This is a genomic window from Balneolaceae bacterium (assembly GCA_034521445.1).
Classification (GTDB): domain Bacteria; phylum Bacteroidota; class Rhodothermia; order Balneolales; family Balneolaceae; genus JAXHMM01.
This window is the reverse complement of sequence record JAXHMM010000012.1, coordinates 112,997-170,667: the sequence shown is the minus strand read 5'-3', so window position 1 is coordinate 170,667 and position 57,671 is coordinate 112,997. Positions and strand designations below refer to the sequence as shown.

50 protein-coding genes and 2 pseudogenes (2 of these 52 running past the window's edge) are annotated in these 57,671 nt (G+C 61.2%); 28 read left to right on the top strand and 24 right to left on the bottom strand.

Features of this window, described 5'->3' with window-relative positions; genetic code table 11:
* The 3 genes from U5K31_13385 to U5K31_13375 form a co-directional block, all read left to right on the top strand.
* Positions 1-1,438, top strand: partial view of an MFS transporter gene (locus U5K31_13385; protein MDZ7773713.1) — the 3' portion only. Its footprint begins 29 nt before the window's first position; only the last 1,438 of its 1,467 coding nucleotides appear in the window; the start codon falls outside the window, past its left edge; it ends in the stop codon at positions 1,436-1,438.
* Between the two features lie 230 nt (positions 1,439-1,668).
* Positions 1,669-2,049: a hypothetical protein gene (locus U5K31_13380; protein MDZ7773712.1), complete on the top strand. Its 381-nt coding sequence runs from the start codon at positions 1,669-1,671 to the stop codon at positions 2,047-2,049.
* A 2-nt stretch (positions 2,050-2,051) separates the two neighbouring features.
* On the top strand, positions 2,052-2,948 hold the full coding sequence (locus U5K31_13375) for an endonuclease/exonuclease/phosphatase family protein (protein MDZ7773711.1): 897 nt from the start codon (positions 2,052-2,054) through the stop codon (positions 2,946-2,948).
* 182 nt (positions 2,949-3,130) lie between these two features.
* Here U5K31_13375 and U5K31_13370 read toward each other — a convergent pair whose 3' ends face one another.
* The 4 genes from U5K31_13370 to U5K31_13355 all read right to left on the bottom strand — a co-directional run bounded on the left by U5K31_13370 (position 3,131) and on the right by U5K31_13355 (position 9,882).
* Complete coding sequence (locus U5K31_13370; protein MDZ7773710.1) at positions 3,131-3,376, bottom strand: DUF6364 family protein; 246 nt, start codon at positions 3,374-3,376, stop codon at positions 3,131-3,133.
* A gap of 68 nt (positions 3,377-3,444) precedes the next feature.
* Positions 3,445-6,942 (bottom strand): methylmalonyl-CoA mutase family protein, encoded by a 3,498-nt coding sequence (locus U5K31_13365; GenBank protein MDZ7773709.1) that lies wholly within the window; start codon positions 6,940-6,942, stop codon positions 3,445-3,447.
* 100 nt (positions 6,943-7,042) lie between these two features.
* Positions 7,043-8,653, bottom strand: a complete 1,611-nt coding sequence (locus U5K31_13360; GenBank protein ID MDZ7773708.1) for an Ig-like domain-containing protein — start codon at positions 8,651-8,653, stop codon at positions 7,043-7,045.
* Positions 8,654-8,790: 137 nt separating this feature from the next.
* A complete protein-coding gene (locus U5K31_13355) occupies positions 8,791-9,882 on the bottom strand; it encodes a hypothetical protein (protein ID MDZ7773707.1) in 1,092 nt (363 codons plus the stop codon).
* Positions 9,883-9,955: 73 nt separating this feature from the next.
* On the opposite strand from U5K31_13355, the gene U5K31_13350 reads away from it, so the two are divergent.
* The 6 genes from U5K31_13350 to U5K31_13325 all read left to right on the top strand — a co-directional run bounded on the left by U5K31_13350 (position 9,956) and on the right by U5K31_13325 (position 16,147).
* Positions 9,956-11,128 (top strand): glycosyltransferase, encoded by a 1,173-nt coding sequence (locus U5K31_13350; protein MDZ7773706.1) that lies wholly within the window; start codon positions 9,956-9,958, stop codon positions 11,126-11,128.
* 53 nt (positions 11,129-11,181) lie between these two features.
* A complete protein-coding gene (locus tag U5K31_13345) occupies positions 11,182-12,102 on the top strand; it encodes a tyrosine recombinase XerC (GenBank protein MDZ7773705.1) in 921 nt (306 codons plus the stop codon).
* A 137-nt stretch (positions 12,103-12,239) separates the two neighbouring features.
* Entirely contained in the window at positions 12,240-12,539 is a 300-nt protein-coding gene (gene raiA, locus U5K31_13340; protein ID MDZ7773704.1) for a ribosome-associated translation inhibitor RaiA, read from the top strand.
* 44 nt (positions 12,540-12,583) lie between these two features.
* Positions 12,584-13,612 carry an HPr(Ser) kinase/phosphatase gene (gene hprK, locus U5K31_13335; protein ID MDZ7773703.1) on the top strand — a complete coding sequence of 343 codons (1,029 nt, stop codon included), beginning with the start codon at positions 12,584-12,586 and terminating at the stop codon, positions 13,610-13,612.
* A 104-nt stretch (positions 13,613-13,716) separates the two neighbouring features.
* A complete protein-coding gene (locus U5K31_13330; GenBank protein MDZ7773702.1) occupies positions 13,717-14,691 on the top strand; it encodes a M23 family metallopeptidase in 975 nt (324 codons plus the stop codon).
* 64 nt (positions 14,692-14,755) lie between these two features.
* Complete coding sequence (locus U5K31_13325) at positions 14,756-16,147, top strand: M28 family metallopeptidase (GenBank protein ID MDZ7773701.1); 1,392 nt, start codon at positions 14,756-14,758, stop codon at positions 16,145-16,147.
* 13 nt (positions 16,148-16,160) lie between these two features.
* Here the strand turns inward: U5K31_13325 and U5K31_13320 are convergent, their stop codons facing one another.
* The 9 genes from U5K31_13320 to U5K31_13280 all read right to left on the bottom strand — a co-directional run bounded on the left by U5K31_13320 (position 16,161) and on the right by U5K31_13280 (position 26,991).
* Positions 16,161-16,856: an RNA methyltransferase gene (locus tag U5K31_13320; GenBank protein MDZ7773700.1), complete on the bottom strand. Its 696-nt coding sequence runs from the start codon at positions 16,854-16,856 to the stop codon at positions 16,161-16,163.
* 23 nt (positions 16,857-16,879) lie between these two features.
* On the bottom strand, positions 16,880-17,560 hold the full coding sequence (locus U5K31_13315; GenBank protein MDZ7773699.1) for a response regulator transcription factor: 681 nt from the start codon (positions 17,558-17,560) through the stop codon (positions 16,880-16,882).
* 90 nt (positions 17,561-17,650) lie between these two features.
* Entirely contained in the window at positions 17,651-18,370 is a 720-nt protein-coding gene (locus U5K31_13310) for a hypothetical protein (protein MDZ7773698.1), read from the bottom strand.
* Positions 18,370-19,377: a biotin synthase BioB gene (gene bioB, locus U5K31_13305; protein MDZ7773697.1), complete on the bottom strand. Its 1,008-nt coding sequence runs from the start codon at positions 19,375-19,377 to the stop codon at positions 18,370-18,372. The genes U5K31_13310 and bioB overlap by 1 nt, the downstream gene beginning before the upstream one ends.
* A 92-nt stretch (positions 19,378-19,469) precedes the next feature.
* Positions 19,470-21,263, bottom strand: a complete 1,794-nt coding sequence (locus U5K31_13300) for an ABC transporter ATP-binding protein (GenBank protein ID MDZ7773696.1) — start codon at positions 21,261-21,263, stop codon at positions 19,470-19,472.
* Positions 21,264-21,277: 14 nt separating this feature from the next.
* Positions 21,278-22,534, bottom strand: coding sequence for a ribonuclease Z (rnz, locus tag U5K31_13295; protein MDZ7773695.1), 1,257 nt, complete (start codon positions 22,532-22,534; stop codon positions 21,278-21,280).
* Between the two features lie 96 nt (positions 22,535-22,630).
* The gene (locus U5K31_13290; protein MDZ7773694.1) at positions 22,631-24,430 is read right to left on the bottom strand and encodes an ABC transporter ATP-binding protein; all 1,800 of its coding nucleotides are present in this window, start codon (positions 24,428-24,430) and stop codon (positions 22,631-22,633) included.
* Positions 24,431-24,475: 45 nt separating this feature from the next.
* Complete coding sequence (locus U5K31_13285) at positions 24,476-25,543, bottom strand: FAD-dependent oxidoreductase (GenBank protein MDZ7773693.1); 1,068 nt, start codon at positions 25,541-25,543, stop codon at positions 24,476-24,478.
* Between the two features lie 89 nt (positions 25,544-25,632).
* On the bottom strand, positions 25,633-26,991 hold the full coding sequence (locus U5K31_13280; GenBank protein ID MDZ7773692.1) for an acyclic terpene utilization AtuA family protein: 1,359 nt from the start codon (positions 26,989-26,991) through the stop codon (positions 25,633-25,635).
* 137 nt (positions 26,992-27,128) lie between these two features.
* Between U5K31_13280 and U5K31_13275 the strand changes: the two genes are divergently transcribed.
* The 4 genes and pseudogenes from U5K31_13275 (at position 27,129) to U5K31_13260 (ending at position 33,298) form a co-directional block, all read left to right on the top strand.
* Complete coding sequence (locus U5K31_13275; GenBank protein ID MDZ7773691.1) at positions 27,129-28,553, top strand: NAD(P)/FAD-dependent oxidoreductase; 1,425 nt, start codon at positions 27,129-27,131, stop codon at positions 28,551-28,553.
* A 105-nt stretch (positions 28,554-28,658) separates the two neighbouring features.
* The gene (locus tag U5K31_13270; GenBank protein ID MDZ7773690.1) at positions 28,659-30,092 is read left to right on the top strand and encodes an aminotransferase class I/II-fold pyridoxal phosphate-dependent enzyme; all 1,434 of its coding nucleotides are present in this window, start codon (positions 28,659-28,661) and stop codon (positions 30,090-30,092) included.
* A pseudogene (locus U5K31_13265) lies at positions 30,089-31,191 on the top strand (SRPBCC family protein). Before U5K31_13270 ends, U5K31_13265 begins: the two are co-directional and overlap by 4 nt.
* Before the next feature lie 91 nt (positions 31,192-31,282).
* A complete protein-coding gene (locus U5K31_13260; protein MDZ7773689.1) occupies positions 31,283-33,298 on the top strand; it encodes a M20/M25/M40 family metallo-hydrolase in 2,016 nt (671 codons plus the stop codon).
* 264 nt (positions 33,299-33,562) lie between these two features.
* Here U5K31_13260 and U5K31_13255 read toward each other — a convergent pair whose 3' ends face one another.
* Positions 33,563-33,952 carry a DUF971 domain-containing protein gene (locus U5K31_13255; protein MDZ7773688.1) on the bottom strand — a complete coding sequence of 130 codons (390 nt, stop codon included), beginning with the start codon at positions 33,950-33,952 and terminating at the stop codon, positions 33,563-33,565.
* Between the two features lie 124 nt (positions 33,953-34,076).
* Here U5K31_13255 and U5K31_13250 point away from each other — a divergent pair, with 124 nt between their 5' ends.
* From U5K31_13250 to U5K31_13230, 5 genes are all read left to right on the top strand, one after another.
* Complete coding sequence (locus tag U5K31_13250; protein MDZ7773687.1) at positions 34,077-35,186, top strand: hypothetical protein; 1,110 nt, start codon at positions 34,077-34,079, stop codon at positions 35,184-35,186.
* 135 nt (positions 35,187-35,321) lie between these two features.
* The gene (locus U5K31_13245) at positions 35,322-35,762 is read left to right on the top strand and encodes a peptidylprolyl isomerase (GenBank protein MDZ7773686.1); all 441 of its coding nucleotides are present in this window, start codon (positions 35,322-35,324) and stop codon (positions 35,760-35,762) included.
* A 195-nt stretch (positions 35,763-35,957) separates the two neighbouring features.
* Entirely contained in the window at positions 35,958-36,581 is a 624-nt protein-coding gene (locus U5K31_13240) for a lysophospholipid acyltransferase family protein (GenBank protein MDZ7773685.1), read from the top strand.
* A 357-nt stretch (positions 36,582-36,938) separates the two neighbouring features.
* Positions 36,939-37,958 (top strand): DUF2207 domain-containing protein, encoded by a 1,020-nt coding sequence (locus U5K31_13235; protein MDZ7773684.1) that lies wholly within the window; start codon positions 36,939-36,941, stop codon positions 37,956-37,958.
* A complete protein-coding gene (locus tag U5K31_13230) occupies positions 37,840-38,511 on the top strand; it encodes a DUF2207 domain-containing protein (protein ID MDZ7773683.1) in 672 nt (223 codons plus the stop codon). Before U5K31_13235 ends, U5K31_13230 begins: the two co-directional genes overlap by 119 nt.
* On the opposite strand, the pseudogene U5K31_13225 reads toward U5K31_13230, so the two are convergent.
* Positions 38,495-39,693 (bottom strand): annotated as a pseudogene (locus U5K31_13225) (phosphoglycerate kinase). The gene U5K31_13230 and the pseudogene U5K31_13225 sit on opposite strands and share 17 nt — an antisense overlap.
* Before the next feature lie 142 nt (positions 39,694-39,835).
* On the opposite strand from U5K31_13225, the gene U5K31_13220 reads away from it, so the two are divergent.
* Both U5K31_13220 and U5K31_13215 read left to right on the top strand, forming a co-directional pair.
* The gene (locus tag U5K31_13220; GenBank protein ID MDZ7773682.1) at positions 39,836-40,462 is read left to right on the top strand and encodes an aminotransferase class V-fold PLP-dependent enzyme; all 627 of its coding nucleotides are present in this window, start codon (positions 39,836-39,838) and stop codon (positions 40,460-40,462) included.
* A 5-nt stretch (positions 40,463-40,467) separates the two neighbouring features.
* Positions 40,468-40,998 carry an aminotransferase class V-fold PLP-dependent enzyme gene (locus tag U5K31_13215; protein ID MDZ7773681.1) on the top strand — a complete coding sequence of 177 codons (531 nt, stop codon included), beginning with the start codon at positions 40,468-40,470 and terminating at the stop codon, positions 40,996-40,998.
* Here U5K31_13215 and U5K31_13210 read toward each other — a convergent pair.
* Complete coding sequence (locus tag U5K31_13210) at positions 40,995-41,477, bottom strand: hypothetical protein (protein MDZ7773680.1); 483 nt, start codon at positions 41,475-41,477, stop codon at positions 40,995-40,997. The genes U5K31_13215 and U5K31_13210 overlap by 4 nt on opposite strands.
* A gap of 40 nt (positions 41,478-41,517) precedes the next feature.
* Complete coding sequence (locus U5K31_13205) at positions 41,518-43,398, bottom strand: long-chain fatty acid--CoA ligase (protein ID MDZ7773679.1); 1,881 nt, start codon at positions 43,396-43,398, stop codon at positions 41,518-41,520.
* A 197-nt stretch (positions 43,399-43,595) separates the two neighbouring features.
* Here U5K31_13205 and U5K31_13200 point away from each other — a divergent pair, with 197 nt between their 5' ends.
* Complete coding sequence (locus tag U5K31_13200; protein MDZ7773678.1) at positions 43,596-44,099, top strand: transcriptional repressor; 504 nt, start codon at positions 43,596-43,598, stop codon at positions 44,097-44,099.
* 22 nt (positions 44,100-44,121) lie between these two features.
* On the opposite strand, the gene U5K31_13195 is transcribed toward U5K31_13200, so the two are convergent.
* The 3 genes from U5K31_13195 to U5K31_13185 form a co-directional block, all read right to left on the bottom strand.
* Complete coding sequence (locus U5K31_13195; GenBank protein MDZ7773677.1) at positions 44,122-44,988, bottom strand: permease-like cell division protein FtsX; 867 nt, start codon at positions 44,986-44,988, stop codon at positions 44,122-44,124.
* Between the two features lie 127 nt (positions 44,989-45,115).
* Complete coding sequence (locus U5K31_13190; GenBank protein ID MDZ7773676.1) at positions 45,116-47,089, bottom strand: hypothetical protein; 1,974 nt, start codon at positions 47,087-47,089, stop codon at positions 45,116-45,118.
* A complete protein-coding gene (locus U5K31_13185) occupies positions 47,086-48,372 on the bottom strand; it encodes a competence/damage-inducible protein A (protein ID MDZ7773675.1) in 1,287 nt (428 codons plus the stop codon). Before U5K31_13185 ends, U5K31_13190 begins: the two co-directional genes overlap by 4 nt.
* A gap of 118 nt (positions 48,373-48,490) precedes the next feature.
* Between U5K31_13185 and U5K31_13180 the strand changes: the two genes are divergently transcribed.
* The 7 genes from U5K31_13180 to U5K31_13150 all read left to right on the top strand — a co-directional run bounded on the left by U5K31_13180 (position 48,491) and on the right by U5K31_13150 (position 54,360).
* On the top strand, positions 48,491-49,102 hold the full coding sequence (locus U5K31_13180) for a CDP-alcohol phosphatidyltransferase family protein (protein MDZ7773674.1): 612 nt from the start codon (positions 48,491-48,493) through the stop codon (positions 49,100-49,102).
* On the top strand, positions 49,068-49,550 hold the full coding sequence (locus tag U5K31_13175; GenBank protein ID MDZ7773673.1) for a phosphatidylglycerophosphatase A: 483 nt from the start codon (positions 49,068-49,070) through the stop codon (positions 49,548-49,550). The genes U5K31_13180 and U5K31_13175 overlap by 35 nt, the downstream gene beginning before the upstream one ends.
* Before the next feature lie 70 nt (positions 49,551-49,620).
* Positions 49,621-50,262 (top strand): orotate phosphoribosyltransferase, encoded by a 642-nt coding sequence (gene pyrE, locus U5K31_13170; protein MDZ7773672.1) that lies wholly within the window; start codon positions 49,621-49,623, stop codon positions 50,260-50,262.
* A 93-nt stretch (positions 50,263-50,355) separates the two neighbouring features.
* Positions 50,356-51,732 carry a tRNA (N6-isopentenyl adenosine(37)-C2)-methylthiotransferase MiaB gene (miaB, locus tag U5K31_13165; protein ID MDZ7773671.1) on the top strand — a complete coding sequence of 459 codons (1,377 nt, stop codon included), beginning with the start codon at positions 50,356-50,358 and terminating at the stop codon, positions 51,730-51,732.
* 46 nt (positions 51,733-51,778) lie between these two features.
* Positions 51,779-53,086: a sigma-54 dependent transcriptional regulator gene (locus tag U5K31_13160; protein ID MDZ7773670.1), complete on the top strand. Its 1,308-nt coding sequence runs from the start codon at positions 51,779-51,781 to the stop codon at positions 53,084-53,086.
* Positions 53,073-53,618: an LptE family protein gene (locus U5K31_13155; GenBank protein ID MDZ7773669.1), complete on the top strand. Its 546-nt coding sequence runs from the start codon at positions 53,073-53,075 to the stop codon at positions 53,616-53,618. The genes U5K31_13160 and U5K31_13155 overlap by 14 nt, the downstream gene beginning before the upstream one ends.
* A gap of 82 nt (positions 53,619-53,700) precedes the next feature.
* Positions 53,701-54,360 carry a hypothetical protein gene (locus tag U5K31_13150; GenBank protein ID MDZ7773668.1) on the top strand — a complete coding sequence of 220 codons (660 nt, stop codon included), beginning with the start codon at positions 53,701-53,703 and terminating at the stop codon, positions 54,358-54,360.
* Between the two features lie 22 nt (positions 54,361-54,382).
* Here the strand turns inward: U5K31_13150 and U5K31_13145 are convergent, their stop codons facing one another.
* The 4 genes from U5K31_13145 to pabB form a co-directional block, all read right to left on the bottom strand.
* Positions 54,383-55,018, bottom strand: coding sequence for an MBL fold metallo-hydrolase (locus U5K31_13145; GenBank protein MDZ7773667.1), 636 nt, complete (start codon positions 55,016-55,018; stop codon positions 54,383-54,385).
* 73 nt (positions 55,019-55,091) lie between these two features.
* Entirely contained in the window at positions 55,092-55,316 is a 225-nt protein-coding gene (gene rpmE / locus U5K31_13140) for a 50S ribosomal protein L31 (protein ID MDZ7773666.1), read from the bottom strand.
* Positions 55,317-55,389: 73 nt separating this feature from the next.
* Positions 55,390-56,919: a sigma 54-interacting transcriptional regulator gene (locus tag U5K31_13135; GenBank protein MDZ7773665.1), complete on the bottom strand. Its 1,530-nt coding sequence runs from the start codon at positions 56,917-56,919 to the stop codon at positions 55,390-55,392.
* Between the two features lie 75 nt (positions 56,920-56,994).
* Positions 56,995-57,671, bottom strand: the 3' portion of a protein-coding gene (gene pabB, locus U5K31_13130) for an aminodeoxychorismate synthase component I (protein MDZ7773664.1). The gene runs 559 nt beyond the window's last position; 677 of the gene's 1,236 nt are visible here — the last part of the coding sequence; its start codon lies beyond the right edge, outside the window; its stop codon occupies positions 56,995-56,997.

The following is a 57,671-nucleotide window of genomic DNA, read 5'->3' as shown; positions in this document are numbered from 1 at the left end:
GGATGTCGACCGCAGAAGTCTATTCATAGGAAGCTGTATCGCGCTGATCGCCACCTCGGTAGCCTTTGCCACAGTGGGCGACGTTATGGGCGCCCTCAAGGAGGAATTTGTCCTCACCAACCTGCAGGTGGGCTACATCGGCGGCGCCGCCCTCTGGGGTTTCGCCGTCTCCAACATCATTTTCGCCCCTCTCTGCGACAATCTGGGCATGCGATTTCTGGTGCGGCTTGCCTTCCTGGGACATGTGGCGGGTGTGGCGGTCATGATCTTCGCCACCGGCTTCACCATGCTCTTCGCCGGGGCGCTCATCATTGCCATGGGCAACGGGCTGGTGGAGGCCGCCTGCAATCCGCTGGTAGCCACCCTCTACCCCGACGACAAGACGGTCAAGCTGAACCAGTTCCATGTCTGGTTTCCAGGCGGGGCGGTGATCGGGGGACTCGCCGCCTACGCTCTTACCCAGCTGGGTATAGGGTCCTGGGAACTGAAGCTGGCCCTCATCCTGGTACCCACCGCCGTCTACGGCTACATGCTGCTCTTCCGACTCTTTCCCGACACCGAGGGGGTGCAGTCGGGCGTATCCATGGGCGAGATGTTCAAGGCCACCTTTACCTCCCCCATCTTTCTGCTCATGCTCTTCTGCATGGCACTGACGGCGTCTATTGAACTTGGACCCAACCGATGGGTGCCAGCCGTACTGCAAGCGGGCGGCATACCGGGCATTCTGGTGCTCGTCTGGATCAGCGGGCTGATGGCCGTGCTGCGCTATTTCGCTAAAAATACGGTCACCCGCCTCTCGCCCATCGGCATTCTCTTCTTTTCCTCGGTGGTGTCGGGCATAGGCCTCTACTGGCTCAGCTATGCCGAAACCGCGCTTATGGCCTTCCTCTCAGCCACCGTCTTCGCCGTGGGCGTCACCTACTTCTGGCCCACCATGCTTGGATTTGTCAATGAACGCGTGCCCCGAACGGGAGCGCTGGGACTTGGACTGATGGGCGGCATGGGCATGGCCGTGGTGGGACTCGTCACCGCTCCCCTGATGGGTGATATCGCAGACAGCTACGCTCCCGACCGCATGCCCTTCCAGGAGACGCGCGCCGTGATGCAGCAGACCGTGGATGAATTTCCTTCCCTCGCCCTTCGCCAGGGTATTACCGAGTACGATATTCAGAACGCGGTGGACCTGGCCGGGCAAGCCCTGGCGGGCATAGACGAGAACACGCAGGAGCTCCCTCCCCTGGAAACCGCCAACGCCCTGCGCGCCATTGTCAGTACGGGCGTGGACAATCCCACGGTGTCCCGGGCTCAAGAAATCCTGGGTCGTGCCGATAACTACGGGGGACGCATGTCCTTCCGCTGGGTTGCGCCGGTATCGCTGGTCCTCATGCTCATCTTTGGAGGCATCTGGTACCGCGACAGGCGCAGAGATGCGGCCTGAACCGTCCCATCGCCCTTATGAGGCCCTATGGTGGGTCAATAATTAGATTTTTTTATGGTACTTAACTAAAATCTAATTGCGCATCTAGGGCAATCTCCTTTATTTGGGGTCGAAGCATCGTGCTTCAATGGCTTGCTACGGGTATGTGAGCCAACATACAGATCTGCGAAGGTCTTGCGCTGCACGCGCGTAGCAGGCCTCCATCTCCCGTTACGGGTACGGAGGTTCCTATGAAAAAATTACTGTCAGGACTCATCAGTCTGCTCGCCTGCCTATTTTTTATCGACAGCTTCGGGGGCGATCTTAACACTCTGGAGCGGGCGGGACGGATGGTGCTGCTTATTTTCTACGTGACCAGCGGCCTGCTGATCATGCAGATCCGTTTCCAATCCGACGATTTCAAGCAGGAGCTGATCCTGACCGCCGGCTGCATGGGCGGCATGTTTCTGCTCTTCGGGGTAAGTTTCATCCCCTTTCCCCTGCACGCCGCTCTTTGGGCCTTCACCACCCTTGCGCTTTTCAACTTCGTGCGTGACCGCTGCCCGGCCGGGGACTCCATGAACGACGTCCCGCGCGCTCACGCCCCCCGTGAGATCGACATCCGGGCCTGAGCGTGGGTCTCCCCTTCCGCATCCCCCGCTGCTGCCTCACCCTGGGCGGAATCTGCCTGGCTGCCCTGCTGCTCGCCTCCTGCGCAACCGGACCACCTGACGGGGAGGTCCCGGCACGCCTGATGAGTTATAACATTCGCTACGACAATCCCGGAGACGGCGTGAACCGGTGGGAGCTTCGCAGAGATCGTCTTGTGGGACTGATCCGCCTCCACGAACCGCACTTTCTGGGCGTTCAGGAGGCCCTGCATCATCAGCTTGCCTGGCTCGACGGGGAGCTCCCCGAGATGGCATGGATCGGGGTGGGACGCGACGACGGCGAACAGGCCGGTGAGTATTCGGCCATTCTCTACGACTCCACGCGTTTTGAGCTGGTAGAGGACAGCGACAGCACTCTCTGGCTCTCCCTCACGCCGGGCGTAACGGGCAGCCGCGGGTGGGACGCGGCCCTGCCCCGCATCCTGACCTTCGGCACCTTTCGCGAACGGGAGAGCGGGCGCCGCATCATGGTGTTCAACACCCACTTTGACCACCGGGGAGACACCGCCCGGGCCGGGAGCGCCCGCCTGATCGCCGAAACGGTGGAGCGGATGGCCGGCCCGGAAGGACTTCCGGCCGTGGTGACGGGCGATTTTAACGCCACACCCGACAGCGAGCCCTACGACCGGCTTACCGGAGGCGGGCTGCGGGATGCCTTCACGGAGAGCGAAACGCCGCACGTGGGTCCCCTCTTCACCTTCGAGGGTTTTGAGGTTGGAGGCTCGGAAAATCCACGGCGCATCGACTACATCTTCGTAAACGGGGAAGTCACCGTACGCTCGCACGCCATTCTGAGCACCTACCGCGACCGGCGCTACCCCTCGGACCACCTGCCGGTGGTGGCGGATCTCTCCTTTTAGACCAACCGCATAAACCGCGACAGCGGATGACCTGGAACGTAGAATACCGGGATTAATCTCCCTTCTCCAGGGCCTCAATGGCTATCAACAAATCTTCCGGGCCATATACCGGGATGTCGGCCTTGATAAATCCGTCCGCTTTAGAAAAACATCCAGGAACACATTCGTATCGAAGAGAATCTTCATTTGAGGTATTTCTCTTCGAGATGGCTTCTGTAATCATCCTCTCCCAATTCCGTGTCTTTAAGAATTCCGGCAAACGAAGAAGTTACGGGGGGTAGATCCGATTTTCCCGGCGAAGACTTGGATTCAATAAGTGCGAAATAATCGGCTACCATCTGTGAAACGGAAGTTCCCCTCTCCGCGGCACGCTTTTTCGCCCGCTTGATCAACGAATCTTCCATTCGGAGCGTCAACTTGCTTTTCATAAGCTTGACGTATGATTTTTTCTTTAATATACGTCAAGGTTCCCGTCAAGTACAAATAAAATACGGGTTTACATATTCCGCCGGTACTGCCCGCCCACCTCATAGAGGGCTTCCGATATCTGTCCCAGTGACGCCACCTTGACGGTCTCCATAAGCTCTTCGAAGATGTTGCCACCCTGACGGGCGGTCTCCTTCAGGCTTTTGAGGGCCGTCTTCGAATCCGGCTCGTTTCGGTTCCAAAATGCCTCCAGGCTGGCAATCTGCTGCTCCTTCTCTTCGGTGGTCGACCGGATCAGGTCCACCTTCTTCTCCTGCCCGTCGTCCCCCTCCTCTTCGTCCTCCTTCAGAAAGGTGTTCACGCCGACGATAGGTTTCTCTCCGCTGTGCTTGAGGGACTCGTAGTGCAGGCTCTCGTCCTGAATCTTGCCGCGCTGATACATGTTCTCCATGGCGCCCAGCACGCCGCCCCGTTCGGTCAGGCGGTCGAATTCGCTCAGGATGGCCTCCTCCACCAGGTCGGTCAGCTCCTCGATGAAATAGGAGCCCTGGTTGATGTTTTCGTTCATGGCCGTGCCCATCTCCTTGTTGATGATGAGCTGTATGGCCAGGGCGCGTCGCACCGACTCCTCCGTGGGTGTCGTGATCGCCTCGTCGTAGGCATTGGTGTGCAGAGAGTTGCAGTTATCGTAGATCGCCAGCAGCGCCTGCAGCGTGGTGCGGATGTCGTTGAACTGGATCTCCTTGGCGTGCAGGGAGCGTCCGCTGGTCTGGATATGGTATTTCAGCTTCTGGGAGCGCTCGTTGGCCCCGTACTTCTCGCGCATGGCCACAGCCCAGATGCGCCGGGCCACACGCCCTATGACGGCATACTCCGGGTCGAGGCCGTTGCTGAAAAAGAAGGAGAGGTTATGGGCAAATTCGTCGATATCCAAGCCCCGTGACAGGTAATACTCCACGTAAGTGAATCCGTTGGCCAGGGTGAAAGCCGCCTGGGTGACGGGGTTGGCTCCCGCCTCGGCGATGTGGTAGCCGGAGATGGAGACCGAATAGTAGTTCCGCACCTCCTGTTCGGTGAAATACTCCTGGATGTCGCCCATCATCTTGAGGGCAAACTCCGTGGAAAAGATGCAGGTATTCTGGGCCTGGTCCTCCTTCAGTATATCGGCCTGTACCGTGCCGCGCACGACCTTAAGGGTTCTCTCCTTGATTTTTTCATAGGTCTCGGCATCCACCAGCCTGTCACCGGAAATGCCCAGAAGTCCCAGCCCGAAACCGTCGCTGATAGCGGGCAGATCGCTGTGGTAGGAGGGCGGTTCGGTCCCGCGCTCCTCAAAGTGCTTTTCGATATTCTTTTGGGCCTGCTCCCATTGGCCCTCCTCTCTCAGGTGGCGCTCCACCTCCTGGTCGATGGCCGTATTCATGAACATAGCCAGGATCATCGGCGCAGGGCCGTTGATGGTCATGGAAACGGAGGTCTTGGGGGAGGTAAGCTCGAAACCCGAATAGAGCTTCTTCATGTCGTCCAGCGTGCATATGCTCACGCCCGAGTTGCCCACCTTGCCGTAGATGTCGGGCCGGTGGTCGGGGTCCTCCCCGTAGAGGGTCACCGAGTCGAAGGCCGTAGACAGGCGGGCCGCCGGCATGCCCTCGCTCAGGTAGTGAAACCGCTTGTTGGTCCGCTCGGGGGTGCCCTCCCCGGCGAACATGCGGGTGGGGTCCTCGCCCTCCCTCTTGAAATGGAAGACGCCTGCAGTGAAGGGGTAATAGCCCGGCAGGTTCTCCTTGAGGGCGAATGTAAGGCGCTCGTCGAGCCGCTCGGTTTTGGGCAGGGCCACGCGTGGAATCTTCGTGCCGCTGAGCGATTCGCGGTACATTTCGTTCTCGAAGGTGCGGTCGCGCACCTGCACCTCCACCGTCTCCCGGCGGTAGCGCTCGTAGAGCTCATCCCAGTCCTCCAGGATCTTGCGGCAGCGGCGGTCCAGCCGGCTGCGCCAGTGATCGCGCATCTCCTCCAGCTTGTCTGTAAATGCCTCGCGGCCGTCCGGATCCCATTCCTGCACCTGCTCACGGGTGCCGGTGACCTGCTCCAGCTTCGCCGCAATTTCGGCCTGCTCTTCGGCCCAGGCGTGGTAGTCGCGGAGCGTTTCGGAGATCTCGGAGAGGTACCGCACGCGCTTGCCGGGAATAATGGACTGTCCCTGGATGTCCTCGGCGGGCTCGGGACGGGTGTGGAGGGCGGTCTCCCAGCTGAGGCTGTAGCGCTCGTTGATGCGGTCCACCAGCGCCTTGAACAGTCGATTCACGCCCTCGTCGTTGAACTGGGCGGCGATGGTGGGATAGACCGGCATCTGTTCGGCCTTCAGGTCCCATGCCCCGCGGTTGCGCTTCATCTGCTTGCGCACGTCGCGCAGGGCGTCCTGCGATCCCTTTTTCTCGAACTTGTTCAGCACCACCATCTCGGCCAGGTCGAGCATGTTGATCTTCTCAAGCTGCGTGGCGGCCCCGTACTCGCTGGTCATCACGTAGAGGGGAAGGTCGCAGACATCCACGATCTCGGTGTCGCTCTGCCCGATGCCGCTGGTCTCGATAATCACCAGGTCGAATCCGGCCGTGCGGCAGACCTCGATGGCCCCCTTCACGGCACGGCTGGTGGTGCGGTTGGTGGCGCGGGTGGCCAGGCTGCGCATATAGACCCGTTCGGGGTCGAGACTGTTCATGCGGATGCGGTCGCCCAGCAGCGCCCCGCCGGTACGCACCTTGGAGGGGTCGATGGAGATGATGCCGATGTTCAGGTCATCAAATTCCATCAGAAAACGCCGTACCAGCTCGTCGGTGAGAGAACTCTTGCCGGCGCCCCCGGTGCCCGTAATGCCGATCAGGGGGATGGGATGGCCGTTTTTGCGCGACTCGATGCGATTGCCCTTTCCGTCGACCAGGCCGTCGTCCTCCAGGCGAAGTATATCGCTGCGGTCGTTTTCCAGGGCCGTGATGCAGCGCGCCAGTGTGACGGTGTCGCGCTGCAGGATTTTCTGCGGGTTCACCTCCTCCACTTCGGTGGTGTCGAAGTCGCACTGCTCCAGCATGTGGTTGATCATTCCCTGCAGCCCCATGGTGCTGCCGTCCTCCACCGAAAAGATGCGGGTCACGCCGTAGTCGTGCAGCTCGTCGATCTCATCCTGCACGATCACGCCCCCTCCCCCGCCGAACACCTTGATGTGGGAGGCGCCCAACTCCTCCAGCAGGTCCACCATATAGGTAAAATACTCCATATGCCCGCCCTGGTAGGAGCTCACGGCAATGCCCTGCACGTCTTCCTGGATGGCGCACTCCACAATCTCGCGAACCGAACGGTTGTGTCCCAGGTGTATGACCTCCGCGCCGCTGCTCTGCAAGATACGCCGCATGATGTTGATGCTGGCGTCGTGCCCGTCGAACAGGCTGGCGGCCGTCACAAAGCGAATGTTATTCGTGGCCTCGTAGGGTTCCCGGGGACGGTCTTCGTCCGACCGGTCGGCGGCCTTGTTGTTCTGCTCTCTGGAGGGGGCCGTGGTGGTCTCGTCAGACATGGATTTACGCGTTGAATGCGGGCTGGTTCGCGAAGTTCAGGCTATAAGCCAAAGATAAGGAAAAAGCGGCACATTTTGGAGCCGGCGGGGACGCGGACACTCAGCGCAGACCGAACGACACCGTCACCTCCCCGACGAAACCGCTGCGCAGGGGCACCCCCTGCTGAATAAAATAGGGTTCGGGCGCGGCGTAGGGCTCCACGGTGCCCGGATCCCATTCCCCGTCCCCGTTGCGGTCGTGGTAGACCACCACTCGGTACTCCAGGGGCGGCAGGTCTTCCAGTTCGATGCTTTGCCCGAAGGTGGTATCGGCCACCACGCCCCGCTCCGGGCTGTATAGGCGCAGCCGGTGCCGCCGCGCGAGGGAGGTGTCGGCCGTCTCAACGTAGAGCCCGCCCATGTCGCGCGGCTGCCAGATCTCGGGACTGTAGCGCCGATAAGAGTCTGAAGCGGGATCCCATACCCGGAATTCGTAGTCCACGCCTCCCTGCCAGCTGCCGTCGGGACGCACGGTCAGGCGGTTGCGTTCGGCGCTGCTGCGCGGCTGCCCGGGAACCATCTCCGTGCCGCGGACGATCTTTACCGAATCGACTACGGCCGCGCCCGAAATGGGGGCCGCGTAGACCACCGTCAGCGGCTCGTCCGGGTAGAGTCCGCCGAGGTTCAGCGCGCCCACCACGCGCTGGCGGGTGGTGTCGGCCTGCGCCGAGCCGCCGGTGCGAATGAAAGTGCTGTCGCGCACGTTGCCGGCCTCGTCGGAGATGCCGCGCACGCGGATACCGTAGGATGAGTCGGGGTGCAGGGGACGGACGCTGTGGGCAAAGAGCACGTAGGGATCGGTCGAGGAGACGTAGAGGGCATAGCCCTCGTCAAGGGCGGCCCCCGTCGAATCAGTCACCGTGATCCGAGTTTGTTCGCGCAGGGCCACGTTTTCGCTGAAGCGGAGCCGCAGCCGCTGCCGGCTGAAGAGTCCCACCCCACGCAGGATCGGCGCCGAGGTGTCGGCCCCCGCGACATACAGGGTGGCCAGGGTATCGGAGGCGCCGCGCGCCAGCTGAAGCGACGGTGAGGAAAAGGGCTGCGCGCGCTCGGTGCCGCGGTCCCAGGTTTTGTTGCGGTTACGGTCGTCCACCCAAACCGGCACGTAGCTGTCGGTTCCAAGGTAGGCGAAGCTGAAACGCCCGCTGGTGTCGGTCTCGGACGAATAGACTGCCGGCTCGCTGAAATCCACCGGCTCGCGGTAGAGCAGCACGCGAAAACCAGCGTCCCTCGCTCCCGTCCGGGCGTCACGGATGATCCCGGTGAGGGTGCCCTCGTCGATCTGCGCTCCCGAAGAGACGGCCACTTTTACCGGCTGGGCCATGCTGTTTCCGTTCATGTCGGCCAGTCCGGTGCCGATGCTCACAATAAGGGTGGTGGAGTCGGGCAGGTCGTGCTCCAGCTCCACAGTCACCGACTTTCGTCCCCAGTCCAGGCTGTGCGCCATGCCCAGCTCCGGTTCCAGGGTGAGGGCGCCCTCCAGGGAACCGCGGTTTACGAATTCGGAAAAGCGGAAGGTGATGGAGCGTCCCTCAAAACCGGTGGTGCCCGTCTCCGGCTCCGTGGCCACCACGCGGGGTCCCTCCTGGTCGCGCTCGCCTCCGGTAGGCGCGGTGGGGGTGGCGCAGGAAGCCAGCAGGAGGACCAGCAGCAGGAGCGCCAGGTGGCGCACCGCACGCGGTGAGTCCCTGTGCGCAGACCCTCTTGCATGTGGCGCCCTGGTTGGAGGCATGTCAGTTGGACCCATTTGGGGTTGGGGATTGCGAACGGTCAAATATAGGCCATTGTGACCGAAAAACAGAAGCCCCGCTACCAGGTCCACCGGTAGAGTCGCGGCGAGCGCTGCACCCAGTGCGGACCTTCCGCCCGGTAATATATGCGCATGTTGACCAGGGGCCAGAAAAGGCGTTGGTGGATGCGTTCCGGGCGGAGGTATTCGGCGATGCCGGGCTGGGCCTGCACGGCGGATTCACCCGGCAGGCGGAGAAAGGCGCGGCTGGCAAAGCGCTGGTAGAAGGGGCCGGAGTCCAGTACCTGCTCGTGCTGCACGGTGACCTGCGCGCCCTCGCCTGCAATCACCATGCGTCTGGCCGTGTGCAGCCCGAAGAGGGTGCGCTGACGGTCTTCCGCTTCCACGCGGACGAAGCGCTCGGAAATGCTTCCGCCGTCCGAGGCAATGAGCCAGGCCTGCTCGCGCGACCGTCCTCCGCCTGCGTCGCGGTCGTCCATGACGTAGTATACCAGCGTGCCCGCCTCGAAATGCACGCGTCCCCAGTACCAGTTGCGGAAGGCCTCCTTCATGGGCTCGGCGCCCGTGTTGTGATCGTGGTAGCCGCGGCCCTCGAAGGCGAGCCTCCGCTCCTCATGCAGGGGCGTGCGCAGGCGCAGTTCCCCTCGCACACCGGCCCGCGGCAGGGCCAGATTCCAGGTGTGTTCCGCCTCGCCGGCCGCCTCCGCAAACAGTCCCGGGTCCGGGGCGGGTCCACGGTACTCCAGCTCCCCTTCCAGGGCGTCGCCGGAGGGCAGCTCCTCGCACAGGTGCAGGCGGCAGCGGACCCCGCCCTCCTCCATGACAGTCTCCACCCGGTGTCTCCCCACCTGCAGCACGGCCCCCTCCTGCCCGAAGCGGGCCTCTCCCGGACCGTACTCGGTAAAGCTGCAGTAGAGGGTTCGTCCCCCGCCGTAGACCGAGATGCTCACCGCGGGAAATTGCTCCGATCTGGCCGCGCCGGAGCGCTGCGCCTCGATGTAGCGGCGCGAGAAGGGATTGCCTTCATAGAAAATGGCCACCACGCGCAGCTCCCTCTCGGGGTCCACCGCATCGAAATACCACCATTCGTAGGCGCCCGGGGACTTCCCCGACCCGCGCCCGTTCTTCGTTATGTCCGACTGTAATTTCATGCCATCGCCAAGTACGCCATTGCATTGTTTATCTTCAAATGATTTAGCTTCCGATGCTGTTCCTTAAGAAGCCATGATCTTCTATCTCACCCTCGCCGTACTCGCCTACCTGCTGATGACCACCGCCCTGGTGCTCCGCAACAGCCGCGACTTCCGTGTCCTGCTGCCACCTTGGGAGCGTTTCCCGGATAAAGCCCCTCCCCTGGTCAGCATTTGCATCCCTGCCCGTAACGAGGCCGACACCATCGAGCGCTGCGTGCGTTCGGCCCTCGGCCAGGATTATCCCCGACTGGAGGTCCTTGTACTCGACGACCATTCCGAAGACCACACCCCTGCCCTCCTGGAGGAGCTTCGCCGCGGGCACCCCGACCGGCTCTCCCTCCTGGACGGCCGGGCCCTGCCGAGGGGCTGGCACGGCAAAAACTGGGCCTGCGCCCAGCTCGCAGACGCCGCCTCCGGAGACATTCTTCTTTTTATCGACGCCGATACGCACCTGTCCAAGGATACCGTTGCGCGCACCGTGCGAACCATGGCGCGCAGGACGCTGGACATGATCACCCTCTGGCCGCAGCAGGTCATGGACCACTTCTGGGCGCGCCGAGTCATCCCCGTCATCTACCACGCCCTGCTGGCCCACCTGCCCGTTCGCTACGTGCGCCGAGACCCGCGGTGGCTGCCCCGGTTCCTTCGCCCCTTCTTCCGCTCCTTTTTCGCCGCCGCCTGCGGACAGTTCCTGGCCTTCCAAAGGGAGGCCTACGAGGCGGTGGGGGGACACGCCTCGGTGCGAGGCGAGATCGTGGAAGACCTGGCCCTGGCCCGTCGCATCAAGCGGGAGAATTACACGCTGGAGATGTTCAACGGGTCCGATGTCGTAGCCTGCCGCATGTACGCCGGCCACCGGCAAATGTGGGAGGGCTTCCGCAAGAACTTTCTGGCGGGTTTCGGCGGCAGCTCCATTCTATTCGCCGTCGCCGCCCTCTGGAACGCCGCCGCCTGGGTGCTGCCGTGGGGGGGACTGGCGTGGGGACTCATGGGCGGTGAACCCGCCCTGGCCCTGGCTTCCGCTGCGGCCCTCACCCTGGCTATGCTGCAGCGGCTGGCCGTCGCGCGCCTCTACGGCTGGGGGCGGGCGGGCGCGGCCACCCACGCCCTGGGCGTGCTCTGGTTTGAGGCCCTCGCCGCCAGGGTGCTGGCCGACCGGCTCACGGGACGCCCGCCCCGCTGGAAGGGTCGCGACCTGGACTGATGCGGGACAGGTTGCAGTTTATTTTTAGCGGTAAAGTGTCCATATTGCCAACGATGAAGAAGGCGGTCGACAAATACCTGCGCTATCTGAAGGTGGAGCGGAATGCCTCTCCCCACACCATCGACGCCTACGGGACGGACCTGCGCCAGTTCCTGCATTTCTGCGCCCACAACTTTGCATGCGAGGAGAAACAGGTGCCGCTGGACCGCATCGACCGGCTCACCATCCGACTCTGGCTGGGCGAACTTTCCGGGGAGCGGCTCACCAAGAGCAGTATCGCCCGGAAGGTGGCCGCTATACGCTCCTTTTTCAAATACTGCTTCAAAAGGGGAATAGTGCAGAAAAATCCCGCCCACCTGCTGATCGTACCCCGCAAGGAAAAACCCCTGCCCAAGACCGCCACCGTGGAAGACCTGGATCGCATGATGGATCTGGCGGGGGGCGATGCACCGGCCGATTGGCAGGACCGCGCCATCCTGGAGCTTTTCTATGGCACCGGCATGCGTCTTTCCGAGCTCACGCAGCTGGACACCGGCGATCTCAACCTGGAGCTCAGCCAGGCCAAGGTGCTCGGCAAGGGCTCCCGCCAGCGCATCGTGCCCCTGGGAGGTCGCGCCGAGGAAGCGCTTCGGCGCCACCTGCAGACCCGGGAGGAGCTGTTCGGGGAGCGCACGGACGCCGATGCCCGCAGGGCCCTTTTTCTGGCCGCCCACGGCCAGCGCATCTATGCGCGGGCGGTGCAGCGCATGGTGCGCGACTTCCTGCAGCGTACCAGCGAGGTAACCCAGAAGAGTCCGCATGTGCTGCGCCACAGCTTTGCCACGCACCTGCTGGACCGCGGTGCCGACATCCGCGTAATCAAGGAGCTGCTGGGACACGCCAGCCTGGCGGCCACCCAGGTCTACACCCACACCAGCGTGGAGAGGCTGAAAAAGGTCTACGAAGGAGCCCACCCGCGGGCCAAAAATCCCTGATCCCGGGCCGCTCAAAACGCCGGCGCCCCTAAACCTGTTAATATGACAACCACCGACTTTAAGACTTCCCGACTTTCCGACTTAACAGACTTTAAGACTTATCAGACTTTAACAGACTCTAAGACTTAATAAGTGTTATGAAAACAACATTTACCGCCCGACACTTTGATGCCAGCAGCGACCTGCACCTCTACGCAGAAGACGCCGTGCAGAAACTGGACCAGTTCTACGACCGCATCATTACCTGCGACATTGTACTTCAGCCCACGCCGGACGACGAAAACCCGCATCAGGCCGAGTTGAATGTGAAAATTCCCCAGACCCTCATCAACGCCCGGGAGCGGGCTTCCTCCTACGAGCAGGCCATAAACCAGGTGGTGGACAACGCCGCGCGCCAGCTCAAAAAGTACAAGGATAAGCACTTCAACAACCACTGATCACCCCGCCCGGGCCTGTGCCCGGCCCAAGCAGCAAGATCCCCATGCCCCTCGGCAATATTGAACCCATTCCCCGCAAGGAGAAAATCACTGTAGCCTACCTTGTGGAGAAACTCAGGGAGCGCGTCCAGATGGAGGTCCTGCCAGTCAGCGGCGAGGAGCAGTGCGGACAGCGTTTCGTCACCGAGGCCGACCTCCACCGTCCCGGCCTGGCCCTGGCGGGCTATACGGAGCTTTTTACCCACCAGCGCATACAGGTGGTAGGCAATACCGAATCGCAGTACCTGGAACACCTCTCCCGCGAGAAGCAGAAGGAAGCCATCACCCAGCTGCTGAACTTCGACATCCCGGTGATCTTTCTTACCGACGGCAACGAGTTGCCCGAACACCTGCGGGAAGAGATCGCCGGGGCCGGCATTCCCCTCTTCCGAACCGGGGTGGAGACCACGCGCTTCATGCAGCTGGTGCGCGACTTCCTGGAAGATCAGTTCGCCCTGCAAACCGTGGTGCACGGCTCCATGGTCGATGTTTACGGCATCGGCATCCTGGTGGCCGGCAAATCGGGCATCGGCAAAAGCGAGGTGGCCCTCGACCTGGTCGAACGGGGCCACCGCCTGGTGGCCGACGACGTGGTGATTCTCACCAAGAAGAGCAACATCCTGATGGCCTCGGCCACCGAGATCAACAAGCACTTCATGGAGATACGGGGACTGGGTATCATCGACATCCTCTCCATGTTCGGCATCCGCGCCATCCGCTACCAGAAACGCCTGGAGGTGGTGCTGGAGCTGACGCTATGGGACGAGTCGCAGGACATCGAGCGTACGGGACTGAATCGCGACCTGACCTCCATCCTGGGGGTGGATATCCCCCTCATTAACCTCCCCATCACACCGGGTAAGAACATTACCGTTATCGCCGAGGTGATCGCCATGAATTACCTGCTGCGTCATTACGGCTACGACGCCGCCGAGGCCTTCCAGGAGAAGGTGCGCGCGCAGATCGCACGCAAAAAAGAGGAAGCTGACATCCCCAAAAGGGCCATCGAGTACTTTGAGGGCGATGTGGAGTAGAAAAGTGCCCTTCTTTTAACTATTGCCAACTTTCCGTAACTTGGCGCGTTGAAGGACGCGGAGATCTTCTGAGGTACTACCTCATCTGAGCTAAACAGGGATTCATGTCACTGCAGAATTATTTTTTCTACGACGAACAGAACTGTGAGTTCGTCCCCCTCGAATACAACGCCCTCGAGCGAATTGTCTACAACGCCTGCGTCTGGATCCTCTGCGGCGTCATCATCTCCGGGCTTGCCGTCTCCCTCCTTTCCCGCACGGTGGGCACCCCCGCCGAAATCGCCCTGAAGGCCGAGAACCGGGAGCTGATCAACCAGCTCAAGCAGACCCGCAGTACTATTGAGGAGCTGGACGGCGAAGTGGACCAGCTCGCCCAGATGGACAACGAGATGTACCGTTCCGTCCTCGGCATGGAACCCATCCCCTACGACGAGCGCGAGGCGGGTACGGGCGGCGCCGACATCTACTCCGAGTTCGACGTCTACAGCCAGGAAACCTCCGAAATTCTCAAGTGGACTGCCCAGAATCTGGAAAGCCTGGAGCGCTCGGTCAGCATCCAGAAGTCAAGTTTCTCCCAGATCAAGAAATACTACAACGAAAACCGGGAGAAGATGCAGCACCTGCCGGCCATTAAACCCGTAGAGGGTGTGCTCATCAGTGGCTTTGGCATGCGTATGCACCCGGTGCTGAACTACCGCCGCATGCATGAGGGCATCGACCTGCGCGCCAACGTGGGCGACGAGGTCTACGCCACGGGCGAAGGAACCGTCAGCTTTGCCGGAACCGAAGGCACCTACGGGCGCCTGCTGAAGCTGGACCACGGCTACGGTTTTGAAACACGCTACGCCCACCTCTCCTCCTTCGCCAGCGGCATCCGTCCCGGCACTCGCGTGGAACGCGGGCAGCTCATCGGTTTTTCCGGGCAAACCGGACAGGTCGAGGGCCCCCACCTGCACTACGAAATCCTGCGCGAAGGCCGTCCGGTGGATCCCCTGCAGTACCTCTTCGGCAACATCACACCCGAGGAGTACGCCATGTACCGCGATATTTCCGCCAGCAACCAGGAGTCGATGGACTAGCCGGTGCGATCCTGCCCGCGAAGCGTTATATTCGGGGCGTAATTCCAACCTAAAGGATCCGCCCATGCATCCCTCCTTCCGCACCCTTCCTGTACTCACCCTGTTACTCCTTTTTTCGGGCGCCCTGCACGCCCAGGAGCTGTCCGACCATCCCGACATCGCCGCCTACTCCGGGGAGGCTCAGCGCATCATCGACGCCGCCATGTCGGACGAGGAGTCCTTTGAGGAGCTCACCTGGTTCGGCGACCATTTCGGGCCCCGTTTCAGCGGCTCGGAGAGTCTGGAGCGCTCTATCGACTGGATCGTGGAAGAGATGCGGGCGGACGGCTTCGACCGCGTTTGGACCCAGGAGGTCATGGTGCCGCACTGGGTGCGCGGCGAGGAGTCGGCCGCCCTGCTCGCCCCGCGCGAAAAGGACCTCCCCATGCTGGGACTGGGAGGAAGTGTGGGCACGCCCGAAGGGGGCATCCGCGCAGAGGTGCTGGTGGTGGAGAGCTTCGAAGACCTGAAGGCCAGGAGCGATGAGGCCGGGGGCAAAATTGTGCTTTATGACGTGCCCTTCACCTCCTACGGGCAGACCGTGCGCTACCGTACCCAGGGCGCCATCGAGGCGGCACGCGCAGGCGCGGTGGCCAGTCTGGTACGCAGCGTGGGTCCCTATTCCATGCAGACCCCGCACACGGGCAACTCCAGCTACGAAGAAGGGGTGCCCAGGATTCCCCACGCCGCCATCACCCTCGAGGACGCCGCCATGCTGCACCGCATGCAGGAGCGCGGGGAGCGGATCGAAATACGCCTTGAAATGGACGCCGAGACCCTTCCTGACGTGCCCTCGCGCAATGTTATCGCCGAAATACGGGGCTCGGAACGTCCCGAGGAGATCGTGGTGCTCGGGGGACACATCGACTCCTGGGACGTCGGTCAGGGCGTCATGGACGACGCCGGCGGCTGCCTGGCCGCCTGGGAGGCACTGAAAATCATGAAAGAGCTGGGCCTGCAGCCTCGCCGCACCGTGCGGGTGGTGTTGTGGACCAACGAGGAAAACGGGCTGCGAGGCGCCAACGCCTACCGTGACATGGTGGTGGAGGACGGCACGGTGGACGACCACGTGCTGGCCATGGAATCCGACAGCGGGGTCTTCGAGCCGCGCGGCTTCGGTTTCAGCGGGTCGGACGCCGCCTGGGAGATGGTGGCGGCCGTGGGTTCCCTGCTGGCCCCCATCGGCTCCGATGCGGTCACGCGCGGGGGCGGCGGGGCCGACATAGGCCCGATCATGCAGGAGGGGGTGCCGGGCATGGGACTGTCGGTGGACGGCAGCCGCTACTTCTGGTACCACCACTCCGCGGCTGACACCATCGACAAGCTCAACGCGGAGGACTACAAGAAATGCATCGCCACCATGGCGGTCATGGCCTACGTGGTGGCCGACATGCCCCGCACCCTCCCCCGCGAATAATCAGCCGGGGCCGCTACTCCTCGCGCTCGCGCAGAAATTTTTCGGCCAGTTCCTCACCGGCCCGCAGGGAGGTCTTGAGCCAGCGAAGCAGCAATCCGCGCCGGTCCTGCTCCGGCAGCTCCCACTTGTCCCTCGGCAGCGTACGTCGCATGCGCAGGGAGAGTTCGTAGAGGCTGAGGGCGGCGCTCACGGAGATGTTGTAGCTCTCGCTGAATCCCAGCATGGGAATACGCGTGCAGAGGTCGGCCTCTTCCAGGGCCCGGCCGGTCAGTCCAGGCAGCTCCGAACCGAAGAGCAGGGCTATGGGACGGTCCAGCGGCAGCCGGTCGATGTCTACGGTCTCCTTCTCCCCTTCCTCGTGGGGCGTGGTGGCCACCAGGCGGTAGCCCCCCTCCCTGAGGTGCCGGAGGCAGCGCCGGGTGTTGTCTTCCTCCCCGCGATAGCGCTCCAGGGTAAGCCACTGGTCGGAACCCACCGTCACTTCGCTGGAGAGGGTGAAGCGATTCTCGTTTTCGATGATGTGCACATCCTGTATGCCGAAACAGTCGCAGCTCCGCAGTACGGCACTGGCGTTATGCGGCTGGTAGATGTCCTCCAGGACCACGGTGAGGCGCCTGGTACGTTGCGATAGTACCTCGTTAAGGCGCTCCCACCGCTCGTCGGTCACGAAGGTGCGCAGGTGGGCGATGAGCTCATCGGTGGATGACATGGAGGGAGGCAGTTCCGGCCGGGTTACTCCTCCTCGTCGCAGCGCAGGATGAAGCCTTTTTTCCGCACCGTCTCTATGTAGTCGCGATCGGCCTTGTCACGTATCTTCTTGCGAAGGTAGCTGATGTAGACGTTGATGTAGTTGGTCTGGGTGTCGAAGTGAATGTCCCAGACGTTCTCGGCGATCTCTTCCTGGGTGATGATGCGGTTTTTGTTCTTCATCAGGTAGACCAGGAGATTGAACTCGTTGTTGGTCAGGTCCACACTGTCGCCGTTGACGGTAAAATTTCGCTCGAGCTGCTTGACCTCCAGCTCTCCGCATTCCAGCGTACGTTCGGGTCCATCGCCGCTTCGCCGGGTGATGGCCTCGATGCGCGCGATCAGCTCCTCGGTGTCGAAAGGCTTGGTGAGGTAGTCGTCGGCGCCCACCTTCAGGCACTTGATCTTGACATCCAGCTCCTGCTCGGCCGACAGAATGAGCACCGGCGTGGTGATCTCGCGGTCGCGGATCTCCTTGCAGATGTCGAAGCCGTCGCCGTCCGGCAGCCCGAGATCCAGGATGATGATGTCATATTTGTTGTTAAATGCCAGCTCTTCGCCTTCCGTCGCATTCTTGGCCAGCGCCGCTTCGTGATCGTTTTTCTTCAGCGCCGCTTTGAGCAAGGTACCGACGGACGGGTCGTCTTCGACAACTAATACGTTCATTATGGGGATTCCTTCGCGGTTCGTTTCACTGCCATTTCCAAAAGAAGGTAAATGATAAATATATAGGCTTTAATATGCCAAATGTAAATTTTAATCCTCCACGTACCCCTCATCCACGTAGCCGGAGTCGCGAAGCCAGCCTCTCAGCTCCTCCACGTAGGCGTCATCCAGCTCGTGTCCCCTGTCGAGTTCCCGAAAATCTACCTTGGCCCCCCACTCCTCCAGTTCGGCGGCCGACTCGCGCTGGGGCCCCGCCTCGACGCTTACGTCTGCGCTTCCGTGCAGTGCAAGCACGTTGAGATGGCCGTAGCTGCCGGACCGCTCGCGGAACACCTCGGTCTTGATGCGTCCCCCGACTACCGCCAGGTCGTTCACATGTTTCCAGCGGGAAAGTGCGAAATAGCCTGCCTGGTAACCTCCCATGGAGTAGCCCACCAGCGCCAGTCGATTCACGTCGACCAGCCTGATCAGCTTGTCGATCACTTCCTGGATAAACTCGGAGGTGAGTTCCAGGGAGCGCACAAACTGCTGCTGCTCCCCGTCGTAGAGGTACCATGAGCGGCCCCAGTCTCTTACCTTGCGCTTGCGCGACTCGTCGTAGATAGGGTAGGGTCCCTGTATAAACAGATGATAGGCTCTCAGGTTGAGCAGGGCGTCCACCTTTCGCCGAAAAATCCTGACGTTCTGTCCGAAGCCGTGCAGATAGACGATCATCGGCTTCTCTCCCTTTTGGCCCGACTCTATGAGCGTATAGGGCACCTCGATGCGGAAAGGGGTCTTTCCCGAAACAAGAACATCCCGGCCACCCATCAGCTTCCCCCGGCGTTTACAGCCTGAGGCATGTGCTCGGGCCGGGCATCCTTAAAGGCCTCCCGCGGCTGCAGTCCCAGGATCTCAAACATGCGCCGGTCCTCGCCCAGCTCATTGTTGGGCGTAGTCAGCAGCTTTTCGCCGGTGAAGATGGAGTTGGCGCCTGCCATGAAGCAGAGAGCCTGCTCCTCCATGTTCATATTGACACGGCCGGCCGAGAGACGCACCATGGCGTCAGGCATGGTGATGCGCGCGGTGGCGATCATGCGCGCCATTTCATTCCACGGCACCGGCGGGCGGTCTTCCATCGGGGTGCCCTCCACGGCAATCAGTGCATTGACGGGCACCGATTCAGGATGCTCCGGCATGGTGCTCAGGTTGTGGATGAGTTCGATGCGGTCTTCGTCGGTCTCCCCCATGCCGATGATACCGCCACAGCAGACCGAGATGTTGTTATCACGCACCCGGTCGATGGTATCGAGGCGGTCCTGGTACTTGCGGGTGGAGATGATGCGGTTGTAGAAATCCTCGCTGCTGTCCAGGTTGTGGTTGTAGGCGTAGAGGCCCGCCTCCTTCAGCTTGCGCGCCTGCTCGTCGGTGAGCATGCCCAGGGTGCAGCAGACCTCCATGCCCATATCGGTGATTTCGCCCACCATGTCAAGCACCCTGTCGAAGTCCCTGTTTTCGCGGCCGCATCGCCAGGCCGCGCCCATGCAGAAGCGAGTGCTCCCGGCTTCTTTGGCTTTACGGGCCGCCGAGAGAATCTCCCCGCGGTCAAGCATCTTGCCGGCCTCCACATCGGTATCGTGGTGGGCCGACTGGGGACAGTAGGCACAGTCTTCCGGGCATCCCCCCGTCTTAATGGAGAGAAGCGTACAGACCTGCACCTCCCCCGTTTCGTGGTGTTCGCGGTGGACCGTCGCCGCCCGGTAGATGAGCTCCATGAGCGGAGTGTTAAAAATTTCGGAGATCTCCTGCCTGGTCCAGTCGTTGCGTACTACAGCCATAGGGAAATGCGTGGTGTGATGGTTCGGGGTGCGTGGCGTTCTGCCGTGAAAAGTAACAGCCATCGGGCGCAAAAACCAATGCAAATTGGAGGTCAGTCCGTCGCGTCGGCCAGCGCCTGGTCCTTGTACTGCAGCTCGTAGAGCTTGCGGTAGATGCCCCCGGGGCGATCCAGTAGTTCGCTGTGGGTGCCCCGCTCGCGGATCTCGCCCCTGTGCATCACCAGGATGGTGTCCGCCTCATGTATGGTGGAGAGCCGGTGGGCGATGACGATGGAGGTGCGCCCCTCCATAAGCCGGTCGCAGGCCCGGTTGACCACCTCCTCCGTTTCGGAGTCCACGCTGGAGGTGGCTTCGTCGAGCACCAGAATGGCAGGGTCGAAGACCATGGCCCGGACAAAGCAGATCAACTGACGCTGTCCCATGGAGATGGACCCGCCCCGCTCGCTCAGTTCGTAGCGGTAGCCGCCGGGAAGCCTGTCTATGAATTGGTCGGCACCGATCTCGGCAGCCACCTCCTTTACGCGTTTTTCGGAGATTTCGGGGTGTCCCAGGGTGATGTTCTCGAGGATGCTGCCGGAGAATAGGGCGTTGTCCTGAAGCACGAGAGCGAAGTGGGCGCGCAGGTCTTTCAGCCTCAAGTCGCGTATGTCCACCCCGTCCAGGAGGATAGAACCCTGGTCGATGTCGTAGAATCGCATCAGAAGGTTGATGATGGTGGACTTCCCCGCCCCGGTGGCTCCTACGATGGCCACCGTCTGCCCGGGATCGGCGTGAAAGCTGACATCGCGCAGTACGGTCTCCTCCTCGTTGTAGCCGAACCAGACATTCTTGAATTCAATTTCGCCGCGGGGGCGTCCCACCTCTGCCGGCTCCTCGGGGTCCTCGATCTCGTTGGGCGTGTCAAGCACGTTGAAAATACGCTCGGAGGAGGCCAGGGCCGACTGCAGGGTGTTGAATTTTTCCGAGAGTCCCTGGATGGGACGGAAAAACTGCCGCACGTACTGCAGAAATGAGATGAGAATGCCGAAGGTAATAGCCCCCTGTTCCGGCGACATAAGCGCCCTTCCGCCCCCATACCAGAGCACCAGGGCCATGGCCAGGCTGGCAATGACTTCCACGGCCGGCCAGAAGAGGGCAAAGTAGAAGATGGTTTCGATATAGGCCTCGCGGTGCCCGGCGTTGATCTCCTTGAACTTATCCTTTTCGCGCTCCTCGCGGTTGAAAAGCTGCACAATGGCCATGCCATTGATATGCTCCTGCACGAAAGAGTTCAGCCGGGCGATCTGGTCGCGCACCTTCAGGAAAGAGACCCGCACCTTCGATTTGAAAAGGAAGGTAGCGTAAAAAAGGATGGGCAGCACGGAGACGGCCACCAGGGTGAGTTCCCAGCTCATGCTGAGCATGAAGTAGAGAATAAAGAAAAGCCGGAAGAGGTCGCCGATGATGTTTACCACCCCGTCGCTGAGCAGGTCGCTCAGCGCCTCGATGTCGCTGGTGGTGCGCGTGATCAGTTTGCCGATGGGATTGCGGTCGAAGAACTGCACGTGAAGCGACTGAATCTTCTCGAAGACCGCGTTGCGCATGCTGAAGAGCGTACCCTGCCCGAACCAGCGCGTGAGATAGGTATTGAAGACCAGCAGCACGAACTCACCCACCAGGGCCGCGACCAGCAGAAGGACGATATGCATCAGCCCGTCCAGGTCGTTGGAGGCAATGTAGTCGTCCACCGCCACCTTTACCAGCCAGGGACGCACGGCCCCCAGGTAGGCCGCCCCGAGAGTGAGGGCGATGCCCAGGACTACGTACCACCGGTAGGGTTTCAGAAAAAAGTAAAGCCGCCGAAGAAGGTCTGAATCGACGGCTTTATCCTTTTGGGAGTCAGGCACTAAGAGTCAATTATCTAGAACCGATTGAAGTCGTCGAAGGGTGTCCTCGGCGTGATCGGTTTGGGTTTTTTCTGGCTGCCGCCCGACGAGCCGGAATCGCTGTTGTAGTCATTGCGGCTCTTCTTGTAGCTGCGGCTGTCGGAGGAATCGTCGCTTTCGCGGCTGCTCTTGTCGTAGTTCCGGCGGGACTTGCCGCCTGAATTACTCTTTCGCTTGCGGAATCGTTTCCTCTTGTTGTTGTTATTTCCGCTGGGACGCCTTTTGCGTTTGTCCTTGCTGTCGTCATCTCCTCCCCCCTTGTTCCTGTTGATTTCCTTCAGGTAGACTTTTGGCTGGATGATGCCCTTCTCGTGGGCCGGGTCGGTGAAGATGGGACGCAGTTCGGTGGCCACCCATGCGGGGAAGAACTCGTCGCGGGCCTCGCGAAGCAGCACGTACTGGTTGGTGTATCGCGCCGAGAAGTGCGTGATGACCAGCAGCTTGGTCTTGGCCTCGTTTGCGACCCGCGCGGCGTCCTTGGCCGTGGAATGGCCGGTCTCCTCCGCCTTGTCGGAGAGGCTCTCGCTGAAGGTGGCCTCGTGCATGAGCACGTTGGTGTTCATGCCCAGCTTGACCGAATTGGGACAGTATTTCGTGTCGGTGATGTAGGCGAAGGAGTCGCCGGGCCGCGGGTGTCCGACGATGTCGTCGGACTTGACCACGGTGCCGTCGTCCAGCTCCACATCGTTACCGGCCTTCAGCTCCTTGTACTGCCAGTCTTCACTGATGCCCTGCTCCTCCGCCTTTTCGGCGTCTACTTTGCCGGGACGGTCTTTTTCTTGAAAACGGTAGCCTATGCAGAATTTGGAGTGGTTCAGGGGACGCGCCTCCACGTAGTATTCGTCCTCATCGACCACCCTCTCGTGCTCGAAGCCCTCTTCCAGCTCCACGTACTCTATGGGATAGTTCAGAGTGAGATTGGCGAACTCAAAATTCCATTCCACAAACTCCTGCATGCCTTTGGGACCCACCAGGGTAATCTTGCGGTCCCTGCGCTGCAGTTGCAGCGTGGAGAGCAGGCCTATGAGGCCGGAAAAGTGGTCGGTATCGAAGTGGGAGATGAAGATGCAGTCGATTTTAGAGCGCTTTAGCCCGCCCTGCAGCATACGCATCTGGGTGTTCTCGCCGCAGTCGAAGAGGAAAACGCTTCCTTCTCTCCAGAGTGCAACGGACGAAAGATGGCGGGTGGCGGTTGGTGTGGCGGATGCTACTCCGAGTGGTACAATAATCATTTCGTGCTCCTCTTATGTTTTGAAAACCGGGGAGACGTGCGTTCAGACAATCGTCCCCCAAGTCGTTTCGATAGGTGTTCCAGTTTATTATCCAGGTTATATCTCAGCCAACTCTTCCTCAATTAACTGTTTGTTGTACATGGCTGAATAACGGCCGTTCTTTCCCAGTAAATACTCGTGGGTTCCTTTTTCCACGATCTGTCCTTCTTCCATAAAATAGATAATGTCAGCATCCTTGATCGTCGAGATCCGGTGACTGACCATCAAGGTGGTCCTGCCTTCCAGTTCACGGCGCAGGTGTTGCAGAATAGCTTCCTCGGTCTTGGTGTCTACGGCGCTCAGGGAGTCGTCCAGGATAATAATCTTGGGATCCCTGATAAGTGCGCGGGCGATGGCCGTTCGTTGTTTTTGGCCGCCCGAAAGCGTAATCCCACGTTCACCCAGTATGGTCTCAAATTTTTTCTCAAAATCCAAAATATTCTCGCGCACCTGCGCTTTCGCGGCCGCCCGCTCCACCTCCTGCTGCGTCGCCTCGCCGGTGCCGAAGGCAATATTCTCGCCGATGGTCTCCGAAAAGAGGAAGGTATCCTGCGGCACGTATCCGATGTGGGCGCGCAGAACGCGGAGAGGAATCTCCTGAATATCCCTGCCGTCCACCCTGATGGTGCCCCTGGTGGCCTCGTAGAGACGGGGCAGGAGCTGGATGAGGGTGGTCTTGCCGCTGCCGGTGCGTCCCACGATGGCCGCGTTCTGACCCGCCCCTATCTCAATGGAGATGTCCCGAAGGGCCCATTCCTCCGCCCCGGGGTACTTGAAGCTGACGCCTTCAAAGGCGATCGCGCCTTCCAGGCTCTCCACCGAATGATCGGTGGCGGTGCGGTCGGCGATCTCCACATCGGCGTTCAGGATGTCGCGGATACGCTTCCAGGATGCCATAGACTGCTGGAAGCGGTTCACAGTGTAGCCCAGTGAGGCCACCGGCCATGTGAGATAGGCCACGTAGATGACAAATTCAGCGATATTGCCTACCGTCAGAATACCTTCCATAACCATGGAGCCCGCCTTCCAGACGACGATCACCACCGAAAGTCCGATGAGCAGGTTCAGCGTGGGATGGAAGAGCGACTCCACCAGGTCCAGCCGCAGCTTCTTGCGTCGGTACGACTCGCTTTCGTCCTCGAAACGCTGCTTCTCGTACTCCTCGCGGGTATAGGCTTTGATCAGCCGGATGCTGGAAAAGGATTCGTTGGCGCGTCCCGCGATGGCCGAGTACTGCTCCTGAATGATGCGCGAGTAATCATTGATGTAGCCGCTCACCCAGTAGGCGAAGGCCGAGAGCAGCGGGAGGGGCAGCAGGGCCCAGAGAGTCAGCTCAGGACTCACGATGAACATGATGGTGATGATGAAGGCCATGCGGCTGACGGTATTCACCGTGTACATATAGGCCGGCCCAAAATACTCGCGCACCTTGGAGACGTCCTCGGTGGCGCGCACATAGACCTCCCCGGGCTTGAAGCGGCTGTAGAAGCGGATGGGAAGCTGCAACAGCTTGCCGAAGACATCGTTGCGCAGGTCGAATTCGATGCGGCGGGAAGCCACGATGAGGGTCTGGCGGGTGGCAAAAAGGAGCAGCCCGTAAAGCAGCACCGTCCCAATCAGGTAGAGGGAGTTCTCAGCCAGAATCCACCCCGCCTCGCTGCTGAACAGCACCTCCGTCATGTCGGCGTAGGCACGGGGAGCGTCCTCTCCAAGGCGGCCCACCTCGTCCATGGTGCGGCGGATGAAGACGGGGATCCAGACCAGGAAGAAGTTGGAAGCCGTCAGAAAAAGGGTTCCCAGCACAATGGTCCACTTGTACCTGGCGAAATAGGTGTTGAGCTGTTTAAAGGAACCCATCGTGATCGTTAGGGTGTTCCGGGCCTGGCGGTGTGCCGATTCGGTTCAGGATAACGGCGCCGCCTGTTTGTGTTCGCTGTATCGGGAAATCCAGTACTCGGCTAGTTTTTCGCCGGAGAGGAAGGCGTCTTCGAGAGACGATCCCATGAAGTAGTCTCCAACTAACGCAAGCGGAGCCTCTTCCATTTCCAGTTCCATGAAATATTCCTTAAGGGGATTCAGGGGCTGGAAGTATTTCCAGAAATGCAGGCGGGTCTCACGGGGCTCGTGCAGGGAGAGGCCGGTAATTTCGGAGGCGCGGTCCAGCATGCGGCGGGTGACCTCCTCCGGGTCGGCATGGACGTGGGTGCGCGCAAAGCGGGCCGAGGAGTGCAACATGAGCAGCGCTCCGGCGTTGGATTCCCCATCTTCGGCGGACGTACGCTTGGAGCCCTCGTTGCCTATCCAGCGCAGCATCTCCCCGTCGCAGGTAATGCCGCGCCACGTGGGCGGCGGCGCCTCGGCGTGCACCAGGAGGGCGTAGGCAGGCTTGTAGCGGATATCGTCGATATGCCGGATGATGCGACGCGCCGGGGTCTCGTCCTGCGCCGTTTGCAGCACGCCGTAGGCTTCGGGAGCGGGGGCGGCCAGGATCACCGCGTCGCATTCAAAGACGCTGATATCGGTGAGGTTGAGCATCCAGGCGCGCTTGCGACTGCGGTGGGAGCCGATAAAGGTCATGCCACCCACCTTCTCGGCCGACTTGACGTCCACCCATCGGGCGAGGTATCGCGCGATGGCATTCATGCCGCGGGGAGCGGCAAACCAGTTGGAGGCGTGCACGTTGGGATTTACCCCGTGGTACTGCGTGCCGTCGTGAAGGGCAAAGTCCTGCGCCCAGGTGCGGGCCAGTCCCTCCTCGCGAAGCTCGTCCACAAATCGCGCAAAGGAGGACCTGCTCACCTCGAAATGGCTGTAGCCGTAGTCGGCGGTCATGCCGCCAAGCTCGGTGGTGGCAAGTTTGCCGCCCAGCTCACGATTCTTCTCAATTACGGTGACATCGTGACCGGCCAGGGCCAGCTTTCGACCCGCCACCAGCCCCGACAGACCTGCTCCGACAATACCAATTTTCATGAATGGGGTCCTGCTCGTTGCAATTTATTTAGGATGCTTGGAAATTCGCGGTCGCTAAAATCCGAAATAACTGTCCAAATTTCTATCGCTTAATAGAGTCGAACGCGCGGCTGCACCGCCCCCTTGTCGAGCAGCGCAGGCCAGAAGGCCACGACGCCGCTGGCTTTGGGGCGTCCCCCGGCAAAGCCGGTCACGCCGCTGGGTCCTGTAAGGATCAGCGGGGCCACCTCCTTGCCGAAGCGGTCGAGGTCCTCTTTGGAGCGGCCCGAAAGGGCCACCCGCAGCTGAATCTCCTCATGCTCTTCTTCGGCCTGCAAATCGAGGGGCTCCTCGCTGCAGGCGTTGGCCCCGATATATTCCACGCGGAAGGCGTCGTAGTCCAGTCCCAGCTCGTCCGCCCTGCCCTTCAGGATCTCGCCGGCCTTGACCGCTTTGCGCAAGGCCTGCGGCCAGGCGTAGACCAGTGTGGAGGCCAGCTTGTAGCCGTCGCGGTAGGAGACCGAAATCTTGTAGGTGTCGGTTTCCGGACGCCCGGTGATGCCCTGTACCTTTACGCGGTCGGGTCCCTCCTGCTCCAGCCGCACCGAGGTGAAGTCGGCGATCACGTCGGGAGTAATGTATTCGGCCGGATTGCCGATTTCGTAGAGCAGCTGCTCCTTGACGGTGCGCTCGCTCACCATGCCCCCGGTGCCCTCGTGCTTGGTCACATAAAAATGTCCGTCGGGATGTGCCTCGATGATGGGAAAGCCGATGTTCACGAAATCCTCCACCTGCTCCCAGTCGGTAAAATTACCGCCTGAGACCTGCGCGCCACACTCGATGATGTGGCCGGCGATGGTGCCGGCCGCCATTTTATCGTAGTCGCCGAAGTCCCAGCCGAACTCATGCACCATGGGCGCCAGGGTGAGTCCGGTATCGGTGACCCTGCCGGTCACCACGATGTCGGCTCCCTCGCCCAGCGCCTCCACCACCGGCTGGCAGCCGAAATAGACGTTGGCGCTCAGCAGGCGATCGCGCACGGTGGAAATGGGTTCGCCGGTCTCCATGTTGGCCAGCTCATGACCGGCCTCGGTCAGCTGGCCGATACGGTCCAGGATGTCGTCGCCGTCCACCACCGCCACGGTGATGTCATCGTAACCCGCCCCGCGGATAACCTCCAGCAGGGCGTCCTTGCAGGCCTCGGGGTTCACGCCGCCCGCATTGGAGATTACCTTCACGCCTTCCCCCGCGATCTGCGGCAGCACAGACTCCACCACCTCTACGAAATCCCGCGCATAGCCCCAAGCTTCATTGCGCATTTTCTGTTTCTGCATGATGGACATGGTTACCTCGGCGAGGTAGTCCATGACCAGGTAGTCGACGGGTCCCTGGCGGACCTGGCGCAGGGGCGCTTCGGGCAGGTCGCCCCAGAAGCCCTGGCCGGAAGCGATGCGGATGACGTCTTTCACGGTCGGAGTGGATTTGCGGTTTGGAAAGGCGACAAGATACAAGGATAATCCCACTATTGAAACGCGTGTAGGGGAGCAATCCTCCTGCATTTTCGGTATACTTCCGCGGCACCGGAGCCAACAGCAAACATGCAAACATGAAGCCATACGACGCCGTCATTGTGGGCGGAGGGCCCAACGGGCTGGCGGCCGCCATACGGCTGGCGAACCGCGGCCTCTCCACCCTGGTTATCGAGGCCGAGGACTCCGTCGGCGGGGGCACACGCACCGCCGAACTCACCCAACCCGGCTTCCGCCACGACGTCTGCTCCGCCATTCACCCCATGGCAGCAGCCTCCCCCTTCCTCAGCAGCCTGCCGCTGGACCGTCACGGCCTGGAGTGGATCACCCCGCCGGTGCAGCTGGCCCACCCGCTGGACGAACGCCCCGCCGCCTGCCTCTACCGTTCGCTGGACCGGACCGCGGACGAACTGGAAGCCGACGGCCCCGCATGGCGCAAACTGGTGGGTCCCCTGGCCGACCACTGGGAGTCCATGGCCCCCGACCTGATGGCCCCCCTCTCCCTGCTGCCGGCCCATCCTCTTCGCATGGCCGCCTTCGGCCTGAAGGCCTTACGGCCGGCTGAAAGCCTTGCGCTCAGCCAGCTGCAGACCGTTCAGGGAAAAGCATTGTTCGGGGGACTCGCCGCACACGGGCTGCTGCCCTTCGACCGGCTGGCCACCTCGGCCATAGGACTGGTGCTGGGGGCCGCGGCCCACGTGACCGGCTGGCCCCTGCCCCGCGGCGGCTCCCATACCATTACCCGCGCGATGGCCTCCTATCTGAAAAGCCTGGGAGGAGAGATCCGAACCGGATGGCCCGTGGAGCGCCTGGAGGAGCTGCCCGGCGGACGGGTCACCCTCTTCGACCTGACACCCCGGCAGGTACTGGACATCGCGGGGGACGCCATTCCCTCCGCCTATCGCGAGAAGCTGAAGGCTTTCCGCTACGGGGCGGGCGTGTTCAAGCTGGACCTGGCCCTGGACGGACCCATTCCCTGGCGCGACGAGCGCTGCCGGCGGGCGGGAACGGTGCACCTGGGCGGTGAGCTGCAGGAGATGGCCGCCGCCGAGCGCGAGACGGCCGACGGGGGGCACCCCGACCGGCCCTATGTGCTCCTGGCCCAGCAGAGTCTCTTCGACGAGACCCGCGCCCCGGAGGGCAAACACACCTGCTGGGCCTACTGCCACACCCCGAACGGTTCGACGGTGGACATGTCCGAGGCCATTCTCAAGCAGATCGAGCGCTTCGCCCCCGGCTTCCGCGATCTGGTCATAGGCACCCACGCCATGAACGCCATGGACATGCAGGCCTACAACCGCAACTACATCGGCGGCGATATCAATGGGGGAAGCGCCGAGCTGGGACAGCTCTTCCGGCGCCCGGCCCGGTTCATGGATCCCTACCGCATACCGGGCGGGCCTCTCTTCTTCTGCTCCTCCTCCACCCCGCCCGGCGGGGGCGTGCACGGCATGTGCGGCTTCCACGCCGCAGGCTCCGCCCTTCGCTACCTGGGTGTCTGAAGTCGTCAGCGCGCCTCGTTCCCAAGTTCACACTCTGCCTGCGATTCACTATACTGTCCGGAACCGGATCGTTTATGCAACCGCACCCATTACCCATCGCCGCACATGGACGCCAAGGAATTTCGAGAGCAGGCCCACCGCATGGTCGACTGGATGGCCGACTACTTCGAGCAGGCGGAAGAGCTTCCCGTCAAGCCTACGGTGAAGCCGGGCGACATCCTGAAGCAGCTCCCCGCCTCACCCCCCGAAGAGAGTGAGAACTACGATGCCATCTTCAGCGATTTCCGCAAGATCGTTATGCCCGGCATGACACACTGGGAGAGTCCGATGTTCATGGGCTACTTCCCGGCCAACAAGAGCTACCCTTCGGTGCTGGCCGAAATGCTCACTGCAACACTGGGGGCCCAGTGCATGAGCTGGGTCACCTCCCCCGCCGCCACCGAACTCGAGGAACGTATGATGGAGTGGCTGCGCGAACTCTGCGGACTGCCGCCTTCCTTTACCGGGGTGATCCAGGACACCGCCTCCACGGCCACCCTTTGCGCCCTGCTGATGGCCCGCGAGCAGGCTACCGGCTTCGGGGTGAACGAGGACGGCCCGGAGGCATTTCCGCCGCTGACGGTCTACGGTTCGTCGGAGACCCACTCCTCTATCGAAAAGGGGGTGAAAATCGCCGGTTACGGGCGCAGCAACCTGCGCAAGGTGCCGGTGGACGAAACCTGGGCTATGGACCCGCAGGCCCTGGAAAAGGCGATCCGCAGCGATCTGGAGGCCGGCTATAAACCCGCCTGCGTGGTGGCCACCCTCGGCACCACCGGTTCCACGGCCATCGATCCCCTGGGGGCCATAGCCGACATCTGCAGCCGCTACGATATTTTTCTTCACGTTGACGCCGCCTACGCCGGCACCGCCCTCCTGCTTCCCGAAAAACGCGCCATGGCGGAGGGCATGGAGCGGGCCGACGCCTATGTCTTCAACCCTCACAAGTGGATGTTCACCAACTTCGACTGCTCAGCCTTCTACGTGCGCGACGAGGAGTTGCTGGTACGCACGTTCGAAATCCTTCCCGAATACCTGAAATCGTCGGAGGGTGACCGTGTAACCAACTACCGCGACTGGGGCATTCAGCTCGGCCGGCGTTTCCGCGCCCTCAAGTTATGGTTCGTCATCCGCTCCTTCGGGGCGGAGGGCCTGCGTGACATCCTGCGCGGCCACCTGCGCATGGCCGGCTGGCTGGAGAAACAGGTACAGGCGTCTGAAGACTTCGAGATGCTCGCCCCGGTGCCTCTCAACGCCCTCTGCCTGCGCTTCCATCCCCCGCATATCGACGACGAGGAGAAACTGGACGAACTCAACCGGAATCTTCTGGAGGCCGTACAGAGAAGCGGCGAGCTCTTTATCACCCATACCACGCTGGACAACCGCCTCGCCCTGCGTGTCGTCTGCGGGAACACCCGCCTGGAGCAGAGACATGTGGAGATAGCCTGGCGGGTACTCCGCCAGACTGCACAGTCGCAGATCGGAGGTAACACACCATGAACGACCCCCACCCCGAACATCCCGGCGAACTTTCCTGCCAACCCCTGGACGGAACCAGCCGATCCGAGCGCCTGCCCGACCTTGCCTCCCTGCCCCATTTTGACGAAGAGGAGCTGAGCCAGCAGCCCATCGAACGCGCCTCCACCATTCCCGCCTCCTGGTACACCTCACCGGAGATCCTGCAACTGGAGCGGAAGATACTCTTTTCAGACTTCTGGCAGCTGGCAGCCCACGACCGCCAGATTCCGCGGGCCGGAGACGTGCACCATTTCGAGGCGGCCGGCAATCCTCTCATGCTCCTTCGCGACGGCGAGGGCGTCGTGCGCGCTTTCTACAACGTCTGCAGCCTGCGCGGGGTGCCGCAGTTCAACAGGGTGGATCTTTTCGACAAGAAAGACTTCGGGCTGGTGCCCGTGGAACGACAGGACTGGCAGGGCCTGCATTTCGTACGTCTCAACGGGGACGGACCGGATAAACCTGGCCTCGAAGAATTGTTGGAAGGAGTATCAAATCGTATAGCCCCCATAAGCTTGGAGGATTATAACTACTACGACTCGCATCGCTATGTAATCGACTGCAACTGGAAGGTCTACGTGGACAATTTCCTGGAGGGCTACCACATTCCCATCGTGCATCCCGAGCTGGCCAGGCTGCTCGACTACCGGAATTATGTCACTGAAAACGCCCGCTGGCACTCTCTGCAGCACAGCCCCTTCCAAAAAGGCGAAAACCTCTACCGCAGCACCGACGGAAAGGCCTGGTACTACTTTTTTTTTCCAATATCATGCTCAATATCCTGCCCAACAGGCTGCAGACCAACGTGGTGCGTCCCCTCTCGGCCGGGAAGACCGAAGTGGCCTTTCACTACTTCTACAGCGACCTGGAGTCGCCGGATATGAAGGAGATAATTGCCGAAGACCTTGCCTACAGCGACAAGATCCAGCGGGAGGACATCGAGATCTGCGAGCTGGTTCAGCGGGGACTGGGCTCACGCGCCTACCACAAGGGACGCTTTTCAGTCAAGCGCGAGCAGGGGGTCTACCATTTTCAGAACCTGATCAAGGAGAGATTCCGGAAAGCGTACGGGAACTCCCTTTGAAGCGGATGCCGGAGCCGTAACCGTTTTGAAATTTCCCTCCCTCTTGTTACTTATGAGCCACCTTCACACGAACGAAACCGACTATCACCGCATGAAACGCCTCGCCGCCCTCCTGCTGCTTGCCGCCGCCGTCTGGTACGGCTTTTACATGACCGATCCGCCGGCGCCCAAGCCGGCCGACGCCCCCGAGACCGAGTACTCCGCCCTGCGCGCCTTTGAGCACGTAAAGGCCCTGTCGCAGGCCCCTCACCCCATGGGTACGGACGAGCACGGCCGCGTGCGGAACTACATCATGCAGGAGCTGCGCGGGCTGGGCCTTGAGCCCGAAATTCACGAAGGTATCACCTCCGGCAGCTTCTATGGGGGCGCGGCCCACGTTCGCAACATTCTTGCCCGCATCCCCGGCAGCGATCCGGCCAAAACCATCCTGCTTATGGCGCACTACGACACGGTGACCAACGCCCCGGGCGCCTCGGACGACGGCTCGGGCGTGGCGGCCATCCTGGAGACGATTCGCGCCCTTCAAGCCGGGGAGGCGCCGCGCAACAACGTTATGGTGCTCATCACCGACGGGGAGGAAGTGGGACTGCTGGGTGCCGAGTATTTCATGAACAGCCATCCCGCGGCCGATTCGGTGGACCTGGTGCTCAACCTGGAGGCGCGAGGCAGCAGCGGCGCCTCCTTCATGTTCGAAACCTCAAGCCCCAACCGCTCTCTCATCCCGGGCTTCGCCCGCTCGGCCTCCCATCCCGTGGCCAACTCCCTGACCTACACGGTCTACAAGATGATGCCCAACGACACCGACCTGAGCGTTACCAAGGATGCGGGACTGGCCGGTTTCAACTTCGCCTATGCCGAGGACCACCTGGACTACCACACCATGCAGGACACCCCCGCAAACATGTCCCTGGCCTCTCTGCAGCATCACGGGGAGAACCTGCTGCCGGTGGTCCGCCACTTCGCGAACACCGATTTCGATCTTAGGGCGGAGGGCGAGATGGTCTACTTTAACAACCTGAGCGGGGGACTCAGTCACTACCCGGCCTCCTGGTCCCTGCCCCTGGCGCTGGCCGCCCTTCTTCTTTTCGCCGGCTGGTTGGTCTACCTCTTCCGCACCGGCCGGCTGGGATGGGGACGCTGGCTGGGCTCCCTGCTGATCTTTATGCTGACGGTAGCCGCCGGTGCCCTCGTTACCTGGCTGGGCTTCCGGGGCATGGCCGCCCTCCACCCGGAGTACCGGTGGCTGGCCCACGGTGAGGTCTACCCCCACACCTGGTACCTGGCGGCCTTCAGCGCGCTGATGCTGGCCCTCATCGCCCCAACCTTCGCCTGGATGCAGCGCCGCTGGGATATGGAGGCGCCCCTTTCAGGGGTCTACACCGTCTGGATCACGCTGGGAACCGTGGTCGCCTGGTACCTGCCCACCGCCTCCTACCTGTTCACCTGGCCCGCCCTGCTGGGCCTGGTGGGCTGGATCGTACTGGGCGACCGCATAACCGAACGCTCCTGGCGCACCCTCGGGCTGCTCTTCCTGGGATTGCTGGCCGCGCTCTTCATGGTGCCCATCTATATACAGCAGGTGCAGATGATGATGACCACCCGCATGCTCTGGGTAAGCATGGTGGTACTGCTCCTGCTGGCCGGCCTCGCATGGCCCTGGATGCATTACATCGGGGGCGGGCAGATGAAGAAATGGAGCGGGGGACTCCTCCTGCTTGCCCTTGCATGCCTGGCCGGAGCCTCCCTGAACTCCGGCTTCGACGAAAGTCACAAGAAGCACAACCACCTGATCTACCTGGCCGACCTGGGGGCCGGGGAGGCGCACTGGGTAAGCCGGGACCACGCGGTCGATTCGCGTGGACCCGCCAGTTCCTGGGTGAGAATCCCTCCCGGGAGCCCCTCGAGGGCAGCCAGAGGATGCGGGGCGGCAATCCCATGCACACGCCGGCGGATCTTGTCGACGAGCCGGGCGCCGTCTCCTTCAACCTGCGCAGCGACAGCCTGGCTGACTCCCTGCGTCACCTGGAACTCACCCTCCGCGTGCCCGGCGGCCACAGCCTGCAGCTGCAGCGGAGCGACGGGAACAGCCTGCGGGACCTGCGCGTGAACGGGGTGCCGATGGGCCGCGAAGGGGGCGAAAGCGGGAGCCCACGGCTGATCTACTTCGGGGACCTCGACGAGACGCTCGACGTAGGGCATGTCTGCACCGTGCCGGACCGACACCCTGGAACTGGTAATGGAGGCCGTCACGATCCGGTTTTCCCGCCGAGATCATGGAAGGCTACGAGGACCGCGGCGACTGGATGATGCCCTACCCCTACGGCATGAGTGACGTTACAGTGCTGAGGCGGCGTCTGCGCCTGGAACCCCGCTAGCCGCCCGCTTCCTCTCTGTTTGCGTCGCCGCGCTCCTCCGGCGGGTAGCATGCTTCGCAGGGGCAGAGCTTGCGGAGGGTCTCCCACTGGTACATGCCGTTGGAATGGCCGTCATTCCAGTAGATGCGGATGGCGTGGTTGCCGATCTGGCGGATGTCTTCCACCCGGAATTCCATGGCGGAGGTATTGGCGGAAGGATCGACCAGGAAAAACGAACGGTCGAACGCCCCCATGCTCCCGTGTCCCCCGCGGCACTCCACACAGGGACAGTTTTTGCGCAGTCCGTAAAGGGAGAAAATCGAACGGTGGCCGTCGCTCCAGATCACAGAGAGCTCTCCTTCGGAGTTTTCAACCTCCACTTCCCTGGGACGGTATGAGTTTTCCATGGCAGGATTGTTCAATAAGAAATCGAGAGCCAAAGATAGCGTTCAGGTTGCATGGAATCCATTCAGCGTCTAATTTGGTATCGTTTTACAGGGGAGGCCGCCGCCAACCCAACCAACGCTCCGAATGCCAGGCATGTACCTCACCCTCACTCTCCTCGCAGCCCTTTTCCTGCTGGCCCTATGGGCGGGCTGGTGCCGCATGGTGCGCCTGGAACACCTCACCCGCGCACGCCTGGTCAACGGCTTCCTGGCGGCCATGGTACTACTCACCCTTATGTCGGCCGCCCACGGGCTGGGGTGGATGGACCCTGACATCGCCGCCCGTATCACCATGGGCCTCTACGCGGCGGCCTCCGGCTTCTTCTTCGGATTCGGGGCGGCCCTCTACCGACTCAGGGAACCCGCCGGCCCCCTCCTCTACGTCTACCGTTCGCCGTGGACCGACCTGGCACCCAATCTCCTGTCGGTGGCGCTATTCGCCTTCGGCATCTACCGGACGGGCCTGCTCGCCGGGGATCCCTTCACGGGCATTGGACTGACCTCCGGGCTCTCGCTTGTGGGACTGGCCTTCTTCGGCTGGACGGTACGCGTGGTGCCGGAATTCCGAACGGAGGGTCTCTTGCTGGTGGACCAGTTCGTGGCATGGAAACGGATACTGGCCTGGTCGTGGATCGGTGAGGAGACCCTGCAACTCGACTACATGACCGACGAGGAAGGCCATCAGCGAGTTCCGCACCCACGTGCCCATGGAAGACCGCAGGAAACTGGAACATATACTGGGCGAGAAGCTGCAAGAGTTCCGCGAGGAGCGCCGTCAGCTGATCTCGGAGGCGGATGCCTAGCCCAGCAGGCGGCGATGCTCAACCATCAGGCACTTGTTCTCTACATAGTCCAGTCCCTCCTCCCCGGCGCGCGCCATAGCCTCCTGGGAGGAGACGCCCAGCTGGGTCCATACCAGGGGACGCTGGCCGGTCTCCTCCACGCGCCTGCAGACATCCTCCACCATCTGAAGAGTGTGGGCGGAGTCTCGAAAAATATCCACCACATCCACCTGCGTTTCATCAGGAATGTCGTAGACCGCCGGATAGGCCTTCTCCCCCAGCACCTCCCCGTAGTCGGGATGCACCGGGATGATGCGGTAGCCCTGTTCCTGCAGGTAGGAGGCGATCTGGTGGCTCGTGCGCCAGGATTTGCCGGAGCAGCCAATGACGGCGATGGTTTTCGCCTCGGATAGCATCTTTTTGAGGTCCATGGGAAGGGGTCTGCGGGATTGGTCCCATTGCGGTGGTGGGGATACACTCTCAATTCTGCTGAAAATATCTTATATTTAGTCAACATATGAAAATCCAATCCAAAGCATAGGTATATTTTGTCCCAAGTAGAAGATGGCAACACTGTAAAAGTACATTACACCGGTACCCTGGATGACGGTACCGTGTTTGACACCTCGCGCGAGCGGGAGCCGCTGGAATTCACCCTGGGTAACGGCCAGTTGATCCCGGGCTTTGAAAAAGCGGTCATTGGCATGGAAGTCGGCGAATCCACCGAGGTCAGCATTGAATCGGATGATGCCTACGGAGAACGCCGCGACGACCTGGAACTGGACGTGTCCATGTCGGATCTTCCCGATGACATCGATCCCCAGGTGGGCATGCAGCTGCAGATGCAGCAGCAGGATGGCAACGCCATTCCCGTTCAGATCACGGAAGTGAAGGACGAATCCGTCACCCTGGACGCCAATCATCCCCTGGCCGGCCAGGATCTGAACTTCGAAATCGAGCTGATTGAAATCAGCGAAGAGGAAGACTAGGCAAAGCCCGTATTCGGGCAAAGCCTTCAAAAGGGAACCGGCCACCAGCCGGTTCCCTTTTCTGTATCAGGCCCAGGACTAACCCGTTCCCGCGTCCTCTCAGATCCTCAATCCCGAACTGCAGCATGACGGACCCGTCCCTCCTTCATCCCGGCCCGCGAATCGAGGTTCTTCATCCGTATCTTCCGGGTCTACGTGCGCTGGCTTTTCCGGCGGCGCTTCGACCAGGTCTGGCTGCGCCAGCGCTACCGACCGGACTCCTCCTCACGCACCGTCTACTACCTGAATCACCACTCCTGGTGGGACGGGCTCATTCCCCTCCTGTTAAACGAATACCGCTTCGGACAGCGCGCCCGGGCCATGATGGAGAACCGTCAGATGCGCCGTTACCCCTTCTTCAGCCGCATTGGCGCCTTTTCGGTCAACCGCGGCAACCCCCGATCGGCGCTGCGCTCCCTGCGCTACGCGGTAGAATCGATGCGGCGCCCCCGGGCCTGTCTATTCATCTATCCCGAGGGCACCCTCACGCCGCCGGGAAGCCGCATGGATTTTGAAGGGGGACTGGCCTGGCTGCACGACCGGCTTGCCCGGGAGGAGCTGGAGGTGGATTTCGTGCCGGTGGCCCTCCACATGCACACGCTGCGCGGCAGCCGCCCCGAGCTGCACCTCAGCGTGGGCGATGCGGTGCGTCCGGACGTCCCGGGCGATGCCGAAGCCACGGGAACGGTCTTCGAAAGGCACTGGACGACCTGCTGGAGGAGCTGCGCCGCGAGGCAGGTTTCAGCGACGCCCCTTTCGAGCGCTTTCCCTGAGCGGTAGGCCGCAGAACCGGACGTCCCCGGCTTGTCCCCTGCCGTCTGATTTCTGTATCTAATCCGCGACATCAATCTGTAAAACCCAGACGTATGGTGCCCCCATGACCGCCCGCGCACTGCTCCCCGACAGATTCCTGATGACCTGCCTTCTACTGCTGCTAGCAGCTCCCCTGCTGCGTCCCCGCCTCTGCGGCCGACAAGGAGTACGCCATACCCTCGCTGCGGGTGGAGGCCCAGATCCGTGCGGACGGAACCGTGCGCATTGCCGAACACTATACCTACCGGTTCGAGGGCTCCTACAGCTGGGCGCACCGGTAGCCTTCCCATCGGCGAGGGAGCCGGATATAACGAGATCCGCAACGTGCGTATCAGCGGACCCGGGGGACCCTTCGTCCATGAGAACAGCGAGCGTCCCGGCACCTTCCTGGTCCGCCGCTCCGACGACATGATCGACTTTCGCTGGTTTTTCGAGGCGGAGGACGAGCGGCGCACCTTCACCATCTCCTACACCCTGGAGGAAGCCGTGGTGGTGGGACCCCGGTGGAGCGAGTTTTTCTGGACGTGGCTGGGCGATGACCGCCCGAAGTCCAACGACTCACTCTCCGTTCGGCTGGATCTGCCCCGGGCTGTGCCGGCCGACTCTCTGCACCCTTGGACGCGCGGGGTCCGCGACCGTATCACGGCCTCGGCACACGACGGAGGCTTTGAACTTACGGCCCGCAGCATCGACGACCACGAGTCGGTGCGGCTGCGCGCGGTCTTTCCCACATCGGTTTTCCGCCGCGACAGCGTGTCGGTGAACGACGCCGCTTTCAGCCTGGCCTCGGCCCGGCAGGACGAGCAGGGCTACCGGGAGCGCCGCGAGGAGCAGGAGGCCTACAACGCCTGGCTGGCGGGCATAGGCCGGAAGCTCGCTGTGCTGACTGCCGTGCTCAGCATAGGCGCCTTTGTATACTTCTACCGCCGCTGGGGCAGCCGGCACCCGGTGTCCGGCACGGGATCGGACCGCGCCAGCCTGGTACCTCCCTCCCGGGAGAAACCCGCGCTGGTGGGTTGGCTGTTAGGCAACCGCACCACCACCGGGGGACACCTGATGGCCACGCTGCTCGACCTGGCCCGGCGGGGTTACTTCAACCTGCGTGAACGGTCGCCCGAAAAGGAGGGGTGGCTGACACAGGAAAAACCGGTATTCACCATTGCTTCCACGGACAAGGAGCCTGAAGCAGACCTGCTGCCGTGGGAGGCCGACATGCTGGAGCTTCGTGCGCTCCAAGCTCGACGAGGGGGAAACCGAGCTCAAAGAGCTCTTCAAGCAGCATTCCAGCGACTTCTCAGGCTGGTTCAACGACTGGAAGAAGCAGATCAAATCGCACGCCTCTGACAAGGGATGGATAGACCGGGATAGCTACACCGGCGCCTGGTACAACGCCGGCGTGCAGGTTTTCCTGCTGCTGTTATCCATCGCCAGCATCTACATGGCCGGACCCATCGGCCTGCTGGCCGCCCTGCCCTCCTTCGCGCTGGCCATCGCCTCCCTGGGCATCGTCCGACGTACGCCCGAAGGCGAGACGGCCTACCGTAACTGGAACGGCTACAAGAAAGCGCTCAAGGAGGCCGAAGATTACGCTGTGGGCGACGAGCTGGACACCCACTTTATCTATGCCGTAGCCCTGGGCGCGGGCAAGGAGTCCATCGAATCTCTCCTCAAGGCCAACCCGGGCCAGGTGCCCAACTTCGGCTGGATCGTGGTGCTGAACTCCACCAGCGGCAGCCCCGCGGCCCTGGCCGATACCTTCCAGACCCTGAGCGCAACCGGGTCCGGGCTCCTTCGGCGGCGCGGCGGGCGCGGCAGGAGGCGCTTCGGCCGGCGTAGCCGGCGGCGGTGGCGGGGCGGGAGCCGGCTGAGCCGGGGACTTTTTAACCGCGGTCGGTAAGGCAGGCCACCCCGGGCAGCTCCCTGCCTTCCAGAAACTCCAGGCTGGCGCCTCCTCCCGTGGAGACGTGGCTCACCTTCTCCTCAAGGCCCGCCTGGCGGATGGCCGCCGCCGAATCCCCCCCTCCCACGATGGTGGTGGAGCCCATGCCCGTGGCCTCGGCCAGCGCCTCGGCCACCGCTCGGGTGCCATCGGCGAAGTTATCCATCTCGAAGACGCCCATGGGACCGTTCCACACTACCGTCCCTGCCGCCTTGATGATATTGCCGTAGGAAATGGCCGTCTGGGGACCGATGTCCAGGCCCATCCAGCCGTCTTCGATGCCCCACTCGTCCACCACCTTGAATTCGGCGTCGTTGTCGAAGGCGCGCGCCACCACATTGTCCAAGCGGCAGCGTGAATTTCACGCCCCGCTCCTCCGCCACGTTCCATCAGGCGGTAGGCCAGCCTGGTCTTCTCCTTCTCCACCAGGGAATCACCCACCGGCCACCCTTTGGCGCGGTAGAAGGTGTAGCTCATGGCCCCACCCAAAAGGATGGTATCCACCTTGCCCAGCAGGTGTTCGATTACCCCAATCTTGTCGGAGACCTTCGCCCCGCCCAGGAGGGCCACAAAGGGGCGGTCGGGGTCTTCCAGGGCGTCGCAGAGAAAGGCGATCTCCTTCTCCAGCAGGAAACCGGAGACGGCCGGCTGCAGGTAGCGCGCCACGCCCGACACGGAAGCGTGGTCGCGATGACTGCTGCCGAAGGCGTCATTGCAGAAGAGGTCGCCGTGCGCGGCGAGGTGCCGGCAGAAATCCTCATCGTTGGCCTTCTCGCCGGCATGAAAGCGCACGTTCTCCAGCATCACCACCTCGCCGGGCCCCGCCTGCGCCACGGCCTTCTCCGCCTCCGGCCCGATGCAGTCAGCGGCAAACCGTACCGACGCCTCCAGCAGATCGTCCAGGTACCGGGCCACCGGCTCCAGGCTCAGACTCTCATCCCTGTCTCCCCCCGGGCGTCCCAGGTGACTGGTGAGTACGGGCTGACCGCCTTGCTCCAGAATATAGCGAATGGAGGGAAGGGCCTGCCGGATGCGGTTGTCGTCGGTGATGCGCCCCTTCTCCAGGGGCACGTTGAAATCTACCCGGGTCAGCACCTTTTTGCCCTCGAGTTCAACGTCCTTGAGCGTCATCTTCTGCATGGGAGCGAGATCTGGTTGTTAAAAATGCGAAAGGAAAATAAGGGACTCCCCCGCCCTACACAAAGCGTTAATGTCCTGTTTTTCCTCGTGCAATCTTCCTATTTTGAAGGCGTCCAACCAACCGCCAACCACAGATCCAGGCATGCAGACCGTTTATTTTGATCACGCGGCGACCACACCGGTAGACGAGAGGGTGCTCGAGCACATGAAACCCTACTTCACCCGCCATTTCGGCAACGCCAACTCCACCCATCAGATCGGCAACGAGGCCAAGGTGGCCGTGGAGGAAGCCCGTGAAAAGGTGGCTGAGCTCATCGGGGCCGAGCCTGCCGAGATCATCTTCACCAGCGGCGGCACCGAGAGCGACAACGCCGTCATCAAGGGCGTTATGGAGGCTACCGGCAAGAGCGAGGTGATCACCTCCCCCCTGGAACACCACGCCGTGCTGCACACCGTGGAGGACACCAAGCGCAGGGGACACAAGCCGGTCTACCTGGAGCCCGACCGACGCGGCCTGGTCTCGCCCGCCCAGGTGGAGGAGGCCATCACCGACGACACCGCGCTGGTCACGCTCATGCACGTTAACAACGAGATCGGTTCGGTGAATCCCATTTCCGACATCTCGGAAATCTGCCGCGAACACGGGGTACCCCTGCACTCCGACACCGTGCAGAGCGTGGGCAAGATTCCCGTGGACGTGGATGACCTCGGCGTGGATTTCCTGAGCATCAGCGGACACAAGATCTACGGCCCGAAGGCGTGGGCGTGATGTACATGCGCTACGGATCACCCTGGATGCCATGGATGCACGGCGGCTCCCAGGAGCGCCGGCGTCGCGGGGGCACGCTGAACGTGCCGGGCATCGTGGGACTCGCCAAAGCCCTCGAGCTGGTGATGGAGGAACGCGACCATCACCTGGAACACTTCCGCGGGCTGCGCGAGCGGCTCATCGGCGGGGTGAGCGAGCGCTACAACGGCCAGGTGACCTTCAACTGCGATCCTGAGCACGGGGTTCCGCATATTATCAACATGGGTTTCTCCGACGGCAACGGCGGTGGCCTGGACGGAGAAATGCTGCTTCTAAACCTTGATATGGAGGGCATTTGCGTCTCCAACGGCTCGGCCTGCACCAGCGGGGCGGTGGAACCCTCGCATGTGCTTTCCGGTATCGGACTGGACGAGGCGATTGCCAACGCCAGCATACGCATCAGCCTGGGCAAGGACAATACCGAAGAGGACGTGGATTACTTCCTCGAGAGCCTGGAAAGTGATGGACCGCATGACGGCCACCGGCGGCTGAACTAGAACGGCTTGGTCAGTCCCAGCACCGTGTTGATTAGCACCAGCATGTACACCGTGAAAGAGAGTGCGTAGGCGCGGGTCCATTTTTTTACCGTCTCCCCGCCCAGTTCGCCCTCGGCCTCGGATGCCAAGGCCTCCTTGAAGGCGCGTCCCCTGCGGATGGAGAAAACCACGAGCACCAGGATAATAAAAAAGAGAACCTGCTTCACGCCCAGCCAGGCAAGGTCGCCCGAAAAGGGAAACCAGCCGTACTGTGGACCCGCGGGGATGGAGACCATGGCCCCGCCCGATATAAGAATGCCGAGGGCACCGAGGTGAGCGCCGATGTTGGTGGCCAGCCTTTCGGCTTTCATCATGGAGCGCACCTTCGGGGCGGGTCCCCCGGACCGGATGCGAAAAAGCATGACCAGGCTCACCACAAAAGCAAGCAGCCAGGCGATATATGAGACGATGTGTATCCAGTAAAATAGGCCGTATGACATAATAGGCGGGGTTGTTCGTTATTGAATTTGGTAGCGGAGTTCAGAGACCCTCGCGGAAGATCTCCTCAATGAGCTCGCCGTACTTATCCTCCACGATGCGGCGCTTGATCTTCAGGGTGGGCGTAAGCTCACCCGACTCTACAGTAAACTCCTCGGGCAGCAGCCGGAAATCACGAATTTTCTCGTGAGAGGCCAGGTCGTGCGAATAGCGGCGAATTTCCCGCTTATAGATGTTCTGCACCTCCTCGCGGGCCAGCAGCTCCTCCGTGGAGCTGTAGTCCATATCCTCGGATTCGGCGTGACTCTCCAGGGCTTCGAAATCGGGTACGATCAGCGCCGCCATGTAGGACTTTCTTTCACCGACCACCACCATTTGGTCGACCCACTTGCTGGTCTTGAACATGTCCTCAATGGGACCCGGGTAGACGTTTTTCCCGCCGGCGTTGACAATCATGTGCTTGATGCGGTCGGTGATCTTGAGCCGCCCGTCCACGAAGCGTCCCACGTCCCCGGTGTGCAGCCAGCCCTCCCCGTCGATCATCTCGCGGGTGGCCTCCTCGTTTTTCCAGTATCCCTTCATGACGTTGGGGCCCTTGCACAGGATCTCCCCCTCCTCCGAGGTAAGCTCGCTGGGATACTCCTCACCGCTGATATGCGCGACCACCTCGCTGTTCTCCAGCCGCTGGATTCCCACGGTCACGCCGGGAATAACCATGCCTACGGTGCCCATGCGCTCATTCCCGTAGGTGTTGCAGCACATAACCGGCGAAGTCTCCGTCAGCCCGTAACCCTCCAGGATGTTGAGGCCCGCAGCCATGAAAAAATCGCCGATCTTGGCCGGAAGGGCCGCGCCCCCTGACACAAAAAAACGGATGCGTCCCCCGGTGCGCTCCTTCAGCTTGTCGAAAACCAGCTTGTCAGCCAGCGTTTTCTGCAGGGATACCAGCCCTCGCTCCCCATCCACGTAGCGTCGGCCGGTCTGCAGGGCCCATTCAAAGATTTTCTGCTTGACGGCCGAACCCTCTTCCACGCTCTGAGTGACCAGGTTGTAGATCTTTTCAAAGAGCCGCGGCACGCTGATGATGATCGTTGGACAGGCCTCCGTCATGTTCCTGGCCACCGTGTCCACGCTTTCCGCGTAGTAAATCTCTGCCCCGCCCGCCAGCATGGCGTAGTAGCCGGCCGTGCGCTCGAAGGAGTGGCACAGCGGCAGAAAGGAGAGGCAGCGGTCGTTCTCATCAATATGGATGCGCTGGTGGGCCGCCTTGATGTTGCTGACGATGTTGCGGTGGGTGAGCATGGCCCCCTTGGGCTTGCCCGTCGTGCCGGACGTGTAGATGAGCGTGGCCAGGTCCTGCGGTTCCACGGCGCGGGATCGGCGGCGAATCTCCTCCTCGTATTGGGGCAGCAGCAGGGCACCCTCGTCCATGACCTCCTCAAAGAGTTGTACGTAGGGCTTCTCCCCGTACTCCTCCACCTTCGGCGCGTCAAAGGCCACCACCTGCTTCAGGTCCGGGCAGTCGTCGAATACCTGAACGGCTTTCTTGAGCTGAATGCCGGTGGAAACGAAAAATAGCTGCGCCTCCGAGTTCTCCAGGATGTATTGGCACTGCCCCGGCGGCAGGGAGGTGTAGAGGGAGACATTGACCGCCCCAATGGTCTGCAGGGCCAGATCCACCACCGCCCACTCGTAGCGGTTCTCGCTCAGAATGGCCACACGGTCGCCGGGCTGCACGCCCCAGTCTGTCATCCAGGCGGCCAGGGCCATCACGTCCTCGGTCACCCGTTCCCAGCCGATGGTCTCGTAGGGTTCGTCGGAGGAGGGCTTGCGGGCGAAAGCGGCTTTGCCGGCATCCCGGTTCTTTTCGGAAAGATTCCAGAAGAGCTCCGTCAGCGTTTCAAAGGCGACAACAATGGGCATGGGACACTTCTGTTTGGGTCATAACAACAGTCCGAATATAACATTCTGTTGGGATATATCACCATAAGCACGTCAGCCGCGTACACCGAGGAGCGGCTGCCCCGTCCTCAGCAGGCCGGTACCTGAGCCCCTTCCCGCTGATTTCCTCGGGCGTATCAATTTGTTATATTCCATTCGAGCCAAATAACTTCATACCTATGGCACATCCCGCGAAAGAAGAAACCATCGACCTGGTCAAGGAGATTTTCCGCTCCTATCTCAAAGAGCACAACCAGCGACAGACGCCTGAGCGATTTATGGTTCTGGAGGAGATCTACCGTTCAGACGGCCACTTTGATGCCGACGACATCTTCTTCAACATGAAAAATTCGGGCACCCGGGTCTCCCGGGCCACCGTCTACAACACCCTCGACTTGTTGGTGGAGTGCGGCCTGGTGCAGCGTCACCAGTTCGGCAAAAACCAGTACTACTACGAACGCGCCTACGCCTACCAGCAGCACGACCACATCATCTGCCGCGAGTGCGGCGCCGTCATGGAGTTCTGCGACCCGCGCATCCAGGAGATCAAGACTATGATGGAAAAAATGCACGACTTCAAGATCAGCGGACACTCCCTGCATTTCTTTGGCAACTGCAGCGACATCGATACCTGCGAGCGCAAGGAGGAGATCAAGAACAAGAAGCGGCAGGCTGTCAACTAGCCCGCCTTCACGGTTTATCCGCTTACCGCGGCCTGCGCCCGGGCGAACCTACTCTGAGATGGAGGTCTTCTGTATGAAGCGGCGCGCCGCCAAGCTGGCTGCCCAGCAGACCCATGAGCACCGAGAGCAGCAGCATCCCTCCGCAGAGCCAGTACCAATGTCCGAAAGGCCACGAGAGTACCCCGAACTGGGGTATGTAGCGTGGCACCGCGTATTGGAAGAGCGCCCACGCCACGGCGACGGCCAGTCCCCCTGCCACCAGGCCCTGCAGGACGCCCTCCACCACAAATGGACGCCGGATAAAGCCGTTGGTGGCCCCCACCAGCTTCATGGCCCTGATGAGTCCCCGTTTGGCGTAAATGGTGAGGCGGATGGTGTTAAATACAAGGATAAGGGACGCAAGCAGGATGAGTAGGCCCAGGCCAGAGCCCGCGACGGCCACCGTGCGGAAGCGGCTCTGGATCATCTGCAGAAGCTGCTGGTTGAATTCCACCTCTTCCACGCCTTCCAGGCTGCGCACCTGGGCCACCAGGCTGTCAACCTGCTGCACGCCGACCTCGGCGCGCATGCGCAGGCGGAACGACGCGGGCAGGAATTCAAGATCGGCCATCGGCGCGCCCTCCATCCCGAACTCGCGGCGGAAAATGGCGGCCGCGCTGTCCTTGCTGATAAAAGTAACCCCCTCCACCAGGCGCTCGGAGGCCAGGCGGCTGCGCAGGCTCTCGCGGGAGGATGCCTGCATCTCCTCCAGGAAGACCTCCACGTCGATAGACTGCTGCAGGCTCTGTCCCACTTCGTAGGCGTTCCAGGAGACTCGGGCCAGTACGCCCAGCAGCAGCACGGCGATGAAAAGTGAAAAAATGGAGGTGAATGGCCGCCAGCCGAGCACGGCTGAATCCGGCCAGGCCCTCCTTAAGCACGTATCCGAAGCTCATGCGCGTGTGCGTGGGTTTATTAAACGTTGCGCAGCCGCTGGCACCACAGTTTCCGGTACGCCCTGCCCGGCGTACACGATTTCAGTTTCTGAATTGGGCACGGATGCCGAAAAGCAGGCGTCTGCCATGCATGGGGCGACCCAAGGTTTCAAAATAGCCTGCCTGAGTAACATCCTCCAGTACGTTTTCCCAACGGAGTGTGATCATGATGGTCCGGACCCGCGCCGAAAGCTCAGCGTCCAGGCGGTGGAAGCGCGGCAGCAGCCCGGAGCCGCCGGCCGGCTGCCAGAAATCCAGCTCGGGCAGGTAGGTGTCGGGACGGTAGTTCAGACCCGAGGCCATTCCCGACACTCCCGCCTTGACGTAGGTAGCGCGCCCGAAGAGGTAGCCCTTCCACCATGCGCCCCATCGCAGCCAGAGTTTGCGGTGCCGCGCACCGCGCCATTTCTGCGGAAATCCGGGCCCTTCCCCTGAAAAGGCATGCAGCGTGGCCGAACCGCTTAGTTCCAGGTGCTCACTTTCCCAGGCCAGTCGGGTAACGGCTGCGGACGACCAGTAGGCCGATGTATTTAAAAAGGCGCTGTCGGCAGTGATATCGGCCATCACCGCCCCGTCCAGGTGCTTGAACTCGAGGGTGGTCGACCCTTCCAGGCGGGGCAGTATTTGGTAGTGCAGTACGGCCCTGTAGCCCGTATAGCCCTCGGTTTCAAGGTCCGGATTCCCGTCGTAGCCCTGCGAGGACCAGTAGAGCTGCTGGGGCGTGGGCATGCGACGGCCCGCAAAGGCGCTGGCCGACAGCCCGAGGTCGCCCCCGCGGTTCCACTGCAGGCCGGTCTGCAACCGCCAGTTACCGTAGCTGTCCGACCGCCAGCCCGCCCCGGCCTCGGCGCGTCCCTCCAGGCGGGGAAGCAAGGCTGCGCGCAGCGCCGCGTCGCCCTCCACATGGGCAAGGTAGCCGCCGGTATAGGCGGAACCGCCGCCCTGGAAAAGGTGGATAGTGCGCGCGCCCGCCTCTGCCGACCAGTCCGCCTCCTCCCACCAGCGCCTTAGTGAGGCGCCGACCACCGGCGTCTTGTAAGACAGGGTGTCGGCCGACCAGGACAGCTCGCGGCGGGTTCCCCGATACCAGATACCCGCCTGAAGGTCGTTCTGCGTACGGGCCGAATCGGCCGGACGGCGGTAGTACTGAAGGGCAAGTACGTTTGAGCCCGTCTCCGACTCGCCTCCCGGTTCGCGGGCCGAGGTCGTAAAACGATTGAAGTTGTAGCGCAGGGGATCTCCCACGAGGTAGCCGAAAGGCTCTCCCGCGGTGTAGGCGTCGCTGCTGAACTGCAGCTTGAGTGCCTCGCGGGGACCCAGCTGGTGGAAAAGGCGCGCGAATATTTGCCGTCCCTGCACACCCGAATTGCTGTAGGCTCCCCCGTCACGCCGGTCCCAGTAGCTGATCTCTGCGTTGGTGCGGCGCGAAAGGTTGTGGCTCACCATAAATTCTAGGGAGCGGTTGTCAAAGGTGCTCTCCTGGTAGGAGATGCGCGACAGGGGCTCCAGCAGGTACCATGGCTTCAGGAAGTAGCGGGTGCGCCGGGCGCCGCCCGCATCCTCGCCCCAGGCTGCGAGTAGCTTGTTGTGCGGCAGCAGATACCCGTGAAAGGTACCGCTCACGGGATCGTTCATGGGGATGTTCTCCCAGAAAAGCTCCTGGTATCGCGCTTCGAGGGCGCCGTCCTGTATGCCGCTGGAACGCCCCATGGTCCCCAGCCTGTAGGTAATGACCCCTGGCCGGGTGTTCTGCAGGTAGCTCAAGTCCGGCCAGATCTGCCAGCGCAGCGTGCTGTCGGAAGCCAGTTTCTCGGCGCCCAGCGAGGGGTGAAAATCCCAGGGGCGCACCGTAAGGCCGGCACTGTCGGAGGCCGCGCTGTCGGGACGTTGCACCTGCAGGGAGTCGGAAGCCAGGGAGTCGGCTGCCGTGTGGGTAGTGTCGGCCACCTGGGCCGAGGCTGCCGACGGCAGCAGCAGGGCAAGCACAAAGAGATATGCTGTCGGGCGGGCGGTCAAGCGGATTCGGATTGCATTCCGTAGGGCAGACTGCTCGCCCCGGTCAGGGTGCGCCGCACCGCGTCCAGCGCCACGGCAACCGTCCGGTCCTTGTTGACCTGGCGGTCGTCGGTGAAACAGGCCCGAAATGCAAAGTGACGCTCCTTGCTCCAGTACCCCACCCAGACGGTACCCACCGGCTTATCCGGGGTGCCTCCCTCCGGACCGGCGATGCCCGTGGCGGAGAGGCCGATGTCGGCTCGCAGTCGCGTCGCCGCCCCTTGTGCCATCTGCAGGGCCACCGCCCGGCTCACCGCCCCATACTCACGCAGTACACCGGGATCCACATCCAGCTGTTGTTGCTTCACCTCGTTATCGTAGGCTACAATGCCCCCGCGCACGTAATCGCTACTGCCCGGCACGTCGGTAAGCGTATCACATATCCTCCCCCCCGTGCAGCTCTCTGCCGTGGCGATATGCAGCTCCCGCTCACGCAGAAGCTCGCCCACCCTGCGGGCCAGGCTCTCCTCCCTCCCCTCACCCACCAGGTGCTCGCCCGCCCGCTCGCGGATGCGCTTCAGCAGGGGCTCCATCTCCCGGGCCCCCTCCTGAGGGTCCCCTGTGCCGCCGGTCACTCTCAGGCACACGCCTTCCACACCGGGCAGAAAAGCCAGGCTGAGCTCTCCTCCCAGCCAGGGGGAGAGGTCGCCCAGCACCTCGTCGCTCAGGGTACTTTCGCCTATGCCCGCAGTTACAAGGTAGCAGGTATGCGGCTGAGAAGCGGCCCAACCCTCCTGCTCGAGCCGGGGCAGCACCTTTTCATTCACCAGGTGACGCATCTCATGGGGCACGCCCGGCAGCACGGCCAGGCGCGCCTCTCCACGCTCCAGCCAGAGTCCGGGCGCCGTACCGTGGGTGTTGAAGAGCACTTCGGCCGCCTCCGGGACCTCAGCCTGGTGGTAATTGGAGCGGGTGAAGGGAATGCCGCGTCGGTCGAAGACCTTGCGTATGAAATCGAGGGTGGGCTTGTGCAGGCGCAGCTCACAGTCGAAGAGTTCGGCCACCGCCTGTTTGGTCACGTCGTCGTGGGTCGGTCCCAGTCCCCCGGTTGCCACCACCAGACCGGGCCGGGAGAGCGCCTCCTCCAGGCAGTCCCGGATTAGCTCCTGCCTATCGCCCACCGTATGCACCCGGCGCACCTGGAGGCCCCGCCCCGACAGCGTGCGACCCAGCCATGAGGCGTTGGTGTTGACGGTGTCGCCGAGCAAAAGCTCGTCACCGATGCTTATAATTTCTGCGGTCATGCGGCAGGAGTGCGGTGCGGGTTCATCAAAAGGAAAATATCAATCTTTGCACGCATTTCGAAGGGGTATTCTCCCCCGTCGAGGTTTACTTATGGCAAAGTATTGCTATTTTAGCCATGTGCGTAGCATACCCAACATACTGAGCACCATACGTCTCGTCCTGGCACCCGTCTTCCTGCTTCTATACCTCCAGGACGAAGTGGTCTGGAGGGCCCTCAGTCTCGGCGTCTTTGCCGTGGCGGTGGTCACCGACTTCTTTGACGGCTACATCGCCCGAAACTACAAAGCGCAGACATCCTACGGGGTCTTCCTTGATCCCCTGGCCGATAAATTCCTCACATTTGCAGGCTTCCTGTGTTTACCCTTTATTGATGCCGCACAATTCCCCTGGTGGGCCATCGGAGTAATCATGTTCCGGGACGTGGCCGTCACCGGCCTGCGCATGGCAGCCGACTACCGGCGGATCCCCATGGAAACCCGGGTCACCGCCAAGTTGAAGACCCTGCTGCAGATGTTTTTCCTTTACATGGTCCTTGTGGTGGGACTTTTCATTCAGACCGACGTATGGCTCAGCGAACCCGCCCTCCGGCTCTTGCAGTCAGGCGTACTGGGATGGGCCATGATCTTTGTAGTGATCTTTACCCTCTACTCCGGTATCGAATACCTGGTCGTCAATAAAGAGATAATTACGCTCAATGAGCCTACAAAAAGCGAAGCCGATAATCGGTAGTTTTTTTTACGCGGGCTTTCTGCCCAACGCCCCGGGAACCTGGGGTTCCTTTTTTGCCCTCATTCCCGTCTACTTCACGGGGGTCTACGCCCCCTGGTACGGCATGATCGTGTTGACCCTCATCTGCAGCTGGGTCACACTCTGGGTATCCGAAGAGTGCGAGCGCACCTGGGGAGGCGATCCCTCCCCCCTGGTCATGGATGAATTCGCAGGGCAGTCCATGGCCTTCGTGCTGGTGCCCTTCTTCTCCTCCACCGGCGCCAACCTCCTGCTTCTGGTGGCGGGCTTCTTTCTCTTCCGCTTTTTCGACATCAAGAAACCGATGGGCGTCAACAGCCTGCAAGATCTTCCGGGTGGCTGGGGCATCCTGCTTGACGACTTGCTGGCGGGCGTCTACGCGTTTGTCTGCCTGGCCGGGCTGCGCTACCTGGTCATGGCAATAGCATGAGATATTCCCGGCCAATATTCCCTATATTGCGCGGGTAGAAATATGATACTTGAGACCAAAGCATTACGACATGATTATCGATTCATCCTTTGCTGAAGAACTGGCACTGAACCTGCTGGAAATCAACGCCGTCGTACTCCGGCCCAACGATCCCTTCACCTGGGCCTCCGGCTGGCACTCCCCCATCTACTGCGACAATCGCCTCACCCTTCGTCACCCCGAGATCCGCCGGACAATCGCACGACATTTTACCGATTTCATCCGCGAAAACCACTCCGACGTGGAGGTAATTACAGGTACCGCCACGGCAGGCATCCCCCACGCAGCCTGGGTGGCCGGCAACCTCGACCGTCCCATGAGCTACGTACGGGCCCGTCCCAAGACCTACGGCATGGGCAACCAGATCGAGGGCGGCATCCAGAAAGGCGAGTCCACCCTCGTGGTTGAAGACCTCATCTCCACCGGGGGTTCCGCCCTCTCTGTGGTGGAGGCGCTGCGTTTTATCGGTGCCGATGTGCTTGGCATTCTTAGCATCTTCACCTACGGATTTGACCGGTCGGTTGAGCGATTCAAAGAGATCGATATACCGGTCTATTCGCTGACCGACTACACCACCCTGGTCAACGTAGCCGTGGAAAACGACTACATCGCCCAGAAAGACCTGGAAATGCTCGGCAAGTGGCGCCAGAGCCCCGACACCTGGCCCAACTGAGTCACGGTCCACCAGCCTCCGCAAGCTTCAAAATGAGCGGACCTTTTTGTATTTTATCCAATTCCAAGCTGCCGAATTTTGAGTCCAACCGCTGTGAGCAACCGCAATTTCTACATTGAGACCTACGGCTGCCAGATGAACTTCTCCGACACGGAGATCGTCAACTCCATCCTGATGGAGGAGGGCATGCAGCCCGTGCAGCAGCCGGAGCAGGCGGACATCATCTTCCTGAATACCTGTTCCATCCGTGAAAACGCCGAGCAGAAAGTCTGGAGCCGACTCGGGGAGTTCCGTCACCTCAAAAAAGAGAAGGAGCAGCTGACCGTAGGCGTGCTGGGCTGCATGGCTGAACGCATCCGTGACAAGATCCTCGAAAAGGAGAAGCTGGTGGACATGGTCGTGGGGCCGGACGCCTACCGCGACCTGCCCAAGCTTCTGGCCGAAGTGGACGACGGTCGCAAGGCGGTCAATACCATTCTCTCGCAGGAGGAGACCTACGCTGACATCACCCCTGTTCGCACCGGCGACAACGGCGTCAGCGCCTTTGTGACCATCATGAGGGGCTGCGACAATATGTGCGCCTTCTGCGTGGTACCTTTCACCAGGGGACGAGAGCGGAGCCGTGACATGCAGAGTATCCTGGAAGAGCTCCGGGAGCTTGCCGAACAGGGCTACCGCGAAGTGACCCTGCTGGGACAGAACGTAAACTCCTACCGTGACGGCGAGAACGACTTCTCCCGCCTCATGTACGAGGCCAGCCAGGTGCATCCCGAGCTGCGCATCCGTTTCTCCTCCCCCCATCCCAAGGATTTCCCCGAGGAGCTGCTGCACACCATCGCCGAGCAGCCCAATCTCTGCAACTACATCCATATCCCGGCACAGTCAGGCAGCAACCGCGTCCTTGAGCGCATGCGCCGCCCCTACACGCGCGAGCAGTACCTGGAGCTTATCGAAAAAATGCGCGAAATCATCCCGGGGGTCTCCCTTTCGACCGACATTATCGCCGGCTTCTGCGGGGAGACCGAAGAGGAGCATGAGGACACCCTTTCGCTGATGTCCCAGGTGCGCTATGACCTGGCCTACATGTTCGCCTATTCAGAACGGGGGCGTACCCTTGCCCAGCGCAAGTACGAAGACGACGTACCCGAGGAGATCAAAAAGCGCCGGCTCACCGAAATTATCGACCAGCAGATGGCCATCCAGGAAGAGCGTAACCGCCGGGAGATCGGCCGGCGCCACCTGGTGCTCGTGGAAGGCACCAGCAAGCGTTCCGACGAGCAGCTCTGCGGGCGTACCGATACCAACAAGATGGTCATCTTCGACCGCGGTGACATCAAAAAGGGCGAATACGTGGAAGTGAAAATCACCGACTGCACCTCCGCCACTCTTTTCGGCGACGTCATCGGCCGCAGCAGCATTCGAGACTTCAGCCGCAATCAGAGCGCCAAGCTGGTCGCCGAAAGCGCATGATGCCCCCACAATCCGGGCCTGAACCCCAATGAATCAGATGGCAGACATGGACCGAGACGCATTCCAGGAACGCTTCGGCCTGGTCGGAGAGTCCCACGCCATCAAACAGGTCATTGACAAGGTGATGCAGGTGGCCGACACCGACATTACGGTGCTCTTGCAGGGTGAAAGTGGCGTGGGCAAAGATATTACCGCCCGCGCCCTCCACGAGGTTTCAAAACGCGGCGACCACAACTTGGTAATCGTCAACTGCGGCGCCATCCCCGAAGGCATCATCGAAAGCGAGCTCTTCGGACATGAGAAAGGCGCTTTTACCGGTGCTCACGAGGCGCGACAGGGTTATTTCGAGAAGGCCGATCAGGGCACCATTTTCCTGGATGAAATAGGCGACACGCCAAAGAACGTGCAGGTAAAGCTGCTGCGCGTGCTGGAGACAGGCGAGTATTTTCGCGTAGGTTCCAGCAAAATGCGCACGACCGACGTGCGCGTGATCGCCGCAACCAACCAGGACCTCTGGCAGCTGGTGCAGGACGGTGCCTTTCGGGAAGACCTCTATTACCGGCTCGATACCGTCAAGATCAAGCTCCCCCCCCTGCGTGATCGACCCGACGATATCATCCCCATTTTCCGAACTTTTGTCACGGAGTACTCGGCCAAGTACGACTCGGTCTTCAAGGGCTTCTCCGATGAGGCGAAGGAGCTGCTGATCTCCTATCGTTGGCCTGGAAACGTGCGCGAGCTGCGCAACGTAGCCGAGCAGCTGGTTGTGCTTGAAAAGTCGCAGTTCATCGACACCGAAACGCTCAAAAAATATCTCAAGGGCCGCCAGCATACCGGGTCGGCCGACAACCTGCCGGTGCTCGCGGGCGAACAGGAGCGTGAGGGCCCCAACTCGGATTTCGGCAAAGGCGACCAGCAGCTGATCTACCGCGCCCTGGTGGAGCTTCGCACCGACATCAGCGACCTGAAAAAGATGATCGGGAGCTTTCTGTACACTACCTTTTCGGGAAAAAACCTGAAAGCCCTGGCCGAAAAGTTTCCCGAGGACGTAAACGCTCAACACACCCCCGGCTCGGGCTCCTCTCCCGATATGGGATCAGAGGATTCGGCCATTGGCGACATCGGGGTGGACTCCTTCGCCGAGGCCGATATCTCCGAAGAGGAGGAGCATGGTCCCGGTGCTTTTGAAGCCTTCTTCGACGGCGATACGGTTCCCAGCATCGAGCAGACCGAAAGGTTCCTGATCGAGCAGGCTCTCAAGAAATTTGACGGCAACCGGCGCAAAGCTTCCGAAGTACTCGGCATCAGCGAGCGTACCCTCTACCGAAAACTGGACCAGTATGGGCTCGAATAGACTGATCCGAACCTCAGGGGGCACGACGCTCCGCCTTGCCGCCTCCGCCCTGCTGACGCTTCTGCTGTGCACGGGCTGCCTGCGTTACGGATTCACTGGGACGTCCATACCTGAAGAGGTCAACACAGTCTTTATTCCCTTCTTCGCGGACCAGTCCTCCAACAGCCTGGGCGACCTGAGCGACCGATTAAATTCCGTCCTGATAAACCGTTTCGTCAACCAGACCCGGCTAAGCCTGGCCAACTCGCGCGAGACTGCCGATGCCGTACTGGAGGGATCCATCGTCTCCTACAACAACCGCCCGTTCAGCATTACCGGGGAGGAGCAGGCCGACCAGAACGAGGTGATCATTACCGTGCGTGCCACTTTCTCCTACACCGGCGAGTCGGAGCCGGAGTTCAGCCAGAACTTCAACGGTCGCTCCACCTACGACCCGAACGAGGATCCCATCCAGGGTGAATCCACCGCCGCCGACGAAGCCCTGGAGCAGCTGGCCAACAACATCTTCCAGGACGCCGTGAGCGGATGGTAGCGGAACGGAAATTATTTTGACTGCCATCCCCATTCATTTGTATAATTAGCATCTGAAATTGTCCGGAACTACCGTCCTCCACATGCCGCAGCTGCCGTTTGAGATTCCCAAATCGTTTGCCTCCTACGCCGAACAGTTCGACGGCCAGCCCGAAAAAACCATCCGCCGCCTGCAGGAGCAGTTCGACCGGCAGGGTCCCAACGCGGTAGGCTTCTTCCTGTTGGCCTGGTTTCACCACCTTCGCGACGAGAATGAGGAAGCCGTAACGTGGGCGCACCGGGCACACATCCACGCGCCCGGCAGCCCATTTTTACGAAAACTGCACTACTATCTGAGTCACCCGGAGATGTTCGACGCGTGGACGGCTTCGGAGGATTCCTCCTTCCCACCCTCCCGAAACAGGACCCGTGATGCCCACGGCGAACCTGTACTGGACCTGGACGCACTTATCGGACGCCTCTCAAGCGTTGAATCCAAACGCATTCAGCCGTCCGGGGACGAAGCATCAGTCCGGTCCGAGGAATCTTCGGACGGTGATGTGGATGACATTATCTCCGACACGCTGGCGGACATTCACGCGCGGCAGGGCAAGACCGAACTGGCCATCAGGGCTTACAAGAGGCTCAAACGCCGCAATAAGGAAAACAAAGACTTCTACAGCGAACAGATCCGCAAGCTCAAAAAGCAGCGCGAAGAGCAGGCTTCAAAATCCAGGGAGAGAGAAAAGCAGGACGGGGAATAGGGAATCAGTCCTCTCCGGTGCGTCAACCCTGCACGAAGGGATTGGAGCTTTTCTCCTCACCGATAGTGGTAGAGGGCCCGTGACCCGGGTATACCACTGTCTCGTCAGGAAGGGTGTAGAGCTGCTCCCGGATGGAGTTGGTCAGTACGTTCATATCTCCTTTGTAAAGATCGGTACGCCCGATGCCGTTTTTGAACAGGGCGTCGCCTGCAATCACCAGCCCCTCACGCTCGCTGTAAAGGGAGACGTGGTCCGGAGCGTGCCCCGGCGTGTAGCGTACATCAAAGCAAAAGGGGCCCATTTCCCATCCCTGTTGCACTTCCAGCGGCTCCGGCTCAACATCGAATGCTTCGGCACGGAAACCGAACATGGAAGCCTGGGAGGGAAAATGGTTCCAAAGATAGCGGTCATTGTCGTTCAGATAGACCGACACTTCATACCGGTCAAGCACCCTGCGCAACCCAAGCACATGGTCCACATGCGCGTGGGTCAGCACCACGGCCAGCAGTTCGGCCTCCGACTCATTCAGTTTCCGAAGAGCAGGTTCCATTTCCGAATCCCGGGCAAAGCCGGGATCCACAATCAGGGCCTTGCCCTCTTCGATCAGCAGGTAGGTATTCTCAGCGAAGGGTCCAACGGTAAAGACGTGCAGGGTCATAGCGGAGACTTAAAAAAAAGACTTTCCCCGCCTTGCAACCGGAAAAGTCCTGAAAAAACGTGAGCGGTACGGCCTATTCTTCTTCGCTGTCCTTGCCGTAACGCTTGTTAAAGCGGTCGATGCGATCGGCCTTTTTCTGCAGCTTCATGTTGTCGGTGTAGAAGGGATGGTTCTTCGAATCAACCTCGCTGTGGTAGACCCCTTCCTTGGCGTCCATGGTACTGCGGGTTGTAAACTCGGTCCCGTCGCTCAGCACGACCTTGATCTCGTTGTATTCTGGGTGAATTCCTTTCTTCATTGCATTGGGAAATGTCGTTTGCCTTGATTTCAGGTCGATAAAGATACGGGTATGAGGCAGTTATTGCAACGCATCACGAATTATAATCGTCCAGATCCTCCAGGTCGTCCATGTCCCCCATCGAGCCCAGCATGCTGTCGAGCATGTCGGTATAGCTGCGCCCTTCATCCAGATCGTCGCGGCCCAGCATGGAATGCTGATGCAAGCCCTCCAGGATCAGGTCCATGAGGGCGTAGCGCACCTGTTCGGAATCATCCCCGTCGCTGTCGTCCGCCATTCCGTAGGTATCGGCCACCTCCTTCAGGCCGGGTACTCCGTCCAGGGCCTTGCGGTAGGAAGACTCCTCCAGGTCGTCGCGTATCTGCAGGGTATGGCCCTGCGAAAACCAGTCGAGTATTTCGCGGTAGACCGAGGGATCGTCCTGCTTCTTTTGACGCTTTGGATCAGGAAAGCGGCGCGTGAATATCTTCTTGACGGCTTTCCCGATGAGGTGTCGTGCCACATTGACGGCGCCCTCCTGCTCGCCCTCGTATACCAGTTCCATTTTGCCGGTGAGGGCGGGGACCATGTGAAAGAGATCGGTCACCCGCACGGCGGTACGCTCCTGCCCGCGGGCGATGCTGCGGCGCTCGGCGGCCGATATGAGTTGCTCCATGGCCGTTATGGTCATACGTGTGGAGACTCCGCTCTTCTGGTCAATATACTCGGAATTCCGCGCCTCAACGGCCACCTGCTCGACCATTTCGCGTATAATTTGAGGCACTTCGATACCTGTTTGACCGTTGCGCCGCACCCAGGCCTCCTGGCTTGTGATTTTCATACCCGTTTCCAGATCCCTCGGGTAGTGGGTCAGTATCTGCGAATCGATACGGTCCTTCAGGGGAGTGATGATATTCCCGCGGTTGGTATAATCTTCCGGGTTGGCCGAATAGGCCATGGAGACGTCCAATGGGATGCGCACATTGAATCCGCGGATTTGGATGTCGCGCTCCTGCATGATGTTGAGCAGAGATACCTGGATGCGCGGCTGTAGGTCGGGCAGTTCATTGATGACAAAAATACCGCGGTTGGTACGCGGTATAAGTCCGAAATTGATCACCCGCTCATCGGCCAGGGTGAGTTTCTCCGAGGCCGCCTTGATGGGATCGATGTCGCCGATGAGATCAGCAACCGTGGTGTCGGGTGTGGCCAGCTTCTCTCCGTAACGTTTGCTTCGGTGCACCCATTCTATGGGTGTATCGTCCCCCTCCTCCCCTATCAGATGGCGCGCATGGCGCGAGATGGGATTGTAGGGATCGTCGTTGATCTCCGAGCCGGCAACCACGGGCATGTACTCGTCCAGGAAGTTAACCAGCATACGCAGAATGCGCGTCTTGGCCTGGCCCCGGAGTCCCAGCAGGATGAGATCGTGTCGTGCCAGAAGGGCGTGCTGAATCTGGGGAATAACCGACGTATCGTACCCGAGAATACCGGGAAACAGGTTCTCTCCGTCCTGAATCTTCCGGATAAGATTGGAGCGGATTTCCTTCTTCACGGAGCGGGATTCCCATCCGCTCTCCTTCAGTTGCCCCAGCGTTTCAATGTTTTCGTGCCCTTGGCTCATGCGGTACCATTTTGGAAGATTCTGATGTCAGACATTCAAAACTCCAAAAGACACACAATCATTTCATGAGCACCGTCAACCGAAGAGCTGCGTCAGCGCCCTTCCCTTCACCAGGGTTTCCCTCCATTCGGACCCGGGGTCGGAATCGCTGGTGATGGCCCCCCCCACCGAGTAGAAGAGACGGTTGCCGCGGATCAGTGCGGTGCGTATCACCACGTTAAAATCGAAATTACCCTTGGGATCGAGGTAGCCGATGGCCCCCGAGTATACTCCCCTGCGATAGTTTTCCAGCTCTTCGATGTATTTCATTGTACTTATTTTCGGCGCGCCGGTCATGGAACCCATGGGGTAGCAGGCCCGGATAATCTCGAAAGGGTCGTCCGTGTCCACCCTTGCCTCTACGGTGGAAACCATCTGGTGGACGGTGCCAAAAGTCTGCACCTGGAAAAGATCCCGCACGGTCACGCTTTCCTTTCGGGCGACCCGGCTCAGATCGTTGCGTACCAGGTCCACGATCATCAGGTTCTCCGCCCGGTCCTTAGAGGAGACGGAGAGGCCATCGCGCAGCCTGCGGTCTTCTTCGGGATCGGCACCCCGCTCCACGGTACCCTTGATAGGCTGGGAGAAAACACGGTCGCCCCTGCGCGCCAGGAAACGCTCCGGCGAGAGCGAACAGACCGACAGCTCCCCGGTCTCCATAAAGGCGGCAAAGGGAACCGGTCCCACCTGGCGCATGCGCCGGTAGAGATCGA

Bases quoted from the DNA above. Each gene is read 5' to 3' on its own strand.
- U5K31_13380 (MDZ7773712.1), top strand. From the start codon at position 1,669: ATGAAAAAATTACTGTCAGGACTCATCAGTCTGCTCGCCTGCCTATTT.
- U5K31_13370 (MDZ7773710.1), bottom strand. From the start codon at position 3,376: ATGAAAAGCAAGTTGACGCTCCGAATGGAAGATTCGTTGATCAAGCGG.
- U5K31_13365 (MDZ7773709.1), bottom strand. From the start codon at position 6,942: ATGTCTGACGAGACCACCACGGCCCCCTCCAGAGAGCAGAACAACAAG.
- U5K31_13355 (MDZ7773707.1), bottom strand. From the start codon at position 9,882: ATGAAATTACAGTCGGACATAACGAAGAACGGGCGCGGGTCGGGGAAG.
- U5K31_13350 (MDZ7773706.1), top strand. From the start codon at position 9,956: ATGATCTTCTATCTCACCCTCGCCGTACTCGCCTACCTGCTGATGACC.
- U5K31_13345 (MDZ7773705.1), top strand. From the start codon at position 11,182: ATGAAGAAGGCGGTCGACAAATACCTGCGCTATCTGAAGGTGGAGCGG.
- raiA (MDZ7773704.1), top strand. From the start codon at position 12,240: ATGAAAACAACATTTACCGCCCGACACTTTGATGCCAGCAGCGACCTG.
- hprK (MDZ7773703.1), top strand. From the start codon at position 12,584: ATGCCCCTCGGCAATATTGAACCCATTCCCCGCAAGGAGAAAATCACT.
- U5K31_13330 (MDZ7773702.1), top strand. From the start codon at position 13,717: ATGTCACTGCAGAATTATTTTTTCTACGACGAACAGAACTGTGAGTTC.
- U5K31_13325 (MDZ7773701.1), top strand. From the start codon at position 14,756: ATGCATCCCTCCTTCCGCACCCTTCCTGTACTCACCCTGTTACTCCTT.
- U5K31_13320 (MDZ7773700.1), bottom strand. From the start codon at position 16,856: ATGTCATCCACCGATGAGCTCATCGCCCACCTGCGCACCTTCGTGACC.
- U5K31_13315 (MDZ7773699.1), bottom strand. From the start codon at position 17,560: ATGAACGTATTAGTTGTCGAAGACGACCCGTCCGTCGGTACCTTGCTC.
- U5K31_13310 (MDZ7773698.1), bottom strand. From the start codon at position 18,370: ATGGGTGGCCGGGATGTTCTTGTTTCGGGAAAGACCCCTTTCCGCATC.
- bioB (MDZ7773697.1), bottom strand. From the start codon at position 19,377: ATGGCTGTAGTACGCAACGACTGGACCAGGCAGGAGATCTCCGAAATT.
- rnz (MDZ7773695.1), bottom strand. From the start codon at position 22,534: ATGATTATTGTACCACTCGGAGTAGCATCCGCCACACCAACCGCCACC.
- U5K31_13290 (MDZ7773694.1), bottom strand. From the start codon at position 24,430: ATGGGTTCCTTTAAACAGCTCAACACCTATTTCGCCAGGTACAAGTGG.
- U5K31_13285 (MDZ7773693.1), bottom strand. From the start codon at position 25,543: ATGAAAATTGGTATTGTCGGAGCAGGTCTGTCGGGGCTGGTGGCGGGT.
- U5K31_13275 (MDZ7773691.1), top strand. From the start codon at position 27,129: ATGAAGCCATACGACGCCGTCATTGTGGGCGGAGGGCCCAACGGGCTG.
- U5K31_13270 (MDZ7773690.1), top strand. From the start codon at position 28,659: ATGGACGCCAAGGAATTTCGAGAGCAGGCCCACCGCATGGTCGACTGG.
- U5K31_13260 (MDZ7773689.1), top strand. From the start codon at position 31,283: ATGAAACGCCTCGCCGCCCTCCTGCTGCTTGCCGCCGCCGTCTGGTAC.
- U5K31_13255 (MDZ7773688.1), bottom strand. From the start codon at position 33,952: ATGGAAAACTCATACCGTCCCAGGGAAGTGGAGGTTGAAAACTCCGAA.
- U5K31_13250 (MDZ7773687.1), top strand. From the start codon at position 34,077: ATGCCAGGCATGTACCTCACCCTCACTCTCCTCGCAGCCCTTTTCCTG.
- U5K31_13220 (MDZ7773682.1), top strand. From the start codon at position 39,836: ATGCAGACCGTTTATTTTGATCACGCGGCGACCACACCGGTAGACGAG.
- U5K31_13215 (MDZ7773681.1), top strand. From the start codon at position 40,468: ATGCGCTACGGATCACCCTGGATGCCATGGATGCACGGCGGCTCCCAG.
- U5K31_13210 (MDZ7773680.1), bottom strand. From the start codon at position 41,477: ATGTCATACGGCCTATTTTACTGGATACACATCGTCTCATATATCGCC.
- U5K31_13205 (MDZ7773679.1), bottom strand. From the start codon at position 43,398: ATGCCCATTGTTGTCGCCTTTGAAACGCTGACGGAGCTCTTCTGGAAT.
- U5K31_13200 (MDZ7773678.1), top strand. From the start codon at position 43,596: ATGGCACATCCCGCGAAAGAAGAAACCATCGACCTGGTCAAGGAGATT.
- U5K31_13185 (MDZ7773675.1), bottom strand. From the start codon at position 48,372: ATGACCGCAGAAATTATAAGCATCGGTGACGAGCTTTTGCTCGGCGAC.
- U5K31_13175 (MDZ7773673.1), top strand. From the start codon at position 49,068: ATGAGCCTACAAAAAGCGAAGCCGATAATCGGTAGTTTTTTTTACGCG.
- pyrE (MDZ7773672.1), top strand. From the start codon at position 49,621: ATGATTATCGATTCATCCTTTGCTGAAGAACTGGCACTGAACCTGCTG.
- U5K31_13160 (MDZ7773670.1), top strand. From the start codon at position 51,779: ATGGACCGAGACGCATTCCAGGAACGCTTCGGCCTGGTCGGAGAGTCC.
- U5K31_13155 (MDZ7773669.1), top strand. From the start codon at position 53,073: ATGGGCTCGAATAGACTGATCCGAACCTCAGGGGGCACGACGCTCCGC.
- U5K31_13150 (MDZ7773668.1), top strand. From the start codon at position 53,701: ATGCCGCAGCTGCCGTTTGAGATTCCCAAATCGTTTGCCTCCTACGCC.
- U5K31_13145 (MDZ7773667.1), bottom strand. From the start codon at position 55,018: ATGACCCTGCACGTCTTTACCGTTGGACCCTTCGCTGAGAATACCTAC.
- rpmE (MDZ7773666.1), bottom strand. From the start codon at position 55,316: ATGAAGAAAGGAATTCACCCAGAATACAACGAGATCAAGGTCGTGCTG.
- U5K31_13135 (MDZ7773665.1), bottom strand. From the start codon at position 56,919: ATGAGCCAAGGGCACGAAAACATTGAAACGCTGGGGCAACTGAAGGAG.